This window comes from Amycolatopsis sp. (assembly GCF_035546795.1).
In the GTDB taxonomy this organism is placed as follows: Bacteria; Actinomycetota; Actinomycetes; order Mycobacteriales; family Pseudonocardiaceae; genus Amycolatopsis_E.
Genome location: NZ_DASZWC010000056.1, coordinates 56,804 through 99,945, shown reverse-complemented (window position 1 = coordinate 99,945; position 43,142 = coordinate 56,804). Strand labels below are relative to the sequence as shown.

The following is a 43,142-nucleotide window of genomic DNA, read 5'->3' as shown; positions in this document are numbered from 1 at the left end:
CGAGCACCGAGCTGACGAACGCGGTCGGAGCGCTGACGAAGGCGCAAGACCAGATCGGGTTCGGGACGTCGGCGACGACCACGCCCGGTGCGGCACCGAGCAACTCAAGCGCGCGCTCCACCGTCAGCGACGAGGCGAACTCGGCGTTGATCGACAGCGAGTGGCCGGTGAACACCGGCACCCGCACACAGGTGCCCGACACCAGCAGCGACGGAATCCCGAGAATCTTGCGACTCTCGTTGCGCAGCTTTTGCTCCTCGTCGGTCTCGAAGCTGCCGTCGTTGACCATCGAGCCCGCCAGCGGCACCACGTTGAACGCGATCGGCCGCACGTACTTGACCGGCTCCGGGAACGACACCGCCGACCCATCGTGCGTGAGGTCGGCCGCCCGGTCGAAAACTTGGCGGACTTGCTTGTCGAGCTCCTCGACGCCGGCCAGCCCGGATCCCGACACCGCCTGGTACGTGCTCACGACCAGCCGCACCAGACCAGCCTCGTCATGGAGCGGCTTCAGCACCGGCATCGCGGCCATCGTGGTGCAGTTCGGGTTGGCGATGATGCCCTTGCGCGCGTCCTTGATCGCCTGCGGGTTCACCTCGCTCACCACGAGCGGGACGTCCGGATCCAGCCGCCAGGCCGAGGAGTTGTCGATCACCTTCGCGCCCGCGTCGGCGAAGCGCTGTGCCTGAGCACGGGAAGTGGCGCCACCGGCGGAAAACAGTGCGATGTCCAAACCGGACGGATCGGCCGTCGCCGCATCCTCCACCACGATTTCCTGATCACGCCAGGGAAGTTTCGTACCCGCGGACCGTGAGGAGGCGAAGTAGCGGATCTCGGCGACCGGGAAGTGCCGCTCTGCCAGCAACTTCCGCATGACGCCGCCGACCTGACCGGTGGCACCGACCACGCCGATCCGCAAACCGTTTGCTGCCATCAGCGACCACTCCCCGCGTAGACGACGGCTTCCTCGTCGCCGCCGAGTTCGAATGCGTCGTGGATCGCGCGCACAGCGTCATCCAGCTGCGCGTCGCGGATGAGCACCGAGATCCGGATCTCCGAAGTGTTGATGATCTCGATGTTGACGCCGACCTTCGCCAGCGCTTCACAGAACGTCGCGGTGACGCCGGGGTGCGAACGCATGCCCGCGCCCACCAGCGAGACCTTGCCGACCTGGTCGTCGTAGAGCACCGTGTTGAAACCCAGCTCCGCCTTGAGCTTCTCCAGCTCGCCGACCGCCTTGGGGCCGTTGGCCTTGGACAGGGTGAAGGTGATGTCCGTGCGGCCCGCGGTGTTGGACACGTTCTGCAGCACCATGTCGATGTCGATCTCGGCGGTGGCGATGGTCCGGAAGATCCGCGCCGCGGCGCCGGCGTGGTCGGGCACTCCGGTCACCGTGATCTTGGCCTCGGACCGGTCGTGCGCCACTCCGGTGATCAACGCTTGTTCCACGGGGATCTCCTCAATCGAGCCGGTCACCGTCGTGCCCGGCTTGTCACTGTAGGAAGAACGGACGCGAATCGGTACTCCATATCGGCGCGCGTACTCCACCGACCGCAGGTGCAGGATCTTCGAACCGCTGGCCGCGAGCTCGAGCATCTCCTCGTACGGCACGGTGTCGAGCTTCTTGGCGTCCGGCACTATTCGCGGGTCGGCGGTGTACACGCCGTCCACGTCGGAGTAGATCTCGCAGGCGTCCGCGTTCAATGCGGCGGCGAGTGCGACCGCGGTGGTGTCCGAACCGCCGCGGCCCAGCGTGGTGATGTCCTTGGTGTCCTGCGAGACACCCTGAAATCCCGCCACCAGCGCGATGTAGCCCTGCTCGAGCGCCTCGGTCACGCGGCTCGGCGTCACGTCGATGATCCGCGCGTTGCCGTGCACCGCGGTGGTCACCACCCCCGCCTGAGAACCGGTGAACGACCAGGCTTCCGCGCCGTGCGCGGAGATCGCCATCGCCACCAGCGCGTTGGAGATGCGCTCACCCGCAGTGAGCAGCATGTCCATCTCGCGCTCCGGCGGGACCGGGTTGACCTGCTCGGCGAGGTCGAGCAGCTCGTCGGTCGTGTCGCCCATCGCGGAGCAGACGACGACCACGTCGTTGCCCGCCTTCTTGGTGGCGACGATGCGCTCGGCCACCCGTTTGATCCGATCGGCACTTTCCAGCGACGAACCGCCGTATTTCTGGACCACCAGCGCCACGACTATCGGACCTCCTAGGTGCGCGTTTCAAAGAAGCCTACCGGGGGAAGCGTGCAGGGCCACCCAACTGTGTGGCGCCGACCACTCCGGTCACAGCCGGTAACTGACTTCGTGAGAAAATCACCAACGTGCTCGACGTCGCCGGAAAGTCCGTGTTCACCTCGTCCGGAACCGGGCGAACGGAGAGATGGCGACCTTTCGTCCCGGCCGCGATCTTTGTCGGGATCCGGGCGCTGGGTGTGGCGGTTCTCGCAGTCATGTCACCGGCCGGGCTCGTCGACCGGCTGACCGCGTGGGACGGCATGTGGTACCTGCGAATCGCGGCGGGCGGGTACGACCTTGGCGCGTTCCTCGACGCGCAGGACCATCCCAACCCGTACACGCCTCGCGCCTTCTTCCCCGGCTACCCGGTTCTCATCGACTGGCTCTCCCGCACGACTGGGGCCGGGCCGGTCGCCGCCGCGCTCATCGTGTCCGCCGTCGCCGGGTTGTTCGCGGCCTACGGGCTGGCCCGGCTCGGCCGTATCGTCCGCGGCGGCTCGGCGCGCGCTGGGTACCTCCTCGTCGCGCTCTTCGCGTCGGCGCCGATGGGGATCGTGCTCTCGATGGCGTACACCGAAGCGCTCTTCTGTGCTCTCGCCGTGTGGGCGCTGATCGGGGTGCTGGAACGGCGCTGGGAACTGGCGGGGGTGTGCTGCGCGCTGGCCGGACTGGTCCGGTCGTCGGCGTTGGCTCTCGCGTTGGCGGTGATGCTCGCGGCGCTGGTTTCCGTGCGAACCGATCGCTGGCGCGCGGCGCCGGCGTTAGTGCTGGCGCCGACGGGGCTGGTCGCTTACCTGTGGTGGACCGGGCTCCGCGTGCGGCCCGAAGCGGGCTTCACCGACCAACTGCGCACGTGGTCCGATCTCGAATGGCAGGGCTGGGCGACGAAGTTCGACGGCGGCGCGGCGACCTGGCGGTTTTTGGGGCAGGCGCTCACTTCCGATGCCGGGATGAGCCTGCTCACGGTCGCCGTGCTCGGGGGCAGCGTGGCGCTGTTCGGTATTTCGTCGTGGCGACGGCTGGAATGGCCGCTGCTGGTCTACGGGGCGCTGGTACTCGTGATGTGCCTGGGCACGAGCAGCCTGATGCACGCCAAACCGCGGCTCCTGCTGCCCGCGTTCACCTTGCTGATCCCGGTGGCGATCGGCCTGTCGAACCGGCGGACGAGCACAGCCGTGTTGACGGTGGCCGGGGCCGCGATCCTGAGCGCCTGGTTCGGCGGATACGCACTCGACGTGTGGAAATACGCGATCTGACTGACAATGCCCCAGGGGAAGGGGCCTGATGGAGCCGGAAATCGCGTCCCGCCGGGTGTTCCGGCGGGTCGTTTGCGCGCGCTGCGGCGAGCGCCGGACCGAGCTGCGCGTATTCGGCACCAGTCGCGAAGACGACCGCGGGCGGCCGAAATCGCGGTTGCGGATTCGCCGGGAACTACGCGATCAGGCGAAAGCCTGGCATCCGGACACAGTGTGCGATCGCTGCCGCCGGGCCTGTGGAAGTATTCGGCCCGATGCGGAAACCAGCTGACAGCAGCGCGCCACTCGCCGAACTGATCGGGGAACGGTGGAGTCCGCGCGCGCTCGACGAGACCGGCGAAGTCACCTGGGACCAACTGCGCGCGCTGCTCGAAGCCGCGCGCTGGGCGCCCTCGTTCGGCAACACGCAACCCGCGCGGTTCCTGGTGGGCAGACGAGGCGACGAGACACACCGCAAGATCCTGGGCACGCTGACCGAACGGAACCAGGCGTGGGCGCAGCGCGCCGGCGCACTGCTGGTCGCGATCATGGTGACACGCAACGAAAAGGGCGAGATCCCGTACGCCGAGTACGGGCTCGGCCTTGCCGGGCAGAACCTCGCGCTGCAGGCCGTGCACGAGGGCCTCGTCGCGCACCAGATGGCGGGCTTCGACGCCGAAGCGGTGCGCGCCGCCTTCGACGTGCCGGCCGAAGCAGTGCCGCGCGTGGCGATCGCCATCGGCGTGCAGGGCGAGCCCGACGTGCTCGGTGAGGAACGCGCGGTGAGCCGGGAGCTTGCGGAGCGCAAACGCTTGCCGCTGCAGGAGATCGCCTTCACCGGCGGCTGGGGCAAGCCCGCGTTCTAGGAGGTCGCGCCGCCCACCCGGCGGATGATCCTGGTGACGATGCTCGAGACGATCAGCCAGAACAGCGCCGCGATGCCGTAGTTCACCAGCACGCGGAGCTTGGCGTCGTTCGGCTCGAAGAGATCCTTGAACCCGATCGCCAGGCTGTCGGCCCACCCGCGAACCCACGAAACGATCCCGTTGTCCGGATTCGCCCCACCCACGGTGAAGATCACGTGCAGGACCAGGATCACCGCGAAGATCAGGCCGACCCACCGGACGATGCCGGCGAGCAGGCCCACCCCGGTGTCCTTGATCTTGCGCCAGTCCACGTCAGACCCACTCTTGGCGTGGGTCTTGGTCTCGGCGAGTTCGTTCTCGCTGCCCTCGGCGTGCTCGGCCATGTCGGAAGTGTGGCACGTCCCGTGGCAGTTGACTACCAGCCAGTAATGAAAGGGGCTCATTTCCATCATCAACTTCCCGCGGCTACAGTGAGGTACATGGCGCGTGCTCTCCTGCTTCGCTGCCGCGACGGGGCCTGATCAGGCCGGCCCCCCGTCGCGGGGCCTTGTCACGCCGCCGGTCACCTTCCTTTAGACCCGGCAGGAGAGACAGTTCATGACCACGCCCGAGCCCGCCAAGACCACTCGTATCCGCAAGCCGTCCCGGCCCGCCCGCGAAGGCCAGCCCAGCTGGAACCCGCAGCGTGGCACCTCGATGCCGGTGCACCGCTACAAGCCCTGGTACAAGCTGGTCGAGGACATCGACGTACCGGACCGCACCTGGCCGGACAAGCGCATCGAAGCCGCCCCGCTGTGGTGCGCGGTCGACCTGCGCGACGGCAACCAGGCGCTGATCGACCCGATGTCCCCGGCCCGCAAGCGCAAGTTCTTCGAGCTGCTGGTGCGCATGGGCTACAAGGAGATCGAGGTCGGGTTCCCGGCCGCGAGCCAGACCGACTTCGACTTCGTCCGCGAGATCATCGAAGAGGACGCGATCCCCGACGACGTCCGGATCCAGGTGCTGACCCAGTGCCGCCCGGAGCTGATCGAGCGCACCTTCGCCTCGCTGGAGGGCGCCCCGCAGGCGATCGTGCACATCTACAACTCCACCTCGATCCTGCAGCGTCGTGTCGTGTTCCGCGAGGAGCGCGAGGGCATCAAGAAGATCGCGCTGCAGGCCGCCGAGCTGGTGACCGAGTACGCGCAGAAGTACTCCGACACCGACTTCCGCTTCCAGTACTCGCCGGAGTCCTACACCGGTACCGAACTGTCGTACGCCGCCGAGGTGTGCAACGCGGTCACCGACATCTGGCAGCCGACCCCGGCCCGGCCGGTGATCCTGAACCTGCCGGCCACGGTGGAAATGGCCACTCCCAACGTCTACGCCGACTCGATCGAATGGATGGGCCGCAACCTGGAGCGCCGCGACTCGGTGATCCTGTCGCTGCACCCGCACAACGACCGCGGCACCGGCGTCGCCGCCGCCGAGCTGGGCTACCAGGCCGGCGCGGACCGGATCGAGGGCTGCCTGTTCGGCAACGGCGAGCGCACCGGCAACGTCGACCTGGTGGCGCTGGGGATGAACCTGTTCAGCCAGGGCATCGACCCGCAGATCGACTTCTCCGACATCGACGAGATCAAGCGCACCGTCGAGTACTGCAACCAGCTGCCCGTGCCCGAGCGCAGCCCGTGGGGCGGGGACCTGGTGTTCACCGCGTTCTCGGGCAGCCACCAGGACGCCATCAACAAGGGCTTCGACGCGCTGCACCGCGCCGCCGAGAAGGAGGGCGTGCCGGTCGACGAGTACCCGTGGGAGGTGCCGTACCTGCCCATCGACCCGAAGGACGTCGGCCGCACCTACGAGGCCGTCATCCGGGTGAACTCGCAGTCCGGCAAGGGCGGCGTCGCATACATCATGAAGACCGAGCACCAGCTCGACCTGCCGCGCCGGCTGCAGATCGAGTTCTCGCAGGTCGTGCAGCGGCACACGGACAGCGAGGGTGGCGAGGTGGACCCGGCCACGATGTGGCACGCGTTCTCGGCCGAGTACCTGGAGCGCGAGACCCCGCTGCAGCTGATCAGCCAGCACGTCACCGCGAACGGCCAGTACAACCTGACCGCCACGGTGCGGGTGGACGGTGACGAGCACGAGATCACCGGCACCGGCAACGGCCCGATCGCGGCGTTCTTCGACGCGTTGGCCACCATCGGGTACGACCTCCGGCTCATGGACTACAGCGAGCACACGATGACCCCGGGCGACGACTCGAAGGCGGCCTCGTACATCGAGTGCGCCATCGACGACAAGGTCTACTGGGGCGTCGGGATCGACGCGTCCATCGTGACCGCGTCGCTGCGGGCCGTCGTTTCCGCGGTCAACCGCGCGAACCGCTGAGCGATCCGGGGTGGGGCGCCGTGCGGCGCTCCACCCTTTGTCCTTTGTGGACCGTCACTTCGTGAGGGCGTCGGATTCCTCGACCATCGTCCGCAGGACCGTGGCGACGGCCGGCCGGGAATCGGCGCCGATCCGGAACACGGCTTCGATGTGGCGGGCCGCGCGAATCCCGGCAAGAGGGCGGCGAAGCAGGCTGTCCTGCCAAACGGTGTAGCGCGGCAGCAAGGCGATTCCGTGCCCGGCGGCAACCAGCGCGCCGATGATCTGGAAATCGTTGATCCGGTACACCACACGCGGCCGGATGCCGGTGCGGGCGGCGATGGAACGCAGCACATCGTCCACCGGAAAGCCGACGTCCACACCGATCCAGCGCTCCTCCGCCAGTTCGGCCAGCTCCACCCGCTCCCGGGTGGCGAGCCGGTGCCCTGGCGGCAACGCCACGTCCAGCGGTTCGCGCAGCAGCGGCACGGTACTCAGCCGGCTGGACCCGAACGGCTCGGCGCTCTCGTCCCGGTGCGTCACCACGATGTCGAAATCCGCGGCCAGCGCGGGCACCTCGGGCGGGGTCATGTCCACGTCCCGCACCTCCACGTCGAGCCCCGCCACGGCGTCGAACCGGTGCAGCAGGCCAGGCAACAGCATCAACCCCGCCGACGGGAAAATCGCCACCCGCACCCGGCCGCGCGGGGAGCTGCGATACGTGTCGAGCTCCGCTTCGGCGCGGCCGAGCGCGGCCAGCACATCGTCGGCGCCGGCAACCAATGCGTGCCCCGCGTCGGTGAGCCGGATGCCGCGGCCGGCGGGCTCCGTCAGGACCAGCCCGACCTCCGCGGCCAACGCGCGCAGCTGCTGTGAGACCGCCGAAGGCGTGCAGTGCAGGGCGCGTGCGGCGGACGTCACGCTGCCCCTGTCGGCAAACTCCCGCAACACCCGTAACCTGCCGATATCCACAACTCTGAAGCGTAACTGAAGAGTCATTGAAAATAATCTCGATTGTCCTTCAAAGTTAGTCCACGCAAGCTGGACGAGTGCCGTCCCGTGATCGCCTGCTCGCCCTGTTCGTCGTCGTGCTCTGGGGGCTGAACTTCCTCGCCGTCCACGCGATGCTCGGCCACTTTCCGCCGTTGTTCGCCGGCGGCCTGCGCTTCCTGGTGATCGCCATCCCGACCGGGCTTTTCGTGCCCTGGCCCAAGGTCAAACTGCGCTGGCTGCTCGGCTACGGCCTCGGGTTCGGCACCGGCCAGTTCGCGTTCCTGTTCATCGCGATGAACATCGGCATGCCCACCGGGCTGGCTTCCCTCGTGCTGCAGGCGTCGGCCCCGTTCACCGTGCTGCTCGGCAGCGTCTTCCTCCGTGAACGGCTCTCCCCACGACAGCTGATCGGAGTCTGCCTCGCCGTCGCGGGGATGCTGGTGATCGCCTTCCACCAAGCCGAAAACGCGGTCCTGCTGCCCGTGCTGCTCACGCTGTTCGCCGCGCTGAGCTGGGCCGCCGGCAACATCTCGATGCGCCGGGCGAACGCGGACAACCCGCTGCACCTGACGCTGTGGATGTCGGTGGTCCCGCCGCTCCCGATGTTCGCCCTGTCCGCCGTCTTCGAAGGACCCACCGCGGACTGGCATTCGCTGACCACGCTCGGCACCTCCAGCGGCTGGGTCGGGCTCGGCGGCTTCGCCTACGTGGTGTTGCTGGGCACGATCGTCGGCTCCGGCATCTGGAGCACGTTGATGCGCCGCAACCCGGCAGGCGTGGTCGCACCGTTCTCGCTGCTGGTGCCCGTGGTCGGGATGTCCGCGTCGTTCCTGCTGTTGGACGAGCGGCCGGCGCTGGTGGAAATCCTGGCCGGGGTGGCGATCGTCGGCGGGGTGCTGTGGGGCTCGCGGAAACCGCGTCAGCGCTCGACGGAAGCGCGCTCTTCCTCGGAGGGCGAGGAAGAGCTGGCCGTCTCGTGACCGCGGCCCATCCGTTTCTTGATCACCAGGCTGACGATGATGCCGACCACCACGGCCACGCCGAGCGCGGCGTAGGAGAACCGGGACAGCCACTTCTCCGCGACCACGCCGAGCGTGTACACCAGCGCCGTGGTGCCACCGGCCCAGACGATGCCGCCGAGCGCGTTCGCGGTGAGGAACCGCGCGTAGTGCATGTGCAGCGAACCGGCGAGCGGCCCGCACAGGATGCGCAGGATCGCGACGAACCGGCCGAAGAACACCGCCCACATGCCGCGTTTGTGGAACAGCCGTTCAGCACTCGCGACGTGTTCGGGCCCGAAGTGCTTGGGGAACTTCCGGCCCGCCCAGTCGAACAACCGCTGGCCGCCCTTGCGGCCGATCAGGTAGCCGATGCTGTCCCCGATGATCGCGCCGGCGCTGGCGACGCCGCCGATGATCCACGGGTTCAGCCCCGCGTGGTGCGACGCGAGCAAGGCCGCGCTCACCAGGACGATTTCACCGGGAAGGGGGATGCCGAGGCTCTCCACCCCGATCACGAGACCGACCGTCACATAGACGAGGAGCACCGGAATCGCAGCCAGCCACGCGTCGATGTGCATACGTGCAGCCCCCTCTTCACCGACATTTCTGGCGCAAGGCTACCCGTCTCAGGGCTCGAGCAGTTCGGCGACGGAAGACGCGTGGGTGACGGTCGGCCCGGCGCCCGCGTCCGCCTCGACCAGCTCCGCGCGCACTTCGTGCGGGGTGATCAGCCCGGCCCGGATGTCCTCCGCGTAGTGGCAGGCCACCCGGTGTCCCTCGCCGATCTGCCGCAGCTCGGGCCGCTCGGTGTCGCACCGCGTCTCCTGCCGCCACGGGCAGCGGGTGTGGAACCGGCAGCCCGGCGGCGGCGCGGCAGGCGAAGGCAGGTCGCCGGCGAGCAGGATCTGCTCCCGCTGGTCCTCGACCTCAGGATCGGGCACCGGGATCGCCGACAGCAGCGCCCGCGTGTACGGGTGCAGCGGATCGGAGTAAAGCGTCTCCGAGTCGGTCTCCTCGACCAGCGAACCCAGGTACATCACGCCGATCCGGTCGGAGATGTGCCGCACCACGGCGAGGTCGTGCGCGATCACCAGGTACGTCAGGCCGAGCGTGTCCTGCAGCTCTTCGAGCAGGTTCAGCACCTGCGCCTGCACCGACACGTCGAGCGCGGACACTGGTTCGTCGGCCACGATCAGGTCCGGTTCGACAGCCAGCGCCCGCGCGATGCCGATCCGCTGCCGCTGCCCGCCGGAGAACTCGTGCGGGTACTTGCGCAGCGAGTTCACCGGCAGGCCGACCGCGGAAAGCAGTTCCCGCAAGCGTTTGCCGGTGGCCTCCTTGCCCTTGTCGAGGCCGTGCGCGCGCATGCCCTCGATGAGGATGGACTCCACCGACTGGCGCGGGTCGAGGCTGGAGAGCGGGTCCTGAAACACCATCTGCATCCGCCGCCGCATCTTCCGCAGCGACTCGCCCTTGAGGGAGGACACGTCGGTGCCGTCGAACACCACCCGCCCGCCGGTCGGCTCCACCAGCCGGAGGATGCCGCGGCCAAGGGTGGTCTTGCCGCAGCCGGATTCGCCGACGAGCCCGTAGGTCTCGCCGCGCTGGATCTGCAGGTCGACGCCGTCGACCGCGTAGACGTGCCCGACCGTCCGGTCGAACACCAGCCCGCGCTTGATCGGGAAGTGCACCTGGAGGCCTTCCACCGTGACCAGCGGTTCGGTCATACCCCTACTCCCTGCCTGGCGCTGACCGGGCCGACCGGGTTGTGGCAGCGCAACATCCCGCCGTTGTCGGACACGAGTTCCGGGGCCACCTCCCGGCAGCGGTCGAGCGCGTTGGGGCAGCGCGGCGCGAACGCGCAGGCGTGCTCCCACGGAATGTTGTCGGCAACGGATCCCTTGATCGGCACCAGTTTCTCACCTCGCGGCGCGTCGAGGCGCGGGATGGATTCCAGCAGCCCGTGCGTGTAGGGATGCCGGGCCTGGGAGAACAGCGCGTGCCGCTCGGCCCGTTCCACGACGCGGCCGCCATACATCACGTTGACCTCGTCGCACAGCCCGGCGACCACACCGAGGTCGTGCGTGATCATGATCAGCGCCGTGTCGGTGTCGCGCACGAGTTCCGACAGCAGTGCCAGGATCTGCGCCTGGATCGTCACGTCCAGCGCCGTCGTCGGTTCGTCCGCGATCAGCAGCCGCGGCCGGCACGCCAGCGCGATCGCGATCAGCGCGCGCTGCCTCATCCCGCCGGAAAGCTGGTGCGGGTACTCGGTGAGCCGCCGCTTCGGGTCCGGGATGCCGACCCGGTTCAGCAGGTCGGTGGCCTCGACCGACGCCTCCTTACGCGACATCCCGCGATGCCGTTCGAGCACCTCGGTGATCTGCAGCCCGATCGGGACGACCGGATTCAGCGAGGACAGCGGGTCCTGGAAAACCATGCCGAGGTCCCGGCCGCGCCGGTCCCGCAACTGCTTGTCCGACAACGTGAGCAGATCGGTGCCCTCGAACGACACCGAACCGCCCACCTCCGCGCCGCGTTTGGGCAGCAGGCCCATGATCGCCAGCGCGGTCACCGACTTGCCACTGCCGGACTCGCCGACGAGCCCGACCGTCTGGCCGGGTTCGACATCGAACGTGACCCCGTCCACCGCGGTGAACGGCCTGGTTCCCTTGCGGCGGAACGTGACCGACAGGTCTCGTACCTCGAGTAGTGCCACTGTTACCGCCTGTTCTTCGGGTCGAGCGCTTCGCGCAGCGACTCGCCGAGCAGCGTGAAACCCAGTGCCACCACGATGATCGCGATGGCCGGGTAGAACGCCAGCTCGGGTTTGACGTCCAGATATCCCTGCGAGTTGCCCAGCATCAGGCCCCACTCCGCCCGGCTCGGGTCCGGGTCGCCGAGGCCGAGGAACGACAGCGCGGCCGCGTCGATGATGGACGTCGCCAGCGTCAGCGTGGCCTGCACGATCACCGGGCCCACCGAGTTCGGCAGCATATGCCGGAACACGATGGTGCCGCGTTTCACGCCCAGCGCCGTCGCCGCCAGCACGTGGTCGCTGGAGCGCTGCGCCAGCATCGCCCCGCGCAGCAACCGTGCGAAGATCGGCACGCTCACCACCGCGACCGCGATGATGACTGTCCATTGTGAACCGTGCGCGAACAGTGCGGCGATCGAAATCGCCAGCAGCAGCGAGGGAATCGCCAGCAGGATGTCGGTGAACCGCATCAGCAGCGTGTCCACCCAGCCGCCGAACGCTCCGGCCAGCCCGCCGATGGTCATCCCGACCACCACGCCGATCAGCGTCGCCACCACGCCCACGATCAGCGTCTGCTGCGCGCCGACCAGCAGCCGCGAGAAGAAGTCGTAGCCGTTCTGGTCGCTGCCGAGCAGGAAACCGGGCATCGGCCCGGGGATCGAGTCCGGCCGCAGCTGGTTCTTCAGCTCGTCGTAGGGGATGGACGGGTCCTTGGGCGCGAGGAAGGGAGCGAGAATGGCCAGCAGCACGAACAGGAGGGTGATCACCGCACCGGTGATCGCGATCGGGCTGCGGGCCATCCGCCTCACCGCGTCCGCGGCGAGACTGGTGCCGCCGGAGGCGGCGAGGTCGTCGATCTTCTCCGCCTTGCGGCGCAACAGTTTCGTACTCATCGCACCCGCACCCTCGGGTCGATGATCGCGTAGGAGATGTCGACGAGCAGGTTGACCAGCACGTACACCAGCGCGGCCAGCAGCAGCAACGCCTGCAGCCGTGGATAGTCACGCCGTTCGATGCCCTGCGCGAGCAGGTAACCGAGGCCGGGGATGTTGAACACCTTCTCCGTCAGCACCGCGCCGGCCAGCAGCAACCCGGTCTGCAACCCGATCGTCGTGCTGACCGGCAGCAACGCGTTGCGCAGGATGTGCCGGCGCCGGATCACCGGCGCGGTCAGGCCCTTGGATTCGGCGGTGCGCACGAAATCCTCTCCCTGGACGTCGAGCACCGACGCGCGGGTGATCCGCACGATCACCGCGAACGGGATGCTCGCCAGCGCGATCGCGGGCAGGATCAGATGTTTGATCGCGTCCCACGCCGCGTCGAACTCGCCGGTGATGATCCCGTCGAGGACGAAGAACCCGGTGATGTGGGTGGCGTCGATCGTCACGTCCTGTCTGCCGGACGGTGGCAGGATCCCCAGTTTCTGCGCGAAGACGTACTTCAGCAGCACACCGAGGAAGAACACCGGCACCGCGACGCCGACCAGCGTCGTGAGCACGGTGGCACTGTCGAGTATCCGGCCGTGGAAGCGCGCGGCGACGTAGCCGAGCGGGATGCCGAACACGACAGCGAGCAGCAGCGCGCACACGGAAAGTTCGATCGTGGCCGGCAGCGCCCTGCCGACCTCGGCCAGTACGGAATCCCCGCTGATCAGGGAACTCCCGAAGTTCCCGGTGGCCACTCGGCCGAGGAACTTGAAGTACTGCACGAAAATCGGCTGGTCCAGACCCATGATCCGGTTCAGGTCGGCGAGTTTGGCCGGGGTGGCCTTGTCACCGAGGAGTGCGCCGGCCGGGCCGCCCGGCAGCAACCGCAGCCAGGCGAACACCAGTATCGACAGCACCAGCAACGTCGGAATCGCCTGCAACAAACGGCGAACAACAAATCGCAGCATAAGGTTTCTTGCCCTACTGTGCCTTTCGCTACCAATCCGGCAGCAGCCACGGCGGAAACGGGTGTCTACGAGCAGATCGGCCGGCGGACCGTATCCGCCTACTTTATGTCAGATTGGTACCGACGAGACTTCACGGGAAAGCGCCCGCCCCCGGCGCGAGCCGGGAGGGGCACTTTCCCGCCAGGAAGTCCCGTCAGCCCTTTGTCACCGTGTAGAAACGCTCGTCGGTGAGCGGTGTCGGGATCAGGTTGTGGATGTTGCCCTTGACCACGATCGCCGGCGGGGACGAGGTCAGCGGCACGGCGGGAACGTACTGCGAGATCAGCACACTGGCCTGCTCGTACGCCGTCTTCTTCGCCTCCGGCGTCGTCTGCGCGTCGGCGTTGCCGATGGCGTTGAAGAGGGCCGGGTTGTTGAACCCGAACTCCGCCTTCTGCCTGCCGAAGAACGTGCCGATGAAGTTGCCGGCGTCGGCGTAGTCACCGGTCCAGCCCAGCAGGTGGATGTCCTGCTTGCCCGCCTTCTGGACATCGTCCTTGTAGCCGCCGTTCCACGGTTCCTGCACGATGTTGACGTTGATCCCGACGGCCTTGAGGTCGTCCGCGATCGCGGCGCCGATCTCGACCGGGTTCGGCATGTAGGGCCGCGTCACCTCGGTCGGCACGTAGAAGTTCAGCGTCATCCCCGTCGCGCCCGCCTGTGCGAGCAGGTCCTTCGCCTTGGCCGGGTCGTAGCTGTGTTTCTCGACCGCGTCGGTGTAGCCGGGCACGTTGTTCGGCAGGAACTGCGTCTGCGCGTAGGCCCCGTTGGGCAGCTTGTTCTTCGCGAGCTGGTCCTTGTTGATCGCGTAGTCGAGCGCCTGGCGCACCCGCACGTCACCCAGCTTCGGGTTGTTCTTCTGGTTTATGCCCAGGTACAGGATGTTGAACGCGGGCCGGATCAGCACCTGGTTCCCGCCGTCCTGCAACGACTTGTAGTCCGCCGGGCTCGGGAAGTCGTAGCCGTCGATGGTGCCGGCGGCCAGCTCCTGCTTACGGGCGTTCTCATCCTCGATGATCTTGAAGATGAGCTTCGAGGTCTTGGCCTTGTCACCCCAGTAGTCGTCGTTGCGGACCAGGGTGATCGTCTTGTTCGTCTTGTCGTAGCTCTCGAACTTGTACGGCCCGGTGCCGGTCGGGTGCTCGTTGGCGTAAGCCGGGTACGAGAACGACTCGCCGCTCTGGGTCACGTTGTCCGCGTCGTACTTCTTCAGCGCGTCGGGGCTGGAGATCGACAGCGACGTGAGGCCGAAGGCGTCCGGGAAGGCGCCCTTGGCCTTGTTCAGGTTGAGGACGGCGGTGTAGTCGTCCTTGGCCTCGCACGATTTGTAGACCGGGGAGCCGGTGGCGTCACCCTCGTTCTTCGCGAAACCCTCGAAGACGTCGCCGTAGTAGATCATCTGCGACTGCGCCGCGGCGCCCTTCATGTTGTACCAGCGGTCGAAGTTGAAGCAGACCGCCGCCGCGTTGAAGGGGGTGCCGTCGTGGAACTTCACGCCCTGGCGCAGGGTGAAGGTCCAGGTCTTGGCGTCGGCGCTCGGAGTCCATGCCGTGGCAAGGTCGCCGACCAGCTCGGTGGTACCGGGCTTGTAGGTGACCAGCGTGTCGAACATCTGCCGCGCGGGGCGGAAACTCTCACCGTCGTCGTTGAAGATCGGGTCGAAGTTCTTCGGCGCACCCGCGGCACCGAAGACGAATGTGTCGTTGGCGCCACCACCACCCGAACCGCGTTCGGAAGCGCAAGCCGACATGGCGATCGCCAGCACACCGGCAAGCCCGATCAGGGCGATCCGGCGCAGGCGAGCCACCCGCTGAGGGAGCATGTGAACTCCTTGTAGAAGATGCAGTTAGTGATCGACGACCCTAGCCCGAACCCGGCTTTCGCTTAAGCACCCAAGGTTACGATCGCGCTACGTAAACCGTGCCTCACGCACACGCTGGGGTTATCCGATCACGAAGAGTGCGAACGGCAGCCCATTTGTCCCCTTGGGTCTCACCCGCACGGGGGGCGTACGGTCAGGTACGGTCAGCGGCGAACCAGCCGCGTTCGAACGCCTGCCACCGAACCAGATTCTGTCTGTCGGATTCCCCGTCTCGCGTGACGGCACGCTCGAGGCGGGTGGCGGGACCGGGTTCGTCGATCAGGTACCGGAACGAGAGCCGCGGCCGGATGGAGGCGCGCCCCGAGGAAACGCCTTCGATGACGAGCACCTCCGGCGGCGGCACGGTGACGAGCGCGCCGGGCCGCGGTTCGCCACTGGTCCAGTCCAGCCTGCGGTAGGACCCGTTTTCCCCGCGCGCCAGCGGTTCCAGCACGCCGTCGCGGAGCAACGGCCACCACGCCACCGGGTCGTCCCAGGTGGCGAAATGGTCCGTCGGAATCAGGAAGGTTTCGCGGCCACGGCTGCGCAACTCGTCGCACAACGCGGCGGCGAAGGTCGATTTGCCGGAGCCGGAAGGGCCGTCGATCGCGGCCAGCCGCACCGCGCCGAGACGCGGTGCGGCGGCGAGGATCGCGTCCGCGGCTTCGCTACAGCGCACGCCTGCCGGACAACGCGCGACCGAGGGTCAGCTCGTCGGCGAACTCCAGGTCACCACCCATCGGCAGACCGGAGGCCAATCGGGTGACGCTGAGCCCGGGGAAATCGCGCAGCATCCGCACGAGGTAGGTCGCGGTGGCTTCACCTTCGGTGTTCGGATCGGTGGCGACGATCACCTCTTTGACCTCCTCGCCGCCGATCCTGGCAAGCAGTTCGCGCATCCGCAGCTGGTCCGGACCGATGCCGGACAACGGGTCGAGCGCGCCGCCGAGCACGTGGTAGCGGCCCTTGAACTCGCGTGTGCGTTCCACCGCCAGCACGTCCTTGGGCTCCTCGACCACGCAGATCATCGACGTGTCGCGGCGGACGTCGCGGCAGATCCGGCACTGCTGCTGCTCGGAGACGTTGCCGCAGATCTCGCAGAACTGAACGCCCTCACGGACCTTGCCGAGCACGTCCTGCAGCCGCGCGATGTCGGCCGGGTCGGCCGAGAGCAGGTGGAACGCGATCCGCTGGGCGCTCTTCGGGCCGATACCCGGCAGGTGGCCGAGCTCGTCGATGAGGTCCTGGACTACACCTTCGTACAACCCGGGCGCCTTAACCGAGTCCGGGCAGGCCGAGACCGCCGAGGTCGGGCATGCCGCCCCCGCCGCCGAGCGCGCCTGCCACCGGGCCGAGCTTCTCCTCGGTCAGCTTCTGGGCGTTCTTCGTGGCGTCCCGGACCGCGGCGACCACCAGGTCGGCCAGCGTCTCGGTGTCCTCGGGGTCGACCACCTTCGGGTCGATGCTCAGCGCCTTGAGCTCCATGCCACCGGTGACGGTGGCCTTGACAAGGCCGCCGCCGGAGGTGCCGGTGACCTCCGTGCGCTGCAGCTCCTCCTGCGCGGCGACGAGCTGCTGCTGCATCTGCTGGGCCTGCTGGAGGATCGCCTGCATATCGGGCATCCCACCGCCGGGTTGGACCATGATTGCCGTTTCCGATCCTTCGAGTGCCTGCACGTTTCTAGGTCCAGAGTAGCCGCGCGCGGCGTGTCCGCTGAGGGTGGTGGTGGGCCGGCGGAGCGGGCGTATCTCGCCGGACTGTGACACTGTGTTCGCCGTGCGAAGGCGTGTGTTTCCGGTGTTCCTGGGGTGCTCGATCCTGCTCGCGGGCTGTTCGGACGGTGGTGTCGCCGCCGTGAACACAGCTTCTCCTACGCCATCGCGTGTACCGGCATCCTCGTCGGCTTCGGCGGCGCCACCGCCACCGGCGGCCTCGTCCTCGAAGCCACCGGTCGCGGCGGGCAAGGTCGTGGTGCTCGACCCTGGCCACAACGGCGGCAACGCCAAGGCCCCGTCGGTGATCAACAAGCAGGTCCCGGCCGGGCGTGGCGAAACCAAGCCGTGCAACACCACGGGCACCGCGGCCGACTCCGGCTACACCGAGCACGCCTTCACCTGGGATGTGTCCCAGCGAGTCGGGAATGCGTTGTCAGCAAAGGGAATACAGGTTGTATACACCCGTTATGACGACAACGGCGTCGGCCCGTGCGTCGATAAACGGGCCGAGACCGGCAACAACGCCAACGCGGCCGCGGTGGTCTCAATCCACGCCGACGGCTCGACTTCCGCCGGGGCACACGGTTTCCACGTGTCGTATTCGAACCCGCCGCTGAACTCCGCGCAGGGCCGGCCGTCCATCTCCCTGGCCGACGATGTACGCGACAGCCTGCGCGACGCGGGCTTCGCGACGTCGACCTACCTGGGCACCAACGGCATCTACCCACGTGCCGACCTCGCCGGGTTGAACCTGTCGACGCGGCCGGCGGTCCTGGTGGAGTGCGGAAACATGCGTAACGCGGCGGAGGCGGCCACGATGGCGAGCCCGTCCGGCCGCCAGCGTTACGCCGACGCGATCACCGCTGCCGTGCTGAGTTATCTGGCGGGCTGAGTCAGTCCAAGCGCCGTGCGCCGAGGTGTTCGGCGAGCAGCTGATGCGCGATGGCTTCCGGGTCGAGCTGCTGGACCTTCGCGGCCTCGGCCGCCGTCGGGGTGTCTTCCGCGTCGGCCAGCATGGACTCTTCGTCCTCCGGCTCGGGCGGCAACGGGATGTCCGGCTCGGTTGTCGCCGGCTGCGGGCGCGCCGGGGCGGGCGCGGCGGCAGGCGGCTGGGCCGCGGCGGCAGGCGGCTGGGCCGCGGCGGCCGGGCGCTGGAACGTGCGCTGCGGCGGCTGCGGCGCTTCGCGCTGGGTGGGGCTGGGCTGCGGGCGAGGGCCCGCACCGCTAGGGCGGGCGGAACCACCGCCTCCGCCGTGCACACAGCGCACCTGCCAGGTCCCGCCGAGCACGTCATGCAGCGCGGCGGCGATGAACTCGGCGTTGCGCGGCTCGGAAAGCCTGCGCGCCAACGGTTCCGCGGTGTGCGCGAGCACCACCATCGAGCCTTCGACGCTCTGCACGGTGGCGTTGGTCAGCATCGCTTCGGTGCTGCGACTGGTCTTGCGGATGGCGGCGAGCAGGTCCGGCCAGATCCGGCGAATGGCCGTCGCGTCCACCCCGCCAGGCGATGGCGGCGCGACTTCCTGCAGTGGTTCTTCTTGTACCGCAACGGGTTCCGGCGCCGGCTTGACCTGCTCCGGCTCCGCGCGCGGGGGTTCGGGGGCCGGCTCGGGACGCGCCGTCTCAGGGCGTGCCGGCTCGGCGCCGCGCTGCGAAGGCCGTTGGAAGGAACGCTCCGGCGCGGCGGCCGGGGCGGTGCGAGCCGGTGCGGGAGCAGCGGCCTGAGCGGGCGCGTGACCGTCCACGGCCGGAGCCGCCGGCGCTGCGGTCGCACGACGTTCGACGCGTTCCAGCCGTTGCAGCAGCGAACCCTCGTCGTCCGAAACCGAAGGCAGCAGCATCCGTGCGCACAACAGCTCGAGCAGCAACCGGGGCGCGGTGGCGCCGCGCATTTCGAGCAGTCCACTGTGGATGATCTCGGCGTACCGGGTGAGCGTGGCGAGGCCGATGCGTTCGGCCTGCCCGGACATCCGGGCCAGCTCGTCCTCCGGCGCGGACACCAGGCCACGGGCGGCGGCGTCGGCCACCGAGCGCATCAGCACCAGGTCACGCAGGCGGTCGAGCAGGTCGGACGCGAACCGGCGCGGGTCGTGCCCGGCCTCGGCTAGTTGCTCGACCGTGCCGAACACCGCGCCGGAATCGTCCGCCGCGAGCCCGTCGATCATGTCGTTGATCAACGCGACGTCGGTGACCCCCAGCAGTGCCACGGCACGCTGGTAGTCCACGCCCTTCGGGCCGGCGCCGGCGAGCAACTGGTCCAGCACCGATTGGGTGTCACGCGCGGAGCCGCCGCCCGCGCGGATCACCAACGGGAACACGGCGGGGTCGACGTGGATACCTTCGGCCGCGACGTTGCGCTCCAGCAGCTCCCGCATCGAGCTGGGCGGGATGAGCCGGAACGGGTAGTGGTGCGTGCGCGAGCGGATCGTCGGCAGCACCTTGTCGGGCTCGGTGGTGGCGAAGATGAAGATCAGGTGCTCGGGTGGTTCTTCGACGATTTTGAGCAGGGCGTTGAAACCCTGCGTGGTGACCATGTGCGCCTCGTCGATGATGAACACCCGGTAGCGCGATTCCGCGGGCGCGTAGAAGGCTTTGTCGCGGAGCTCGCGGGCGTCGTCCACACCACCGTGGCTGGCGGCGTCGAGCTCGGTGACGTCGATGCTGCCGGGCCCCTCGGGTGCGAGCGCCTTGCACGAATCGCATTTACCGCACGGGTCGGGAGTCGGGCCTTCGACGCAGTTGAGCGAGCGCGCCATGATGCGGGCGCTCGACGTCTTACCGCAGCCGCGCGGGCCGGAGAAGAGGTACGCGTGGTTGATGCGCCCGGAAGAGAGGGCCGTCCGCAGCGGTTCGGTGACGTGCTCCTGCCCGACGACCTCGGCGAAGGTCGCCGGCCGGTACTTGCGGTAAAGAGCCAGAGCCACGCCGCGAGACTACCGTCCTTCCCGCCGAAGCCGACGGCCGATGCTGGTGTCAGCCGCCCGGTGCCGCTCGCCAGGGCGAGGAGCTCGCACCGTGGGGTTTGGGGGCTCGGCCCCCAAACTCGATCAGAAGCCCCTTGTTTCTCCGGGAAAGGCGCGCCAGCACCGAACAGGAGAAACAAGGGGACCCCCGCACCCGTCAGAGCCTGCTTATCCTTGCTGCCTTCCGGCCCTGGGGAGGTTCACAGGATGGACGCCGCGGGGGTCCGCCTCACAGTGTAGGTCAGGAACCCGCGAGGGGTTTCGTCAGGTCGTACACCGTCGTGCCGCCGACCGTGGTGGAGGTGAAGTTCGCCTGCACCCACGACGCGATCGACTCGGTGCCGCCGGTGCTGCCACCAGCACCGCCGAAACCACCGCCGCCGCCCATCCCGCCGGACACGTAGTACGTGATCTGCTTGTCCTGCACGTACTGCTTGAACTGGTCCAGCGTCGGCGCCGGGTCACTGCCGTTGAACCCGCCGATCGCGATCACCCACTTGTCGGAGTTGAGCGCGAGGCCGGCCGCGGACTGGGAACCGTTGGTGGCCGCGGCCCACTTCGTGGTGGTCGCCTTGAGCAGGTTGATCACCTCGGCGTTGGACTGACCTTCGCCACCAGGCCCACCGCCCATCCCGCCACCGCCGAAGCCGTCCATGCCACTGCTGGTCGGGCCGGACGTGGGAATGGAACCAGTGTGCGGCAGGCTCGCCGTCTCCACGGCGTACGCGGTGGTGCCGAGCATGCCGGTGATGAGCGCGCCGACGCCCAACACGGTCCCAGCCCGCCGGATGCGGTCCGCGCCGAACAGCAGCCCGGCCACGAAGATCGCGGTGAGCACGAGGATCACGTACCGCAGCCACGGCTGCCAGGACGAAACCCGTTCCAGCAGAATGAAGTTCCAGACACCAGTGGCCGCGAGCATCAGCGCCAGCGCGACGCGCGCGGGGAAGTTGTGCCGTCCGCGCCACAGTTCGACCGCCCCGATGCCGATGAGTCCGCCGATGCCGGGCGCGAGCGCCACCGTGTAGTACGGGTGGATGGTGCCGCTCATGTAGCTGAACACCAGCGCAGTCACGACCGTCCAGCCGCCCCACAGCAGAAGCGCCGCGCGTGTGCGGTTGGTGCGCGGCGAGAACCGCGTGAACCACAGCCCGGCGACCAGTGCGATCACCGCGGCGGGCAGCAGCCAGGAAATCTCCGAGCCGAACGAGGCGCCGAACATGCGGGTGATGCCGGTGTCGCCGCCGAACATCGAGTTACCGCCACCGCCGCCACCGCCGCGGTTGCCCTCACCGCCGAAGATCCGGCCGAGACCGTTGTAGCCGAAGGCGAGTTCCAGCGCGCTGTTGTCGGTCGAACCGCCGATGAACGGCCTGCTCGACGCCGGCCACAGCGCCACCACCGCGACGTACCAGCCCGCGGACACGAGCACCGCGGCCGCGGCGGCCAGCACCTGCAGGATCCGCTTGCCGAGCCCGGTCGGCGCCGCGACGAGGTACACCAGCGCGAAAGCGGGCAGCACCAGGAAAGCCTGCAGCATCTTGGTGATGAAGCCGAACCCGATGGCGACGCCGGCGAGCACCAGCCACCACGTGCCTGCCTTGTCCAGCGCGCGCACCGTGCAGTACGCGCCGAGGGTCATCAGCAGCACCAGCAGCGCGTCCGGGTTGTTGAACTTGAACATCATGGCCGCGACCGGGGTCAACGCCAGCGCGGCGCCGGCGAGCAGCCCGGCGCCAGGGCCGTTGGTGCGCCGGACCGTCAGGTAGAGCAAGCCGACGGAGCCGACGCCGCACAGGGCGTTGGGCACCAGCATGCTCCAGCTGGAGAAGCCGAAGATCCGCCCGGACAGGCCCATCAGCCAGATCGCGCCCGGCGGCTTGTCGACAGTGATGATGTTGCCGGGGTCGAGCGACCCGAACAGCAGTGCTTCCCAGCTCTTCGTCCCGGCCTGGACCGCCATCGCGTAGAAATCGTTGGCGTAGCCGGAAGCCCCGAGGTTCCACAGGTACAGCGCGGCGGTCGCGAGCAGCAGAACAGCCACGGAGGGGCGGACCCACCGTGGCCGGTCTGTTGCGCGCGTGGCTGCGACGGGGCCGGACCCCACAGACCGGGGTGGTGCGGCGGACGCAGTCGTCATCTGCGAGTTTCTCCTAACGGTTTTTCCGGAAGACCCAGCTGCGGAACAGGAGGAAACGCAGCACGGTGGAAGCCAGGTTGGCCAGTACCAGGACGGCGAGCTCGGCGAACCGGCCCGGTTCACTGCCCGCGTGCAGCAGCGCCAGTGAACCACTCGTCAGCACGAGGCCGAGCGCGAACACGATCAGGCCTTCGAACTGGTGCTTCCCGGCGCCCGCCGAGCCTCGCACGCCGAAGGTGAACCGCCGGTTCGCCGCCGTGTTCGCGATCGCGGTGATCAGCAGCGCGGCGAAGTTCGCGACCTGCGCGTTCATTCCCTGCCGCAGCAACACGAACAGCAGGAGATAGGCCAGGGTGCTGGCCACCCCGATGGCCGCGAACCGCACCAGCTGCATGGCCAGTTTCGGCGGCACCCCAGGGGTGGACACTCCGATCGGCTCCCGTCCGAGCTGGGCGCGAATTTCGCTGATGGGCAGGGTTCCCCTGGCGAACGCGCGGATCATCCTGGCCACGCCTTTGAGGTCGGCGGTGGCGGTGGCGACGATGTGCACCGAGGAGTTCGGGTCGTCGATCCAGTCGACCGGCACCTCGTGCGTGCGCAGCCCGGCGCGCTGGGCGAGCACCAGCAGTTCGGTGTCGAAGAACCAGCCGGTGTCCTCGACCAAGGGCAGCAGCTGCTTGGCGACATCCGCGCGGATCGCTTTGAACCCGCATTGCGCGTCGGAGAACTTGGCGGCCAGCGTCCCCCGCAGAATCAGGTTGTAGCAACGGGAAATGAACTCCCGCTTGGTGCCGCGGACCACCCGCGCGCCCCGTGCCAGCCGCGAACCGATAGCGAGGTCGGAGTGCCCCGAGATCAGCGGGGCGACCAACGGCAGCAGCGCCGCGAGGTCGGTGGACAGGTCCACGTCCATGTACGCCAGCACCTGGGCGTCCGACGCCGACCACACCGCGTTCAGCGCCCGCCCCCGCCCCTTCTGGTCCAGGTGGAAGACCTCGACCTGAGGGATCTCCGCGGCCAGCCGGTTCGCGATCGTCAGCGTGCTGTCGGTGCTCGCGTTGTCCGCGATCGTGATCCGGAACTGGTACGGGACGGTGTCCCGAAGGTATGTATGCAACCTGTGTACACATTGTGCGATGTCGGTCTCCTCGTTGTATACGGGGATGACCACGTCGAGGACCGGGGTGGAACTGCCTTCGGATGAGAGGGCCCGCGCCGCTGCGGGGGAAGCGTCTGCGGAGGTCGTCATGCGAACAACGGTGGCGGCCGCACGTGTGTCAACCTTGTGGCCAAGCTGTGCGGAAGCTGTGAGCAAGCCACTATCGGGCGAGAAACGTCACCTAGTTCGCCATTAATTAACGTGCGCGAAATCGTCGGCCGGTTTCGCGGCCGGGAAACGCACCAGAAACTCGGTCTGTCCCGGTTTGCTCCGTACGCTCACTTCGCCGCCGTGCACGCTCACCACCGCGGCGACAATAGCCAAACCGAGCCCGGTGCTGCCGGCCGCGCGGGACCGCGACGTGTCACCCCTCGCGAACCGCTCGAACACCCCGGGCAGGACTTCTTCGGGAATGCCCGGCCCGTTGTCGGTGACGGTCAAGGACACCTTGCCGTCCGAAGTGGACAGTGCGGTGGTGACGACGGTGCCGGGCGGGGTGTGCGTGCGGGCGTTGCTGAGCAGGTTGAGCGCAACCTGGTGCAGCTGGTCGGAATCACCGATGACCATGATCGGCTCCGGTGGTACGTCCAGCAGCCAGCGGTGGTCCGGACCAGCGACATGCGCGTCGGCCACCGCGTCCATCACCAGCCTGGTCAGGTCCACCGGCTCGTACACCCGGTGCCGCCCGGAATCCAGCCGGGCGAGCAGCAGCAGTTCCTCCACCAGCGTGGTCATCCGTGCCGACTCCGACTCGACCCGGCTCATCGCGAACGCGATGTCCTCGGGCACGCTGTCCCCGCTGCGGCGGGTCAGCTCCGCGTAGCCGCGGATGGCGGCCAGTGGGGTGCGCAATTCGTGGCTGGCGTCCGCGACGAACTGGCGGACGCGGCTCTCGCTCTCGTGCCGGGCCGTCAGCGCGGCGGCCACGTGCCCGAGCATCCGGTTGAACGCCGCGCCGACCTTGCCCACCTCGGTGCGCGGGTCGGTGTCCACCTGCGGCACCCGCACCGACAGGCCGACCTCACCGCGGTCCAGCTGCAGCTCCGACACCTGGGAAGCGGTACGCGCCAAGCGGTTCAACGGGCGCATCGTGCGCCTGATCGTCACCACACCGATGCCGCCCGCGAGCAGCAGGCCGCCGAGCGCCACGCCGCCGAAGATGAATCCCAGCTGCCACAACGTGGCCGTCACGTCGTTCAGCGGCAGGCCGGTGATGAGCACCGAGCCGTTGGGATTGTGCACCGAGATCACGCGGTAGGAACCGAGCGAATCGCCGAGATCCACGGTGCGCCGCTGCCCGTCGGCAGGCAGGTTGACCAGCGTCCGCAGCTGGTCGGCGGGGACCGGGTCGCTGGGGAACGGATTGTCCTCCGTGGGCGGCGTGCCGCCCTTGAGCACCCCGGCGAGCGTGCTGCCGTCCGGTTCGATGAGCACGGCCAGCGTGCCGATGCCCTGACCGGCCACCCGTAGCGAGTCCGGCGGCCGCTGACCCACCGGGAACGACGGCGAGCCCAGCGGCGGGCCGTGTGTGCCGCGATCGGCGGCGGCCGCGAGCCTGTCGTCGAGCTGGTGGATGAGGAAGCTGCGCAACGCCACCTCGGTCACCAGGCCGACCACGAGGCACACCACCGCGATCAGGGTGATCAACTGCGCGATGAGCTTCCCGCGCAGCGAGGACGGGAACAGACGCCTGAGCGGGTGCTGCCTAGTTCGCGGGCTTGAGGACATACCCCGCGCCACGCATCGTGTGGATCATCGGCTCCCTACCTGCGTCAATCTTCTTCCGCAGGTATGAAATATAGAGCTCCACGATGTTGGCCTGCCCACCGAAGTCGTAACTCCACACCCGGTCCAGGATCTGGGCCTTGGACAGCACGCGCTTGGGGTTGCGCATCAGGAACCGCAGCAGTTCGAACTCGGTGGCGGTTAACGAGACCGGCTCGCCGGCGCGGTGCACCTCGCGGCTGTCCTCGTCCAGGGTCAGATCGCCGACGGTCAGCATCGAACCTTCGCTCGCCGAAACCACCCGCGACCTGCGCAGCAGCGCCCGCAGCCGGAGCACGACCTCCTCCAGGCTGAACGGCTTGGTCACGTAGTCGTCGCCGCCCGCGGTGAGGCCGGCGATCCTGTCCTCCACCGCGTCGCGGGCGGTGAGGAACAACACCGGCAGGTTCGGCGCCTCCGCGCGCAGTTTCGTCAGCACCTCGAACCCGCTGAAGTCGGGCAGCATCACGTCGAGCACGACGGCGTCGGGCCGGAACTCGCGCGCGGTACGGACGGCTTCGTTGCCGTTGCCTGCGCTGCGGATCTCCCAGCCCTCCATCCGCAGTGCCATCGACACCAGCTCGGCGAGCGTCTCCTCGTCGTCGACGACGAGGACTCTGACCGGGGACCCGTCGGCCCGGTGGAGGTCGGCCTTGCCCTGTCCCGAGGTGGTGGCGTTCATGCTGGTCATGCTCCCATCCTCGGCCGGTCCGGTAGGCCCAGGCTGTGTGCCGTCTGTGGATTCCCTGTGAGCGCGCGGGTACACAGGGTGTGCCCATGTGGCACACAGCTTGCACACAGAAAGTGTGCCGAACCTGGTCGCGGTAAGCGGCGTGCCGTCGCGCGCGCCGAACTTCGGGAGAGGAAACGATGAGTACCGAGCCGACGACCACCCCCGAGGCCCCGCCTGCCTGGGGTGACCCGCAGCCTCCAGCGCCGAAGTGGTCCGGCAGGAAGACCGCGATCTCAGCGGCCGTCGCGGTCGTGATCGTCGCCATCGGCGGTGTCGCGATCTACCTGGGCACTTCTTCCGCCGACAGCAGCCAGCAGGGCGGCATGGGCGGCTTCCCCGGCGGCGGCCGGATGGGCGGTATGGGGCAGGCGAGGGGCCTGGCGAGCCTGGCGAGCGCCCTGCACGGCGACTTCACGGTCTCGGAGAACGGCAGCTACGTCACCGAGCGAATGCAGAGCGGCGAGGTCAGCGCGATCAGCGCCACCTCGATCACGGTCAAGAGCAAGGACGACTACACCCAGACCTACACGATCGACTCGTCCACCGAGAAGGCGAGCAACGTCGCGTCGGGTTCCTCGGTGCTGGTCATCGCGAAGGTTTCCGGCAGCACCGCCACGGCGACCGCGGTCACCGACAGCAGCCAGGCCCAGCAGCAGGGCGGCGCCCCCGGCGCTCAGCAGGGCGGCAGGCAGGGCGGTTTCCCCGGTGGGCAGCAGAGTGGCCAGCAGGGCGGCTTCCCCGCCGGCGGCCAGGGCGGGATGCCGAACCGGCAGAGCTCGAACAACTAGGGCCCGCCCTGGCACAACCTCGAAAAACGGAATCTGAAGACGCCCCCGGCCGAAGTGCCGGGGGCGTCTTTTGCCCCGGTGACGGCTCGCGCCCCGGGGCGACGTGTGGTCAATAACACACGAAGCCGGTTATTCCGGCTCAGGCACCGAGGTCGAACTGACCTGCCTTCACACCGGTCAGGAACGCCTGCCACTCGGCGGTGTCGAACACGAAGACCGGGCTGTCGACCAGCTTCGTATCGCGCACGCCGATCAGGCCGGAGCCCCCGATGTTGACTTCGACACAGCTCCCGCCGTTGGGCTCGCTCGCGAAGGACTTCTCCCACTTTCCCTCGTCGAAGAGCGCCACGGCCTCGGCCGGGTCGTAATCCAGCGGGCGCGGATATTCCGCCATAAGTCTTACCTCCGTGCATGTCCGGCCCCCCACCTTGACGTGGGCAAATGCGGGGTTGCCGTGCTTTCCCTGTCCCCGTACGGGTTCCACCGAGTGATCCAAGCGTTGACCACTCGACACCAAGATTATTCCAGTAGTAGGATTAATCCCAGCGGTCGGGGTTGGACCCCCGAGGTCGAGCCCCGGCTGCCGGTCCATTCACAGGGCTCAACCTCTCGGGGGAGGTCACACAGTGCTCGTCGGAAACACGGGGCTCGCCGAACACACAGGGCTCTCCGAACACACTGGGTTCGCCGAACCCGCGGGGCTCTCCGAACCCGCCGGACCGGGCGGCACCCTCGCCGTGGTACCGGCGCGGCGCCCGGAAACGCCGTGGCAGCCTGCCCCGCAGCGGTTCAAGCCCTTCATCGTCGTCGGGCGCGTGAACGGCCGCGAGGAATGCGCGAGAGCCGCGAGCCCCGACGAGGCCCTCACCCGGATGATCGAGTGGCTGCACGCGGACGAGGATGCCGCCGCAGTCTGGTACCTGCGCGAGGACTGGCCCGAGCCCGTCACCGTCGTCGGCCGCCTGCTGCGCGGGGTGGTCGGCGAGAGCCGTCGCTGCGCGCACCTGTTCACGCTCGACCCCGGCACGGTGCTCTACGGCTCGCTCACCGCCTGCTGTGGCACGGAAATCGCGTTGTCCCAACTGGAATGGCTACGCCCCGGCGCCGGGATGCCGTGTGAATGCTGCCTCGCGCTCTCCCCAGGATTGGCGGCCTGAAAACCATGACCGTGCGCATCGGCGATATCGCGCTGATCGGCAGAAAGCGCGACCAGGACGAAGAAATCCACGCCGCCCGCGCGCGCACGGTCGCGTTGCCGGTCTCGCGCCGCCGCCGGCATTTCTGGTGGTACCAACTGAACTTCGGCGCGCCGAAGCCGCGCTGAGCGCTCAGGCCTTTCGGGCCACCCCGCAAAAGCCGGTCGACAGTGAAGGGTTCTCCGTGAACTTCGCGGTGGCCTGCGCCGGCCCGTCCCCGGGGCGCCATTCCGGCAGCCACACCACACCCGGTTCCACGAGCGCGAAATCCCCGAAGAACTTCGTGATTTCGGCCCGGGAACGCGAGTACACCGGATTGTCGGACTGCTCGTAGAGCTCGAACACCGCGCTGATCTTCTCGATCTGCTCGGGCGGCAGCCGCAGTTCCTCCTTGGTGCCATGTGTGATGATCAGGTACGAGCCCGAGGGCAGCCGCTCGCGGTACGCCGCCATGATCTGCTCCACCGGCTCGGCAGGCCCGAGGAAATGCAGGGCCGCACAGAGGATGAGCCCGATCGGCCGCTCCGTGTCCAGCACCCCGGTCTCCGCCGCCTGCCGCCACACCGCGGGCACGTCACGGAAATCGGCCCGCACCACGGCATGCCGCGCCGGGTCGCCGTGTTCTTCCAGCAGCAGCTCGGAATGCGCGACCGCGACCGGCTCGCGGTCAACGTATACGCAGCGGCTGGACTCGTCGAGCTCGTCGGCGGCCTCGTGCACGTTGCCGACCGTCGGTACGCCGGAACCGAGATCGAGGAACTGGGAAACCCCGTTGCGCACGCAGTAGCGCACCGAGCGGCCAAGGAACTCGCGATTCACCCGCGCGATCGTGCGGGCCAGCGGCACGTGCTTGACGATCAGGTCACCGAAGGACCGGTCGATGGCCCAGTTCGCTGTCCCGCCGAGCAGGTAGTCGTAGATCCGCGCGGCGTTGGGGTGCTCGAGGTCGACTCCCTCGGGCGCCTGTTCACTCATCGGGCTCCCAGTCGGTTCTTACAGGTTGTCGCCCATCCGGCGGCGGTACTGCTCCGCCAGCTCCTTGAGGAACTCGCGGGTCTCCTGCCGTTCCAGTGCCGCGCCACGCAGCCTGTCCCAGCTGTCCACGAACAGCTGGAAGTCCTTCTGGTCGTCGAGGTAGTGCCCGCCGGCGGAATGCTCGATGTAGACGAAATCCCTTGTGCGGTCCGGGAAACGCATGATGGTGAAGTCGTTGGGCACCGAAGCCAGCCGCGCCTCGAACGTCAGCACGTGCACGTAGACCCGCTGGCGCCGGTCCAGCTCCATCAGATGCTCGATCTGGTCCAGCATCACCGCCGGCGCGTTGCCACCCGGCGCCCGGCGCAGCGCGGCCTCGCTCAGGATGAACCGGTAGTACGGCGGCTGCGGCTGGTCGAACACCGACTTACGGTCGAGCCTGTTACGCACCAAGGAAGTGACGTCGGTCGCACCGAATTCGGTGAACTGCTTGAGCATGTAGTGCTCGGACTGCAGCGGCCCGGGAATCCGTTCACCGTGCCAGGTCATGATCTCGACCGCGGCCGGTTCGAGGTCGGTGAAGGTGCGGAACCAGTGCGGCACCACCGACCGGTAGCCCGACCAGTGCCCGCGCTGGCCTGCGGCGGCGCGGGCGAGGCCCATCAGCGCCTCGGACTCCTCGCCGTTGATACCGAAGGCATCCAGCATCGCGCGCACGTCACCGAGCTTGACCCCGACCGCGCCGGACTCGATCTTGTTGACCTTGCCCTGGGTGCAGCCGAGCACCTCGGCGACCTGCTGCTGGGTCATCTTCGCCGCGGTACGCGCGTGGCGGAGCTCGTTGCCGAGTTGCTTTCGCCGTGAGGTGACTGTGCTAGCCATTGCTCACTTCCGGCCCTGACCCTTTCCACGACGCGCTGAACCCGTCCCGACCATGATCGTAAGTCGCCGACCATACCGAACCGCGCACTGGTTTGACACGTGACTGCGGAAAGGATCTCAGGAATTGCGGGTGAACGCTAGTTACTCGCGCGTTCACCAGGGACAATCCGGCGGCCCACTAGTGTGTGCGGTAGGCCAAGACGGAAGGCGGAGAAGTGAGCAACAAGGCGAGCATCGGGGTTACCGGGCTGGCGGTCATGGGCCGCAACCTGGCCCGGAACCTGGCCAGGCACGGCCACACCGTCGCCCTGCACAACCGGTCCGAGACGCGCACCAGGGAACTGGTCGAGCAGTTCGGCGACGAGGGCGAGTTCATTCCGACCTACTCCGCGCAGGAGTTCGTCGACGCGCTCGAACGGCCACGGCAGATCGTGATCATGGTGAAGGCCGGCGCGCCGACCGACGCGGTGATCGACGAGTTCGCGCCGTTGCTGGAGAAGGGCGATGTGATCGTCGACGCCGGCAACGCGCACTTCGCCGACACGCGACGCCGCGAGGCCGCGCTGCGCGAGCAGGGGCTGCACTTCGTCGGCACCGGCGTGTCCGGCGGCGAGGAAGGCGCCCTGCACGGGCCGAGCATCATGCCCGGTGGTTCGGTCGAGTCCTACCAGTCGCTCGGCCCGCTGTTCGAGGACATTTCGGCCAAAGTGGACGGTGCGCCGTGCTGCACGCACATCGGCCCCGACGGCGCCGGGCACTTCGTGAAGATGGTGCACAACGGCATCGAGTACGCCGACATGCAGCTCATCGCGGAGTCCTTCGACCTGCTGCGCGGCGCGCTCGGTTACGAACCCGCGCAGATCGCCGAGGTCTTCAAGACCTGGAACACCGGCAGGCTCGACTCCTACCTGATCGAGATCACCGCCGAGGTGCTCAAGCACACCGACGCCGCGACCGGCAAACCGTTCGTGGACGTCGTCACCGACCAGGCCGAGCAGAAGGGCACCGGCCGCTGGACGGTGCAGATCGGGCTCGACCTCGGGGTGCCGATCAGCGGTATCGCCGAAGCGGTCTTCGCGCGTTCGCTCTCCGGCAGTGCGGACCTGCGCAAGGCCAGCCGCGGGCTGCCCGGCCCGGCCCGGAAAGCGCTTTCCGGGGCCGACGCCGAGCGCTTCGCCGACGACGTGGAGCAGGCGCTGTACGCGTCGAAGATCGTCGCCTACGCACAGGGCTTCAACCAGATCCAGGCCGGCGGCGCGGAGTACGGCTGGGACATCGATCTCGGTGCGGTGGCGAAGATCTGGCGCGGTGGCTGCATCATCCGGGCCAAGTTCCTCGACGACGTGACGGCGGCGTTCGCGGCCGAGCCGGGCTTGCCGACCCTGCTCACCTCGGGTGACTTCCGCAAGGCCGTGGAGAACGCGCAGGACTCGTGGCGTTCGGTGGTGGCCACCGCGGTGCGGCTGGGCATTCCGACGCCCGGTTTCTCCACCGCGCTGGCCTACTACGACGGGCTGCGGGCCGAGCGGCTCCCGGCCGCGCTCGTGCAGGGCCAGCGTGACTTCTTCGGCGCGCACACCTACCGTCGCGTCGACCGGGAGGGCTCGTTCCACACCGCGTGGGCGACCGACGAGCGGGCCGAACACCCCGCGTGAGGCCGGGTGGTGAGGGCCGCCTCGCCGGTGGCCCTCACTTACCCGGGTACAGCGTCGCCAGCACGGCCTTGATCTCGCCATCGACGACGTCCTTGGTGACCCCCAGCTCCACCAGGATTTTCTGCGCCGGGTTGTCGCCCTGTTCCAGCAGCCCCAGCAGGATGTGCTCGGTGCCGACGTAGTTGTGCCCGAGCCGCAAGGCTTCCCGCACGGTGAGTTCGATGATCTTGCGGCTCTGCGGGCTGAACGGGATGTGCACGTCCAGCTCGCCACCGCCGGGCGGAAGCGCCGCCGTGATCCGCTCGCCCAGTACGGCCGGCGAGCCGCCGAACTTCTCGATCGCCTTTGCCGCCAGGCCCTCCCGCTCGCCGATCAGGCCGAGCAGGATGTGCAGCGGCTCGATCTGTTCGTTGCCGACGCCGCGCGCGCTGCGCTCGGAGTGGACCAGCACGCGGCGCGCCCGTTCGGTGAACCGGCTGAAGTGCGCCGTGGCGTCCTCGAACGAGAACTCCTTGGGGACAAAGCGCTTCTGCGCGGCTTGTTTCGAAACCCCCATGCTGGCGCCGATATCGGTCCAGGACGCGCCGGACCGCCTTGCCTGGTCGACGAAATGCCCGATCAGATGATCGGCGACCTCACCGACCTGTTCGGCGAGGAGCATCGCGTCGGCCAGCTGCTGCAAGGCGTCCGCTTCGGGATTCTTGTTCTTGACGGAATCGATCAGATCATCGAGACGGACTGGTGTGCTCATGCCGTCAACTCTAGGTTGACGATCATCGGTCGTCAACCCCGGGTTGACGATCACTCGAACGGCAGGCCCACGTAGTTCTCCGCCAGGCTGGTCGCGGCCGCCCGGGACGAGGCCGTGTACCGCAGCTGCGAGAGCTGCAGCCGCCGCTGGAACTCGTCCGACGCCGGGTCGACGTGCAGCATCGAGGTCATGTACCAGGAGAAGTGCTCGGCACGCCACACCCGCCGCAGACATGTGTCCGAATAGGACACTGCGCGCTCGCTTCGGTTGTGCAGCAACAGGTCCACCAACGCACGCGAAAGAACCCGGACATCGGCGACAGCCAGGTTCATCCCCTTGGCCCCGGTCGGCGGCACGATGTGCGCCGCGTCGCCGGCCAGGAACAGCCGGCCGTACTGCATCGGCTCAGCCACGAAACTGCGCATCGGCGTGACGCCCTTGTCCAGGATTGGCCCTTCCCGCAAGGAAAACTCCGACTCGGTCGCCAGCCGCGCCGAGAGCTCCGACCAGATCCGGTCGTCCGGCCAGTTCTCGATCTTCTCGTCGTGCGGGACCTGCAGGTACAGCCGGGTGATCTCCGGGGAACGCATACTGTGCAAGGCGAATCCGCGCTCGTGGTGAGTGTAGATGAGCTCCTCGTCCGACGGCGGTGTCTGCGCGAGCACGCCGAGCCACGCGAACGGGTACTCACGGTCGAAGGATTTCACCTGCCCGCCGGGGATCGTGGGCCTGCTGACGCCGTGGAACCCGTCGCAGCCCGCGATCACGTCACAGTCCAGCTCGCGCGGCGCCCCGTCCGCGTCCCGGTAGGTGACCCGTGGCCGCTCGGTGTCGAGCTCGGCCAGTTCCACATCGGACACTTCGAACTCGACCGGATAGCCCTTGGCCTCGTGCGCGGCGATCAGGTCCTTCACGATCTCCTGCTGGCCGTACACGGTGATGGTCCTGCCGGTCAGCTCGGACAGCGCGATCCGGTGGTCCCGCCCGTCGAACCGGAGCGAAAAACCGTGGTGCGGCAGGCCTTCGGCGTCCAACCGGGTGCCGACACCGATCTCCCGCAACAGTTCGACCGTCGGGTGTTCACACACCCCCGCGCGCACCCGCTTCTCCACGTACTCCCGGCTGCGCGCTTCGAGCACGACGGCGTCGATGCCCTCGGCGTGCAGCAGGTACGACAGCAACAGACCTGCCGGCCCGGCACCGATGATTCCGACCTGCGTGCGCGCCACCTGTTACCTCCCAAACCTCGTCGTTCCGGCACTCAGCATCGTTGCCGACGCGGCTTGTACGCACGCCTTATTCCATTCAATGGAAGTTCGGATCGCGGCGCAGCGCCCTCGGTGCACCGAGCGTGCGGGAGATGCCGCGCGCCGCCGCGCGGACGGCCGGAACGAGGGTGCGCGGGTCGGGACCGTCGGACGGGACCACGATCGAAATCGCCGCGACCACGGTGTCTTCCGGCCCGTACACCGGCGCGGCCACCGACAGCGACACCAGCTCCACCTGGCGGTCGCTGATCACGAACCCGTCGCGCCGGACGTCGGCCAGCACCCAGCGCAGCCGCTCGGGCGAGTCGATCGTTTTGTCGGTGTAGCGCCGAAGCGGGCGCGCGAGAAACTCCTCCTGCACGTCGGCGGGGGCGTTCGCGAGCAGCACCAGGCCGACGCCGGTGGCGTTCGCGGCCAGCCTGCCGCCGACCCGCGAGACGACGTTGACCGCGTTGCGCCCGGAGATTCGCTCGACGTAGACCACGTCCGGCACGTCGAGCACGGCGAGCTGCACGTTCTCGTGGGTCGCCTCGTAAAGGTCCTCCAGGAACGGCATCGCGCTCTCGCGCAGCGGCATTCCGCGCGGCGAAAGGGAAGCCACTTCCCACAGCCACAGTCCGACCCGGTACCGGCCGTCCTCCTGCCGCTCCAGCGCGCCGCGCCGGGCCAGCTCGCCGACGATCCGATGCGCGGTCGACAGCGGCAGCCCGGCCCGGCGGCTCAGGTCCGACAGACTCAGCGCGGGCCGGTCCGGGGTAAAGGAACCGAGCACGTCCAGCACCCGATCCACCACGGAAGGCGCCTGAGCCGAGGTATGCCGCATCAGCCCAGGTTAAAGCGTTATCCCCAAACCAGGGCAGCGGTCTCGACGATGCGTTCCAGCTTCGCCTTCTGCTGGTCCTGCGTGAGGTCGTTCCCCTCCTCCGTGGAGGAGAATCCGCATTGCGGCGACAGGCACAGCTGATCGAGATCGACGTACTTCGCCGCGGCGTCGAGGCGCTGCCGCAGCGAATCCACGCTCTCCAGCTCGCCCCGTTTGGTCGTCATCAGCCCCAGTACGACGAACTTCCCCTTCGGCACGAACCGCAGCGGCTCGAACCCGCCGGAGCGCTCGTCGTCGAACTCCAGGAAGTAGCCGTCCACGTTGAGCTCGTTGAACAGCGCGTCGGCGACGAAGTCGTAACCGCCTTCGGCCACCCACGACGAACGGAAGTTCCCGCGGCACAGGTGCGTGGTCACGGTCAGGCCCTCGGGCCGGCCGGCGAGCGCCGCGTTCATCGTCTTGATGTTGCGCACGTGCTGCTTGTCCGGGTCACCGCCCATCTTCGCGACCAGCTCGCGCTGCGCCGGGTCATTCAGGTACGCCAGGCTCGTGTCGTCGAGCTGCAGGTACGTGCAGCCCAGCGCGGCCATCCCGGCGATCTCCTTGGCGTAGGCCGCCGCGAGATCGGTGTAGAACTCCTCCAGGTCCGGGTACACCGATTCGCTGACCGCGGCCCGGCCGCCGCGGTAGTAGACCATGCTCGGCGACGGGATGGTCTGCTTCGGCGTCTGACTTGGGTCCACAATGGACTTCAGGAACTCGAAGTGCTCCCCGAAGATCACGCCGTCGAGGCCGACCTTCTCGTGTACTCGCAGCCCGGCCGGGCTCCAGTCGAGGTCGCCTGCCGCGTTGTGGAACGTGACGTGCAGCTTCTCGGTGCTCTTGGCGATGCCGTGCAGCTGGTAGATGAAGTCCATATGCCAGGTGGCGCGGCGGAACTCGCCGTCGGTGGCGGACTGCAGCCCGGCGGCATGCTGCAGCTCGACGACCTCGCGGATGGCGTTGTCCTCGACGGCACGCAGATCCGCCGCGCTGATCACCCCCTTGGCGAAGTTCTCGCGGGCTTCGTGCAGTTCGGCGGGGCGCAGCAGGCTGCCAACATGGTCGGCGCGGAACGGCGGTGTCGTGCGCTGAGTCATGGCCCGATCCTCGATCAGGAAGCACACCCGGGGCAACCCGCCTTCCACCCGGTGGCAACCCCCTTGCGAAACTCAGCCGACGTGCACCAGCGGCCGGCGCTCCGGATCCGGTTCCGCGCGGCGCAGCACCTCCCTGGTCACCGGCGGCACGTCGCCGTCGCCGGAGAACAGGTAGCGCACCAGGAACTTGAACGGATTGCCCTCGGTCCAGCTGAAGTAGACGTGCGGGCGCAGCCCGGTGTCGTCCCTGATCTCGAGCAGGATGGCCGCGATCGCGTTGGCGATGGACGGGCTCTTCACCCGCAGGATCCGGTAACCGTGCCGCTTTTCGCCGTGCACCCGCAGGACCGATTCGAAGTCCGAGGCGTCCGAGATGGTCACTTCGAGGAAGATCGGCCGGCAGTCGTGCGGGATGTGGCTGTTCTCGGTCGCCTCCCGCTCCTTCAGCTCGTACTCGACCTTGTCCCGGGCGTCCGGCTCGTTGGCGATGATCCGGACGTGCCCGCCACGCACCGCGGCGTCGATGATCCGCCGGGCGGGGGCGTCGAACTCGACGTCGACCGCGCGCAGCTCCAGCGACCGGGTGGCTCGTGACACCAGCGAGGTCACGATGATCGCGGCGATGAACAACGCCGCGATCTTCACCCCGTCCGGGCGCTCCAAGATGTTCGCGACCGTGGTGTAGACGAACACCGCGGTGATCACCGCGTACGCCACGAACGGCCCGCGTTTCCCGCGGCCCCAAGCCGAGAGCGTCACCGCCAGCGCAGCCGAGGAGATCAGCACCAGCACGCCGGTCGCGTACGCGCCGCCCTGTTCGTCCACGTTCGCGTCGAAGATCCAGGTGATCACGAACGCGATCACCGAGATCACGATCACCAGCGGACGGGTCGCCGCGGCCCAGCTCGGCGCCATCCCGTAGCGCGGCAGGTATCGCGGCACGAGGCTGAGCAGCCCCGCCATCGCCGAGGCCCCGGCGAACCACAGAATGGCGATGGTGCTGACGTCGTACACCGTGCCGAAGGCGTTGCCGAGGTAGCTGTGCGCGAGGAACGCGAGCGCGCGGCCGCTGGCCTTGCCGCCGTCGCCGAACTCCTCCTGCGGAATCAGCACGGTGGTGGCGAAACTGCTGGTGATCAGGAACGCGCTCATGATCAGCGCGGCGGTGGTGAGCAGCTTGCGGGTGTTCCGGATCCGGCCCGCCGGCTCCTTTTCGGTGTCGCCCTCGCTGCCGCGCACAAGCGGCATCACCGACACCCCGGTCTCGAACCCGGACAGCCCCAGTGCCAGCTTCGGGAACACGATCAGCGACACCCCGACCATCGCCCACACGCTGCCGTGCTGGTTGACCAGCATGTTCTGCCACTGCACCACCAGATGCGAGCTGGTGAGCACATGGATCAGCGCGTCGATCACCACCACCAGGTTCAGCGTCAGGTACACGGCGACGAGCGCGACAGCGACCCCGATCGCCTCGCCGAAGCCCCGGAGGAACACCGCTCCGAGCAGCAGGATCAGCACCAGCGTGATCACCATGTTCTGGCCGTGCAGAAAGCTTGGTACGTAAGGGTTTTCCACCGCGTGCGCGGCGGCGTCGGCGGCGGAGAGGGTGATCGTGATGACGAAGTCGGTCGCGGCGAACCCGAGCAGCACCAGGACGAGCAGCTTGCCCTTCCAGCGAGCCAGCAGTTTCTCCAGCATCGCCAGCGAGCCCTGTCCGTGCGGGCTCTCGGCCGCCACCCGGCGGTAGATCGGTAATGCACCGGCGAGGGTGAGCACGATCAGCACGATGGTGGCGATCGGGGAGAGCAGTCCGGCGGCCAGCGCGGCGATTCCCGGCTGATAGCCGAGGGTGGAGAAGTAGTCGACCCCGGTGAGGCACATGACCTTCCACCAGGGGTGGTCGCCTTCGCGTCGTTGCTCCTGCTTGCCGCCGCTGAGCTGGCGAGCCCGCTTCGGCTGCCCTTCGAGCAACCAGTCCTTGACCGCGGTCACGGCCACGCTGTTCCCCTCCGCCCTGTGCCGGGATTTTTCCCAGCCCATCATGGCCGACCGGCGGAGCCGTGGAGACCAGCACCACCCGGGCGAGGTCTCCACGGCGGCCCGTCACGCGGGCGGAGCGAGGACAACGACGGAGTTGTGGCCACCCATCCCGAGTGAGGACTTGACGGTCAGCCCGTCACCGACCGGGGTCCGGCCGCTGAGCAACTGGGGATGCCCGGGCGCAACCGGGACCGGCGCCGGCACGTAGCCGCGGTCGTAGCTCATCGCGGCCACGGCCATCTCGACCGCCGAGGCCGCGCCCTGGCAGTGCCCGACGAGCGGCTTGACCGAGTAGATCCCGGTTTCCGGGCCGAAGAACTCGGCCAGGATGGTGCTTTCCGCCCGGTCGCACTGCGCGGTGCCCGGCCCGTGCGCGTTGAAGTACTTCACCGCCGAAGCCGGCACGCCGGCGTTGTCCAGCGCCTGCTGGAAACAGTCCCGCACCTGATCCAGGCCGGGATCGACGCTGGTCACGTGGTACCCGTCGTGTGACATCGCGCCGCCAAGAGCCAGCGCGTACGGCCGCTCCGCCGAACGCGACAGCACGAACGAGACCGACGCCTCGCCGAAGCCGAAGCCCCGGCTGCCCTCCTGGAACGGGCGGCACACATCAGACGGCTCCTGGTCGACGGCCGCGACGCCGAGCCGCACGAAGTGCAATACGTTCTCGGGGGTCGCGGACAGGTCGGTGGCGACGAAGACGACGTCGTCGACGATGCCCGCGTCGAGCCAGGCCTTGGCGGTGAGCAGCCCGGCGTTGCCGGAGGCGCACATCGCCGACACGTTCATCGCCGGGCCATGGAAGCCGTACTCCTGCATGAAGGTCGACATCGGTGTCGAAGGCATCAGCCCGAGATACTCACGCGGGCGCAGATCCCGGTTGCGTTCGAGGTAGAACTCCCGCCACAGGTCCACCTCGCCGAGCACCACGGCGTGCAGCAGCCCGACCCGCTTGCCCGGCTGCCAGCCGCGCGCGCCCGCGTCGGCGATCGCCTCCCTCGCCGCGGCCCGCATCGCCTTGGCGAACCGGCTCGGCCCGTCGGTCGGGTTCCCGCCGTCGGCCACCCTCGCGAGCCAGACGGTCTCGTCCCGGTTGCTCCCGTAGCCGCCGACGAGGGTGGCCGCGTGTTTTCCTGCCCGCAAACCATCCCAGAACTGCTCTCGACTCCAGCCGTAGCCGGTGACGGCGCCGATTCCACAGATTCCTATTTCTCGCGAGTTCATGACACTCGCCCCTCCTTGCGCGTACCTCTACGATCCATTCGGGTTCGAACGGACCTACACGGGCAACGACCAGCGGCTTTCCTGCCTTCGCCGTGGCAAGCTGGTACCGGAGGGATGGGTGCTTTCGACCCAGCTCATTGCTCCATCCGGAGTAACGAGCCAGCTAGGAACCTTCGGCGGATCGGACGGGGTGATGGAGCCAAATGCCAACGGGGCGAACCACGCTTCCGTCACGCCCGTCGACCATGGGCAGATCGTTGACCTGGCACTCTCCGCCGATCGGGCGGTGATCTGGGCCCTGGATCCGGCCACCGGCGAGTTGTCCTGGGATGCCGGGATGGACGAGCTGCTCGGCATCGCCGGCGCCCCCGAGGCCGAGGTCCGCGCACGGCTGGAGCAGCTCGTGCGCCCGATGCTCGTAGCCGTGGAAAGCGCCGAGGCGTGGCAGGACCTGGAGCTCGAGCACGAGTACCCCACCCCGTCGGGTACAACGATGTGGTTGCGATTCCGCGCACGCCGCGGCAACGATAAGCTGCTGGGCATCGCGAGCAACGTCACCGACCGGCACGAGGAGCGGCGCGAGCTCGCCGACCTCGCCGACCGCTACCGGCTCCTGGTCGAGCTGAGCCCGGACATGATCGCCGTCCACCAGGACGGGAAACTCACCTACGCCAACCCGGCGGCGGCCAGGCTGACCGGGGACGGTTCGCGCGAGTCCCTGATCGGGCGGCCCATCACCGATTTCGTGCACCGGCGCTCGGTGCCCGAGATGCTCGACCGGCTGCGCCAGCTCACCGAGCCCGGCGCCACGTCAGAGCCCGCGGAGGCGAAGTTCCTCCGGCCGGACGGCTCGACCTTCCCGATGGAGGTCAAATCGGTCCGCACCACCTGGGAGGGCAGGCCCGCCTACCAGGTGATCATGCGCGACGTCAGCGCGCAGCGGGCGGCCGAGAGCGCGCTGCGCTACCAGGCCGCGCTGGTCGAGCACGTCAGCGACGCGATCATCGCCACCGACACCGCGGGCAGGGTGACCAGCTGGAACCCGGCCGCCGAAGCGATCTACGGCCTGCCCGCGGCCAGGGCGCGCGGCAGGCAGGTCGGGGAGCTGGTCGGCGCCAGGTTCGACCCCGCGCTGGCGATCAAGGGCGGCGGCGTCGTCCAGACAACGCACCGCGCCGCGGACGGCACGGCGTTGTCGATGCGGGTGTCGGTGGCCGAAATGGACAGTGGGTACGTCCTGGTCTGCGCCGACGAAACGGCCCGCCGCCGCGCCGAGCGCCAGTACGCCACGGTCGTCGCGTCGCTCGACGAAGGGGTGCTCGTCGTCGGCTCGAACGGGCTGCTGATCTCGGCCAACCCGGCCGCCGAACGGATCCTCGGGGTGCCAGAGTCGACGATGATCGGCTCCTCCCCGCACGAGTGGCCGATCTACGACGAGTCCGGGCAGCGGCTGTCCACCAGCGAGTACCCGTCGTCGCAGGTGCGCCGCACCGGCATCGCCCAGCAGGGCCGCGTGATGCAGGTGCTGCGCCGCGACGGGCGCACCGTGTGGCTCTCGGTGTCCTGTCGCGCGCTGACCCCGGAGGATTCCGGCACCAGCGCCTACGTGCTGTCCTTCACCGACATCACCGAGCGCCGGGCGATCGGCGAGCAGCTGGAACACGACGCGACACACGATCCACTGACTGGGCTGGCGAACCGTTCGCTGGCGCTCGACCGGCTCACCGGGCTGTTGCACGCGGACGACCGCGCGGCGATCGCGGTGCTGTTCATCGACCTCGACAAGTTCAAGGTGATCAACGATTCGCTCGGCCACTCGGTCGGCGACCGGGTGCTCAAGCTCGCCGGGGACAGGCTGCGCCGCTCGGTGCGGCCGGGCGACGTCGTCGGCAGGCTCGGCGGTGACGAGTTCGTGGTGATCGCGCCGGATGTGCGCGGCGAGCCGGAGGCGCGCTCGCTGACCGAACGGCTGCGGGATTCGCTCACCGAGCCGATCGGGGTGGACGGCAGGCAGTTGCATGTGGACGCGAGCATCGGCATCGTGCTCGTCGGCCCGACCGACCGCCGCGCCGCGCACGATCTGCTGCGGGACGCCGATGTCGCGATGTACCAAGCGAAACAGCTCGGGCGCAGCCGGTACGAGTTCTTCAACGTGCAGCTGCGGGAACGGATGCAGCGCCGGCTCCGGCTGGAGCAGGACCTGCGCGACGCGGTGCGCCGCGGCTCGCTGTGGGCGGCCTACCAGCCGGTGGTGGACCTGACCACGAACCGGATGGTGGCCGTGGAAGGGCTGCTGCGCTGGACACATCCGGTGCACGGGCAGGTGCCGCCCACCGAGTTCATCCCGCTGGCCGAGGAGAGCGACCTCATCAACCACCTCGGCGCGTACATGTTGCGCGAGACGACACGCGAGCTCGCGCAGCGGCGCAGCCGGGGCGCCGACGTCGAGCTGAAGATCAACCTCTCCACCCGGCAGCTGGACGATCCGGGCCTGGTGGCGAGCGTCGAGAAAGCGCTTTCCATAACCGGACTGCCGCCGGCCGCGCTCTGCCTGGAGATCACGGAAAGCGCTCTCATGCGGGACGCCGTGCTGGCCGGGGAGACGCTCGGTGCCTTGCGGGCGCTGGGAGTCCGGCTCGCGATCGACGACTTCGGCACCGGCTACTCGTCACTCGCGCAGCTGCACCGGCTCACCTTGGACACCCTCAAGATCGACCGCTCGTTCGTCACCCGGCTCGGCGAGCCCGATTCCGCCGACGCCGAAACGATCGTCAAGAGCGTGATCGCGATGGCACACGCGGTACACCTGACCGTGGTGGCCGAGGGCGTGGAAAACCTGGCACAGCTGGAGTTGCTGCGTGAGCTCGGCTGCGATCAGGCGCAGGGCTACTACCTGGGGAAACCGCAGCCAGCGGCGAAACTCTGGCCCTGAGCCAGAGGACCAGAACGCCCCCTGCGCGCCTGGTCACCGCACGGCGAAAACCGTTGCCACTGAACATACCTGCACGCCGGTATGTCAGGCGTGAGTTCACCGGCCCTCGATCGCGTCGGTCACCAGCTGTTCCAGCTCGCCCCTGGTGACCGACCACAGTGCCCCGACAGTGCGCGGACTCGACACGAAACTCATCAGCAGCACGCCGCGGATCGCCGCGAAGATCATCAGCAGCACCGCGGTCCCCCTTGCCCTGACGAGGAAATCGGGCACCACCTCGCCCAGCACGTCGCTCATCCCCGCGGTCAGCTGCTTGTTGAACCGGCCGACGTGCGAGCGCAGCTCCGGATCGGTGCGGCTGCCCAGCCACAGCTCGACCACGGCGGTGAAGGTCTTGCTGTCGTGCAGCGCCCACAGCTTGTCCACCAGTGCCATCACGGTTTCCGCCTCGGTCGGCCGGTGTGGCGGATCCGCGCGGAGGTCGTTGATGATCTTCTGCGTGGCGTATTCGAGCCCGGCCACCACCAGTTCCGCCTTCGTGGCGAAGTAGTGCGCCTGCGCGCCGCGCGTCACCCCGGCACGGGTGGCGATCTGCGCGCTCGTGACGTTCCGGTAGCCGTAGTCGACAAGGCACTCCACGGTCGCCTCGAGCAGGGCCGTCCGGGTGGCCGTTCGCCGCTCCGCCTGGGTGCGCCGTCTTTCGCCAGCCATCCCGCAACTTTATCGGTTCTGGCCCCATGAAAAATTCCGCCATCGGAGTGGACGGTCCACAGTGGACTAATTGATCATGGGACCCCGCGAAACGTCGCACGGTACGCGCTCGGCGAGACACCCAGCGCCGCCTGCAGATGCTGACGCAGCGACGCCGCTGTGCCGAACCCGGCATCGGCGGCGACCCGGTCCACCGGCAGCTCCGACTCCTCCAGCAACTGCCGGGCCCGCTCGATTCGTTGCTGTGTCAACCATTGCACCGGCGAAATGCCCACCTCTTCCCGGAACCGCCTGGTGAAGGTGCGCACACTCATCGACTCCTGTCCGGCGAGCTCCCGAAGTGACAGTGGACGGCCGAGATGCTCCAGCGCCCAGGCACGCGCCCGAGCGGTGGACGACGAGCGCGGCTCCGGCACCGGCCGCCGGATGAACTGCGCCTGCCCACCGTCGCGATGCGGCGCGACGACCGTGTCCCGCGCGACCCGGTTGGCGATAGCGATCCCGTGATCGCGGCGGATCATGTGCAGGCAGAGGTCGATGCCGGCGGCGACACCGGCGGAGGTCAGCACATCGCCGGAGTCGGTGTAGAGCACGTTCTCCTCCACCTGCACGCTCGGGTAGAGCCGGCACAGATCGGCGGCGGACGCCCAGTGCGTGGTCGCGCGCTTGCCGTCGAGCACCCCCGCCGCGGCCAGCACGAACACCCCGGTGCAGATCGACGCGAGCCGGGTGCCGGGCCGGATGTGCGCGAAGGCCTCGGCGATCGGGCCGCGCAGGGGCCCGCCGGTCTGCGGCTCGTAGTCCTCCTTCGACGACAGGAACATCACCGTGTCGGCCTTGGCCAGCAGCTCCGGCCCGTGCCCGACGTGCACTGTGAAATCCGCGTCCGCCGGTACGTCACCGGGGCGGAACGTGCAGGTCAGGACCTCGTAGAGCGGCTCACCGTCGGGCGTGCGGGCCTGCCCGAACAGCCGGTGCACAGTGCCCAGCTCGAACGGCAGCACCCCGGCGCGGACGAACACTGCGATCCGATGCATGGC

General features: G+C 68.4%; 39 protein-coding genes and 1 other RNA gene (1 of these 40 cut by a window edge). 10 read left to right on the top strand and 30 right to left on the bottom strand.

Annotation, left to right across the window (positions count from 1 at the left end; translation table 11 throughout):
- Positions 1-934: aspartate-semialdehyde dehydrogenase (locus VHD82_RS29235; RefSeq protein WP_325711153.1), on the bottom strand; the 934-nt coding region annotated here is incomplete at its 3' end.
- Positions 934-2,196 carry an aspartate kinase gene (locus VHD82_RS29230; RefSeq protein WP_325711150.1) on the bottom strand — a complete coding sequence of 421 codons (1,263 nt, stop codon included), beginning with the start codon at positions 2,194-2,196 and terminating at the stop codon, positions 934-936. The genes VHD82_RS29235 and VHD82_RS29230, both read right to left, overlap by 1 nt.
- Before the next feature lie 239 nt (positions 2,197-2,435).
- Here VHD82_RS29230 and VHD82_RS29225 point away from each other — a divergent pair, with 239 nt between their 5' ends.
- Both VHD82_RS29225 and VHD82_RS29220 read left to right on the top strand, forming a co-directional pair.
- Positions 2,436-3,494 carry a hypothetical protein gene (locus VHD82_RS29225; RefSeq protein WP_325711147.1) on the top strand — a complete coding sequence of 353 codons (1,059 nt, stop codon included), beginning with the start codon at positions 2,436-2,438 and terminating at the stop codon, positions 3,492-3,494.
- A 254-nt stretch (positions 3,495-3,748) separates the two neighbouring features.
- The gene (locus tag VHD82_RS29220) at positions 3,749-4,339 is read left to right on the top strand and encodes a nitroreductase family protein (protein WP_325711144.1); all 591 of its coding nucleotides are present in this window, start codon (positions 3,749-3,751) and stop codon (positions 4,337-4,339) included.
- Here VHD82_RS29220 and VHD82_RS29215 read toward each other — a convergent pair.
- Positions 4,336-4,722, bottom strand: a complete 387-nt coding sequence (locus VHD82_RS29215; protein WP_325711141.1) for a hypothetical protein — start codon at positions 4,720-4,722, stop codon at positions 4,336-4,338. The genes VHD82_RS29220 and VHD82_RS29215 overlap by 4 nt on opposite strands.
- 214 nt (positions 4,723-4,936) lie before the next feature.
- On the opposite strand from VHD82_RS29215, the gene leuA reads away from it, so the two are divergent.
- Entirely contained in the window at positions 4,937-6,715 is a 1,779-nt protein-coding gene (gene leuA, locus VHD82_RS29210) for a 2-isopropylmalate synthase (RefSeq protein WP_325711138.1), read from the top strand.
- A 54-nt stretch (positions 6,716-6,769) separates the two neighbouring features.
- On the opposite strand, the gene VHD82_RS29205 is transcribed toward leuA, so the two are convergent.
- Positions 6,770-7,666, bottom strand: a complete 897-nt coding sequence (locus VHD82_RS29205) for a LysR family transcriptional regulator (RefSeq protein ID WP_325711135.1) — start codon at positions 7,664-7,666, stop codon at positions 6,770-6,772.
- Positions 7,667-7,743: 77 nt separating this feature from the next.
- Between VHD82_RS29205 and VHD82_RS29200 the strand changes: the two genes are divergently transcribed.
- Entirely contained in the window at positions 7,744-8,667 is a 924-nt protein-coding gene (locus VHD82_RS29200) for an EamA family transporter (RefSeq protein WP_325711131.1), read from the top strand.
- On the opposite strand, the gene VHD82_RS29195 is transcribed toward VHD82_RS29200, so the two are convergent.
- From VHD82_RS29195 to VHD82_RS29155, 9 genes are all read right to left on the bottom strand, one after another.
- Positions 8,607-9,266: a DedA family protein gene (locus VHD82_RS29195; RefSeq protein WP_325711128.1), complete on the bottom strand. Its 660-nt coding sequence runs from the start codon at positions 9,264-9,266 to the stop codon at positions 8,607-8,609. The genes VHD82_RS29200 and VHD82_RS29195 overlap by 61 nt on opposite strands.
- Before the next feature lie 48 nt (positions 9,267-9,314).
- Positions 9,315-10,415, bottom strand: a complete 1,101-nt coding sequence (locus tag VHD82_RS29190) for an ABC transporter ATP-binding protein (RefSeq protein WP_325711125.1) — start codon at positions 10,413-10,415, stop codon at positions 9,315-9,317.
- Complete coding sequence (locus tag VHD82_RS29185) at positions 10,412-11,407, bottom strand: ABC transporter ATP-binding protein (protein WP_325711122.1); 996 nt, start codon at positions 11,405-11,407, stop codon at positions 10,412-10,414. The genes VHD82_RS29190 and VHD82_RS29185 overlap by 4 nt, the downstream gene beginning before the upstream one ends.
- A 2-nt stretch (positions 11,408-11,409) precedes the next feature.
- On the bottom strand, positions 11,410-12,339 hold the full coding sequence (locus VHD82_RS29180) for an ABC transporter permease (protein WP_325711119.1): 930 nt from the start codon (positions 12,337-12,339) through the stop codon (positions 11,410-11,412).
- Positions 12,336-13,340, bottom strand: coding sequence for an ABC transporter permease (locus VHD82_RS29175; RefSeq protein WP_325711116.1), 1,005 nt, complete (start codon positions 13,338-13,340; stop codon positions 12,336-12,338). Before VHD82_RS29175 ends, VHD82_RS29180 begins: the two co-directional genes overlap by 4 nt.
- A 193-nt stretch (positions 13,341-13,533) precedes the next feature.
- Entirely contained in the window at positions 13,534-15,201 is a 1,668-nt protein-coding gene (locus VHD82_RS29170; protein WP_325711113.1) for an ABC transporter substrate-binding protein, read from the bottom strand.
- Between the two features lie 193 nt (positions 15,202-15,394).
- Positions 15,395-15,919 (bottom strand): uridine kinase, encoded by a 525-nt coding sequence (locus VHD82_RS29165; RefSeq protein WP_325711104.1) that lies wholly within the window; start codon positions 15,917-15,919, stop codon positions 15,395-15,397.
- Complete coding sequence (gene recR, locus VHD82_RS29160) at positions 15,909-16,505, bottom strand: recombination mediator RecR (protein ID WP_325711101.1); 597 nt, start codon at positions 16,503-16,505, stop codon at positions 15,909-15,911. Before recR ends, VHD82_RS29165 begins: the two co-directional genes overlap by 11 nt.
- Before the next feature lie 10 nt (positions 16,506-16,515).
- A complete protein-coding gene (locus VHD82_RS29155) occupies positions 16,516-16,884 on the bottom strand; it encodes a YbaB/EbfC family nucleoid-associated protein (RefSeq protein WP_325711098.1) in 369 nt (122 codons plus the stop codon).
- 328 nt (positions 16,885-17,212) lie between these two features.
- Here VHD82_RS29155 and VHD82_RS29150 point away from each other — a divergent pair, with 328 nt between their 5' ends.
- Positions 17,213-17,848 (top strand): N-acetylmuramoyl-L-alanine amidase, encoded by a 636-nt coding sequence (locus VHD82_RS29150; protein ID WP_414637591.1) that lies wholly within the window; start codon positions 17,213-17,215, stop codon positions 17,846-17,848.
- A gap of 1 nt (position 17,849) precedes the next feature.
- Here VHD82_RS29150 and VHD82_RS29145 read toward each other — a convergent pair whose 3' ends face one another.
- The 6 genes from VHD82_RS29145 to VHD82_RS29120 form a co-directional block, all read right to left on the bottom strand.
- The gene (locus VHD82_RS29145) at positions 17,850-19,880 is read right to left on the bottom strand and encodes a DNA polymerase III subunit gamma and tau (protein WP_325711091.1); all 2,031 of its coding nucleotides are present in this window, start codon (positions 19,878-19,880) and stop codon (positions 17,850-17,852) included.
- A gap of 173 nt (positions 19,881-20,053) precedes the next feature.
- Positions 20,054-20,150: signal recognition particle sRNA small type (gene ffs / locus VHD82_RS29140), an RNA gene on the bottom strand.
- A 10-nt stretch (positions 20,151-20,160) separates the two neighbouring features.
- Positions 20,161-22,059, bottom strand: coding sequence for a glycosyltransferase family 39 protein (locus VHD82_RS29135; protein WP_414637590.1), 1,899 nt, complete (start codon positions 22,057-22,059; stop codon positions 20,161-20,163).
- Positions 22,060-22,072: 13 nt separating this feature from the next.
- Entirely contained in the window at positions 22,073-23,308 is a 1,236-nt protein-coding gene (locus VHD82_RS29130) for a bifunctional glycosyltransferase family 2/GtrA family protein (protein ID WP_325711084.1), read from the bottom strand.
- Between the two features lie 102 nt (positions 23,309-23,410).
- Positions 23,411-24,946, bottom strand: a complete 1,536-nt coding sequence (locus VHD82_RS29125; protein ID WP_325711081.1) for a HAMP domain-containing sensor histidine kinase — start codon at positions 24,944-24,946, stop codon at positions 23,411-23,413.
- Positions 24,924-25,673: a response regulator transcription factor gene (locus VHD82_RS29120; RefSeq protein ID WP_325711078.1), complete on the bottom strand. Its 750-nt coding sequence runs from the start codon at positions 25,671-25,673 to the stop codon at positions 24,924-24,926. Before VHD82_RS29120 ends, VHD82_RS29125 begins: the two co-directional genes overlap by 23 nt.
- 179 nt (positions 25,674-25,852) lie before the next feature.
- Between VHD82_RS29120 and VHD82_RS29115 the strand changes: the two genes are divergently transcribed.
- Positions 25,853-26,503 carry a hypothetical protein gene (locus tag VHD82_RS29115; protein WP_325711076.1) on the top strand — a complete coding sequence of 217 codons (651 nt, stop codon included), beginning with the start codon at positions 25,853-25,855 and terminating at the stop codon, positions 26,501-26,503.
- A gap of 139 nt (positions 26,504-26,642) precedes the next feature.
- Here VHD82_RS29115 and VHD82_RS29110 read toward each other — a convergent pair whose 3' ends face one another.
- Positions 26,643-26,897 carry a DUF397 domain-containing protein gene (locus VHD82_RS29110; RefSeq protein WP_325711073.1) on the bottom strand — a complete coding sequence of 85 codons (255 nt, stop codon included), beginning with the start codon at positions 26,895-26,897 and terminating at the stop codon, positions 26,643-26,645.
- Between the two features lie 232 nt (positions 26,898-27,129).
- Between VHD82_RS29110 and VHD82_RS29105 the strand changes: the two genes are divergently transcribed.
- Together VHD82_RS29105 and VHD82_RS29100 are read left to right on the top strand one after the other, a co-directional pair.
- Positions 27,130-27,660, top strand: coding sequence for a hypothetical protein (locus tag VHD82_RS29105; RefSeq protein ID WP_325711071.1), 531 nt, complete (start codon positions 27,130-27,132; stop codon positions 27,658-27,660).
- A 5-nt stretch (positions 27,661-27,665) separates the two neighbouring features.
- Complete coding sequence (locus VHD82_RS29100) at positions 27,666-27,827, top strand: hypothetical protein (RefSeq protein ID WP_325711069.1); 162 nt, start codon at positions 27,666-27,668, stop codon at positions 27,825-27,827.
- A gap of 4 nt (positions 27,828-27,831) precedes the next feature.
- On the opposite strand, the gene VHD82_RS29095 is transcribed toward VHD82_RS29100, so the two are convergent.
- The gene (locus VHD82_RS29095) at positions 27,832-28,674 is read right to left on the bottom strand and encodes an SAM-dependent methyltransferase (RefSeq protein ID WP_325711066.1); all 843 of its coding nucleotides are present in this window, start codon (positions 28,672-28,674) and stop codon (positions 27,832-27,834) included.
- Positions 28,675-28,692: 18 nt separating this feature from the next.
- Positions 28,693-29,556: a helix-turn-helix transcriptional regulator gene (locus VHD82_RS29090; RefSeq protein ID WP_325711063.1), complete on the bottom strand. Its 864-nt coding sequence runs from the start codon at positions 29,554-29,556 to the stop codon at positions 28,693-28,695.
- Between the two features lie 215 nt (positions 29,557-29,771).
- On the opposite strand from VHD82_RS29090, the gene gndA reads away from it, so the two are divergent.
- Positions 29,772-31,211 (top strand): NADP-dependent phosphogluconate dehydrogenase, encoded by a 1,440-nt coding sequence (gene gndA / locus VHD82_RS29085; RefSeq protein WP_325711060.1) that lies wholly within the window; start codon positions 29,772-29,774, stop codon positions 31,209-31,211.
- Positions 31,212-31,245: 34 nt separating this feature from the next.
- Here the strand turns inward: gndA and VHD82_RS29080 are convergent, their stop codons facing one another.
- From VHD82_RS29080 to VHD82_RS29055, 6 genes are all read right to left on the bottom strand, one after another.
- Positions 31,246-31,962: a Clp protease N-terminal domain-containing protein gene (locus VHD82_RS29080; RefSeq protein ID WP_325711057.1), complete on the bottom strand. Its 717-nt coding sequence runs from the start codon at positions 31,960-31,962 to the stop codon at positions 31,246-31,248.
- A 50-nt stretch (positions 31,963-32,012) separates the two neighbouring features.
- The gene (locus VHD82_RS29075) at positions 32,013-33,191 is read right to left on the bottom strand and encodes a 4-hydroxybenzoate 3-monooxygenase (protein WP_325711054.1); all 1,179 of its coding nucleotides are present in this window, start codon (positions 33,189-33,191) and stop codon (positions 32,013-32,015) included.
- 76 nt (positions 33,192-33,267) lie between these two features.
- Positions 33,268-34,053, bottom strand: a complete 786-nt coding sequence (locus VHD82_RS29070; protein ID WP_325711051.1) for an IclR family transcriptional regulator — start codon at positions 34,051-34,053, stop codon at positions 33,268-33,270.
- 17 nt (positions 34,054-34,070) lie between these two features.
- Positions 34,071-35,192 (bottom strand): 5-methyltetrahydropteroyltriglutamate--homocysteine S-methyltransferase, encoded by a 1,122-nt coding sequence (locus tag VHD82_RS29065; RefSeq protein ID WP_325711048.1) that lies wholly within the window; start codon positions 35,190-35,192, stop codon positions 34,071-34,073.
- Between the two features lie 72 nt (positions 35,193-35,264).
- The gene (locus VHD82_RS29060; protein WP_325711046.1) at positions 35,265-37,193 is read right to left on the bottom strand and encodes an amino acid transporter; all 1,929 of its coding nucleotides are present in this window, start codon (positions 37,191-37,193) and stop codon (positions 35,265-35,267) included.
- Between the two features lie 105 nt (positions 37,194-37,298).
- A complete protein-coding gene (locus tag VHD82_RS29055; protein WP_325711043.1) occupies positions 37,299-38,459 on the bottom strand; it encodes a beta-ketoacyl synthase N-terminal-like domain-containing protein in 1,161 nt (386 codons plus the stop codon).
- A 193-nt stretch (positions 38,460-38,652) separates the two neighbouring features.
- Here VHD82_RS29055 and VHD82_RS29050 point away from each other — a divergent pair, with 193 nt between their 5' ends.
- Positions 38,653-41,391: a sensor domain-containing protein gene (locus tag VHD82_RS29050; protein ID WP_325711168.1), complete on the top strand. Its 2,739-nt coding sequence runs from the start codon at positions 38,653-38,655 to the stop codon at positions 41,389-41,391.
- A gap of 96 nt (positions 41,392-41,487) precedes the next feature.
- Here VHD82_RS29050 and VHD82_RS29045 read toward each other — a convergent pair whose 3' ends face one another.
- Both VHD82_RS29045 and VHD82_RS29040 read right to left on the bottom strand, forming a co-directional pair.
- Complete coding sequence (locus VHD82_RS29045) at positions 41,488-42,102, bottom strand: TetR/AcrR family transcriptional regulator (protein ID WP_325711040.1); 615 nt, start codon at positions 42,100-42,102, stop codon at positions 41,488-41,490.
- A gap of 74 nt (positions 42,103-42,176) precedes the next feature.
- Positions 42,177-43,142 carry the 3' portion of a GlxA family transcriptional regulator gene (locus VHD82_RS29040; protein ID WP_325711165.1) on the bottom strand. The gene runs 24 nt beyond the window's last position, so the window shows 966 of its 990 coding nt (coding positions 25-990); its start codon lies off the right edge, out of view — the gene reads right to left on this strand; it ends in the stop codon at positions 42,177-42,179.

Coding starts and splice junctions, on each gene's coding strand:
- VHD82_RS29220 (WP_325711144.1), top strand. CDS start 3,749: ATGCGGAAACCAGCTGACAGCAGCGCGCCACTCGCCGAACTGATCGGG.
- VHD82_RS29215 (WP_325711141.1), bottom strand. CDS start 4,722: ATGGCCGAGCACGCCGAGGGCAGCGAGAACGAACTCGCCGAGACCAAG.
- leuA (WP_325711138.1), top strand. CDS start 4,937: ATGACCACGCCCGAGCCCGCCAAGACCACTCGTATCCGCAAGCCGTCC.
- VHD82_RS29195 (WP_325711128.1), bottom strand. CDS start 9,266: ATGCACATCGACGCGTGGCTGGCTGCGATTCCGGTGCTCCTCGTCTAT.
- VHD82_RS29190 (WP_325711125.1), bottom strand. CDS start 10,415: ATGACCGAACCGCTGGTCACGGTGGAAGGCCTCCAGGTGCACTTCCCG.
- VHD82_RS29180 (WP_325711119.1), bottom strand. CDS start 12,339: ATGAGTACGAAACTGTTGCGCCGCAAGGCGGAGAAGATCGACGACCTC.
- VHD82_RS29175 (WP_325711116.1), bottom strand. CDS start 13,340: ATGCTGCGATTTGTTGTTCGCCGTTTGTTGCAGGCGATTCCGACGTTG.
- VHD82_RS29170 (WP_325711113.1), bottom strand. CDS start 15,201: ATGCTCCCTCAGCGGGTGGCTCGCCTGCGCCGGATCGCCCTGATCGGG.
- VHD82_RS29155 (WP_325711098.1), bottom strand. CDS start 16,884: ATGGTCCAACCCGGCGGTGGGATGCCCGATATGCAGGCGATCCTCCAG.
- VHD82_RS29135 (WP_414637590.1), bottom strand. CDS start 22,059: ATGACGACTGCGTCCGCCGCACCACCCCGGTCTGTGGGGTCCGGCCCC.
- VHD82_RS29130 (WP_325711084.1), bottom strand. CDS start 23,308: ATGACGACCTCCGCAGACGCTTCCCCCGCAGCGGCGCGGGCCCTCTCA.
- VHD82_RS29125 (WP_325711081.1), bottom strand. CDS start 24,946: ATGTCCTCAAGCCCGCGAACTAGGCAGCACCCGCTCAGGCGTCTGTTC.
- VHD82_RS29120 (WP_325711078.1), bottom strand. CDS start 25,673: ATGACCAGCATGAACGCCACCACCTCGGGACAGGGCAAGGCCGACCTC.
- VHD82_RS29115 (WP_325711076.1), top strand. CDS start 25,853: ATGAGTACCGAGCCGACGACCACCCCCGAGGCCCCGCCTGCCTGGGGT.
- VHD82_RS29110 (WP_325711073.1), bottom strand. CDS start 26,897: ATGGCGGAATATCCGCGCCCGCTGGATTACGACCCGGCCGAGGCCGTG.
- VHD82_RS29100 (WP_325711069.1), top strand. CDS start 27,666: ATGACCGTGCGCATCGGCGATATCGCGCTGATCGGCAGAAAGCGCGAC.
- VHD82_RS29095 (WP_325711066.1), bottom strand. CDS start 28,674: ATGAGTGAACAGGCGCCCGAGGGAGTCGACCTCGAGCACCCCAACGCC.
- VHD82_RS29090 (WP_325711063.1), bottom strand. CDS start 29,556: ATGGCTAGCACAGTCACCTCACGGCGAAAGCAACTCGGCAACGAGCTC.
- VHD82_RS29080 (WP_325711057.1), bottom strand. CDS start 31,962: ATGAGCACACCAGTCCGTCTCGATGATCTGATCGATTCCGTCAAGAAC.
- VHD82_RS29070 (WP_325711051.1), bottom strand. CDS start 34,053: ATGCGGCATACCTCGGCTCAGGCGCCTTCCGTGGTGGATCGGGTGCTG.
- VHD82_RS29065 (WP_325711048.1), bottom strand. CDS start 35,192: ATGACTCAGCGCACGACACCGCCGTTCCGCGCCGACCATGTTGGCAGC.
- VHD82_RS29055 (WP_325711043.1), bottom strand. CDS start 38,459: ATGAACTCGCGAGAAATAGGAATCTGTGGAATCGGCGCCGTCACCGGC.
- VHD82_RS29050 (WP_325711168.1), top strand. CDS start 38,653: ATGGAGCCAAATGCCAACGGGGCGAACCACGCTTCCGTCACGCCCGTC.
- VHD82_RS29045 (WP_325711040.1), bottom strand. CDS start 42,102: ATGGCTGGCGAAAGACGGCGCACCCAGGCGGAGCGGCGAACGGCCACC.